Origin of the sequence: Volucribacter psittacicida, assembly GCF_004339025.1 — a bacterium.
GTDB lineage: Bacteria > Pseudomonadota > Gammaproteobacteria > Enterobacterales > Pasteurellaceae > Volucribacter > Volucribacter psittacicida.
In genome coordinates, this window is the sequence record NZ_SMFT01000005.1 from 57,672 (window position 1) to 115,342 (window position 57,671).

The window sequence follows — 57,671 nt, forward strand, 5'->3', positions numbered from 1 at the left end:
AATTTAGATGGTATTACTGGAAATCAATTTAGTACAAAGCTTAATGCAAGACTAGATATTAGCGAAAACCTTAATCTTTCTGGGGCATTATCTTATAACCATTTTGGTAGTTATAAAGAAGCGATGATTGGTTTTAGCGTAAGTAATACATTCTAGTAGGGAGGGAATAATTTATGGCTCATTGTTTTCGTAAAAATATGCTTGCTACGCTTTGCTCTGCTTTATTCCTTTTTCCTTGGTTGTCAGAGGAAAGTTTAGCAAATAATAATGATCCTAATAATATAATGCAGGCTAAAATAGAATCTTTTGGCGATCAGACGGTATTAAATGATTTCACTTTAGGAAAAGGAAGTGAATTAAAAATTAGCTCTTTGCGAGCAATTAGTGGAAAAACATCGTTAGAATGGGACTGGCAAGCAGGTAGTAATATTATTTTTCATCGTGATTATTATGTACCTAGTGATCAGGAAGCTCAGGCTGTTTGGGGGAGACGTTCTACCCCATTGTTTTCTTTTTTTATCTATAACGAGACACCGATTGATGATTATTTAGTTGTAGATTTCGGCTCAAAATTGACACCTTATAATAATGGTGCCGCAGGATTAAAAGTAAAACTGAATTTCAAGGGGTGGAGAGCTATTGGGGTATCCCTCAATAACGATATTGATTATCGAGATGAATTGGTTAATGAAGATGATGGATTTGTTAGAGTAAAAAGTTTAGGTAATCGCTTTGATAGCGTTAAATTTACAGCTCCAAAATCGGTAAAACAAGGACGCTTTTTTATTGACCATATTATGCTTTCTGTAGATGATGCTCGTTATCAATGGTCAGATTATCATATAAAAACCCGTATTACAGAACCTGAAATTAAATTCCAATTTTCCCGCTTACCAAAGGCAAATCAAGCGGTATTACAACGTGATATGCAAACGGTTGAACAAAGGTTTACAGATTTATTGTTAAATGCTCCCGATCCTCGTTTTACTGAAAATATAGATATAGATTATATTAATAATACTTTTAAATCCTTTGAAGTGAAGAAAAATGCAGAGGGAATTATTAGTGGTCGCCATGTGTTAACAGTTAAACAAAAAGATCGTTATCAAATTAGATACTTATCTGAGCAAGATAAAGCTCTTTTCGATCAATATATCGATTTAAATGATTATAGTGCGTTGATGTATAACATTAGCCGTGCCTACCATAAAACAACCGATCTAGCAAAACGTAAACATTTGGCGAATATGTATGTGCTATTAACAGAACATTTAATTGACCAAGGGTTTGTTAAAGGCAGTGGATTGATTACTACTCACCACTGGGGGTATAGTTCTCGTTGGTGGTATTTATCTGCATTCTTAATGCGTGATGTATTAGAGCAAGCTCAACTTAAACAAACTGTCGCTGATGCATTATTGTGGTATGCTCGAGAGTTTAAAGCCAGTTTTGATATGATTGTTACACCTGATAGCTCTAATCTGGATTATTACAATACCTTAGCTCGCCAGCAACTTGCTTTATTGTTATTGGAAGATGATCCGCAGCAGAAACTCAATTTTGTTAACTCATATGCCAAATATGTTGATAAAGCTATTGCTCAAATTCCTCCAGGCACAAAAGATGGCTTACGCCCAGATGGTACAACTTGGCGACATAATGGACATTATCCTGGTTATGGTTTTCCTGCTTTACCAAATATGGCATTGTTGGCTAATTTGTTTAAAGGAACTGCATTTGCTTTTAATGATCAAACTTATGACCTGCTGAAGAAAGTGTTGATTTCTGCCTGGGTTTACACTAATCCTGATATAGGAATGGCAATTAGTGGCAGGTTACCTTTTGTTAGTGAAGATATTAGTGGAGTAGTTGATGCCTATTATTGGTTGGCTTTTGCTAATAACTATGTTCAAGTAGACACTGAATTAGCGGCGATTTATTTAGCTATTTCAGGTAAATCAGCACAACAATCCGAGCAAATTTTTAAACAAAAAATAGAACCAGCAAAATTACCGCAGGGATTTTGGTCGTTTAATGGTGGTGCTTTTGGTATTCACCGTTACAATGACAAAATGGTAACGCTAAAAACCTACAATAGCAATGTATGGTCTTCTGAGATCTATGTGGAAGAAAATCGTTATGGTCGTTACCAAAGTAATGGTTCAGCTCAAATCCTCAGCCATAAGAAAGCCAAAGAACAAGGTTATCTCGAAAATGGGTGGGATTGGAATAGAATGCCTGGTGTTACTTCAATACATTTACCTTGGGAGCAATTAAACAGCCCAATTACCCATACGCTAATGTTGCGAGGTGAAACGCCTTATAACGGTACCTCAGCATTACAAAATAAATATGGAATGATGGCATCATATTTATTATCTCCTACACACTTGAAAAATTTTGATCCAAGGTTTACCGCTAAAAAAACGGTACTTGCCGCAGATGATCATCTCATTATGGTAGGAACAGATATTCGGAGTAGTCATAACAATAAAGATGTAGAAACGACATTATTCCAGCTTTCATCGCTTAATACAAAAGATGCTATTTTTAATGGTAAAAAAGTTATTACAGGTAAACCACAAGCTTTTACCACAGGGGATTGGATTATTGATGGTAGTGGAAATGGTTATTTGATTACAGATGTCAAAAAAGGTTTTGTAGTCAAACAAAATCAACATTCCATTCAAGGTACGCCAGATAAACGTTATGCTGGTATGGAACGTAAAGCGACAGAGGGCGTATTTAGTTCAGCCTGGATTGATCATAGCGAACAAGGCAATGATGCAAGCTATGAGTATGTGGTTTTTCTTGATGCAAAACCTGAACAAATGCAACAACTCGCCAACCAAGTCAAAAATGGACAAAAGCCTTATCAGTTTTCAGTACAAGGCAATGTTCATATTGTGCAGGACAACTTGAGCAATGTTAAAGGTTATGTATTCTATAGTTCAGAATCTATTCAAGATGACTTGGTAAATTCTTCAAATTACCCTTCTATTGTTATGGCAAAACAGAATGGCGCTCATCTTGTGATTAGTGGTGTTACACCAGATCTAAATATTGCAGGAGAAAAGCACCCAAAACCTATAGATGTGAAAGTATCGATTAAAGGTCAATGGGAAGCCATTAAGCCTAATGAAAAAGTGAAAGTCAAAAACAGTGGCAACAACACCGAACTAATTTTCTCAAGTTATTTTGGTATTCCTCAAGAGGTAGAGTTACGCAAAAAATAATGGAGTCCATGATAGTCGTTTCAATTTAAAATGAAACAAAGTGGTACGTCGAAGACAGTACAAAGAGTACGACAAGGCGTACCAACGCTGTATCATTTTAAAGTGGAACGGCTATATTTTTGAGTGGATGACTATAGTTCAAATACAGCGTCCTTATCCATTTATTTACCAAAAAACGTGATCAACCTCAAACTTTTCAATTTCTTTTATTTACTTTCATTTTATTTCGATTATTATCATTATTAAAAATAAAACAAGAGTTTATAAATAAACTAAAAGACAACGAAAACTTTATAAAAATTAAGAGGAAAGTAAGTAATGAAAAGTGCCATTGAGCGAAGAATGGAAATCGTTGAGTTAATTAATCAACAGAACTCTATGCGAGTTGAAGAACTGGCAGAGATTTTTTCAGTGTCTGCGGTGACCATTCGACAAGATCTCAGCTTTCTTGAGAAAAATGGCTATATCGTTCGTTCACATGGTGGCGCAATTCCCAATCGTGGCATGATTGCGGAATTAAGCAATCACGAAAAGCGTCAGCAAAATTCGGGGATAAAGAGCAAAATTGGGCAGGCAGCTCTCGCTTTTATTCAGAATGATGATGCCATTATTTTGGATTCTGGCACAACAACAAGAGAAATTGCTATTGGTTTGAAAAAAGCCAATTTAAATCAGCTATTAGTAATGACCAATGGTTTGGATATTGCTATTGAGCTTGCGGATACAAATTATGTTGATGTGTTAATGACTGGTGGAAGATTAAGAAAAAATGCCTTGTCTTTTTCTGGTCCGCAAGCTGAGCGTGATTTAGAGCATTATCATTTTAATACCTTTTTTCTTGGTGTTGATGGTTTTGATTTGCAAGCAGGCATTACTACTCATAACGAGCAAGAGGCAAGCTTAAATAAAAAAATGTGTGAAATTTCTAATCGTGTTATCGCCGTTACAGATTCTAGCAAGTTTGGTAAACAAAGCTGTCATGTCATTCGTAAATTTGCCGAGATTGATGTGTTAATTACCGATTCTGGCATACCTGCTGAATATTTAAAGGCATTTCAAGAACAAGGTGTCGAAGTCGTCATTGTGGATTAATTAAAATCAAAAGGAGCAATCGTGAGTATTTTATTAGAGATTATTAAACAGCATAAAGCAGGGCAAAATAATGGAATTTACTCCGTTTGCTCGGCTCATCCTTTGGTATTAGAAGCCTCATTTTTACAAGCCAAACAAGATAATTCGGTATTGTTAATTGAAGCGACGTCCAATCAAGTAGATCAATTTGGTGGATATACAGGTATGACACCTGCAGACTTCCGTGAATTTGTATTGCAACTTGCAAGTAAAGTGAATTTTCCAAAGGAAAAATTAATTTTAGGTGGTGATCATTTAGGCCCAAACCGTTGGCAACATTTGCCAGCTGATAAGGCAATGAAAAATGCTGAGGGTGTGATTGAGGCTTATGTGGCAGCAGGATTTGAAAAAATTCATTTAGATTGCAGTATGTCTTGTCAAGGTGATCCTGTGCCATTATCAGATGAAGTCGTGGCAGAGCGTGCAGCTCGTTTGGCAGTGATCGCTGAACAAACAGCTCAAAAACATCAGTTACCGAAACCTGTGTATGTGATTGGTACTGAAGTGCCTGTACCGGGTGGTGAAGCGGAGGAAATCAATAGCTTACACGTTACCGATCCTGCTGCCGCTAGAAAAACCTTAGACACACATCAACAAGCCTTTGCCAAAGTAGGACTTGCGGAAATTTGGTCAAGAGTGATTGGTTTAGTGGTGCAACCTGGTGTGGAGTTTGATCATACTAAGGTGATTGATTTTTTACCTGAAAAAGCGACCGCACTTTCTCAAGTGGTCAATGATTATCCAAATTTAGTGTTTGAGGCACATTCTACCGATTATCAAACTGGTGAGGCTTATAAGGCGTTAGTTAAACAACATTTTGCCATTCTTAAAGTTGGTCCAGCATTAACTTTTGCCTTAAGAGAAGGATTATACGCCTTAGCGGATATTGAACAAATTTTATTGCCAGCTGAACAATGTTCACAATTAAAAGCGGTATTAGAACAGCAAATGCTGGCAAATCCTGTGTATTGGCAAAAATATTATCAAGGTACTGCACAGCAACAGTTTTTTGCCAGAAGTTACAGTTTAAGCGATCGTATTCGTTATTATTGGAGTAACGAACAAGTCCAACAAGCAGTAGAAAAATTATTTGATAACTTTGCAGAGCGTGAAATTCCATTACCGTTACTAAGCCAATATTTTCCAACACTTGTGGCATCTGTACGACAAGGTCAGCTTAAACCAACAGCAAAACAATTGGTGCTAGCTAAGGTGCAAGAAGTATTAGCAGATTATGCCGCAGCCAGTTTTTTTAATCATTAATCAGGAAAGGGGAGAGATATGCAAAACTATTTAGGTTATAGCACAACCGAACTGGAAAAACTAAGTGCGATAATGACAGCACGAGAAATTGAACAGCAACCTGAGGCTTGGCTTAAAGCCTTGGCATCACTTGATGAACAACGTGATACCATATTGGCGTTTATTCAACCTGTGTTACAAGCTGACAATGGACGTATTATTTTTACTGGTGCTGGCACATCAGCTTTTGTTGGACATTCATTAGCACCTTTTGTTACCAAACAAACGGGCAAACGAGTGGAATCTATTGCTACTACTGATATTGTTTCTAATCCTTATCAATACTTTAGTGAAGATGTACCAACTTTATTAATATCCTTTGCTCGTTCAGGCAATAGCCCTGAGAGCGTTGCCGCAGTAGAGTTAGCGGAACAATGCTTAAATCATTGTCGCCATTTATTAATCACTTGTAATGAACAAGGGGCGTTATATCGCAATAATCAACATAAAGATAATGTATTAGGTTTATTAATGCCAGCAGAAACCAATGATGGTGGTTTTGCGATGACCTCAAGTTTTTCTTCAATGACCTTATCCGCCTTAGCCGTCTTTTTCTTAGAGCAAGGATCTGTCTTAAATAAATTGGGTTTTATTGCGGAAAATACCCGAGCTTTAATTCCGCAATATGTGAATTATGTGCAATCTATTATTAATGACGATATTAAGCGTATCATCTATCTTGGTAGCGGTGGTTTACAAGGTTTAGCACAAGAATCTGCCTTAAAAATTTTGGAGTTAACCGCAGGCAAAGTGGTCGCCACTTATGATTCGCCATTAGGTTTCCGCCACGGTCCAAAATCCATTGTAAATGGCGATACCTTAGTCGTAGAGTTTTTATCTAATCATCCTTATACCCGTTTATATGATCTTGATTTATTAAATGAATTACGCCGAGATAACAAAGCGAAACGTGTTGTGGCACTGACTGCTCAAGCAGTTGAAACGCCAAGCAATGTGGTACAAATTGCTGGCTTTGCCGAAGCAGAAGATTATGCTTTGTTATTCCCTTACATTGTATTTGCACAAATTTTTGCAGTGTATAGCTCATTGAAAAATGGCATTACTACCGATAATCCTTGTCCAACAGGCGAAGTCAACCGTGTCGTACAAGGCGTTATTATCCACAGCTTTAATCAATAACATTTAGGAGGACAAACTATGTCAACACCAAATATTGTATGGACACGCATTGATGAACGTTTATTGCATGGACAAATTCGTATTACTTGGGGTAAACAAAGTGGTGCTAATTTGATTTTAGTCGCCAATGATGAAGCCGCTGAAGGTCCAAATGCGGCATTTATGCAAGCAGGAATGAAAGCCTCTGCTGGTGGCGAATATGCGGTGCGTTTCTTTACGATTCAGAAAACCATTGATGTGATTCATAAAGCCTCGCCACAACAAAAAATCTTTATTTTATGTAATAACCCTACTGATGTGGCAAAACTGGTGGAAGGCGGCGTGCCAATTACCCATTGTAATATCGGTAATATGCACTTCCACGAAGGCAAAACCCAATTAACCAAAACCGTATCAGTAGATGAACAGGATCTTGCGGCTTTCCGCAAAATGGTTGAGGCTGGCGTAACTTGTACTATTCAAAATACACCAGATGCTCAAGAAGTTGATATTAAACAATATCTCTAAACATTCTAAGGAGCTTATATGTTATATGAAGCGTTAATTGTTGCGATATGGGCATTCTTTTGCGGTATTGATAAGTATGACGTCGCATTAAATATTCACCGTCCGTTAATTACAGGCCCTGTGGTGGGCTTGATTATGGGCGATTTACAACTGGGCTTAATTACAGGGGCAACCCTTGAATTGGCTTGGTTAGGTCTTGTACCTAATGCGGGAGCTCAGCCACCCGATGTTACCCTAGGTACAATCGCTGCGGTTTCTTTTGCAGTAATGACAAACTCTTCTCCAGAAGTGGCGATGGGTGTGGGTATGCCAATTGCGGTGTTAATGCAAATGTTAGTAATTGGTTTCTTTGCGGTTACTTCGTTCACTATGGGGAAAGCCGATCGTTACGCTGAAGCAGCAAATTCAAAAGGTATTGATTTTCTCTTAGTGTCCGTCATTAGTGCCAGAGGATTATTATATGCTGTCGTTGCCTTTATTACCGTTTACTTTGGTGAAGCCGCTGCACAGTGGATCGATCAAAATGCACCAAAAACCTTATTAGAAGGCTTAGGTTTAGGGGCAAGAATTGTACCAGCTATCGGTTTTGCGATGTTACTAAAAATTATGTGGTCAAAAGAGTTGGCAGGTGTGTTCTTCATCGGTTTCGTAATGACAACTTACTTAAAACTGCCGATTATGGCGGTAGCAATTATCGGTGCCTCTATCGCTGCCCTTTATTTCTACTTCTCAGGCAATGGCAACAATAACAACAAATCACAAGCACAGGAGTTTGAAGATGGAATCTAAAGCTGTAAATCAAGTTAACGAGAACTTAGTCGATAACATTGACGCTTACGAAGATCAAGAAGTTCGTAAAGTTATTACCAAAAAAGAACTTTGGAAGTGTGCATTCCGCGGCTTGTTTATGGAAGGTAACTTCAACTTTGAAAGAATGCAAGCAGGTGGTTTTGCTTATTCTATTGTGCCTGCCTTGGAAAAAATCCACGGTAACAACAAACGTGATTTAGCTAAATCCCTGAAAAATCATCTGCAATTCTTTAATGCTAGTCCAAAACTCTTTACTTTCTTGCTTGGTACAGCCATTGCAATGGAAGAAAATAAAGAAAAACCTTCTACCATTAATGTGATGAAAGTAGCGGGTATGGGACCAACAGGTGGTGTGGGCGATGCCATTGACCATATGACCTTAATGCCATTAACCCTTGCTTTAGGGGCATCAATCGCTATTGAGGGCTCTATTGCTGGTCCATTCTTATTCTTCTTTATGTATCAAGCGGTCGCAAAATTTGTTTACTTTGCCTTGTTATTTATGGGCTATAAAGCAGGGACTGCAGCAATGGTCAATATGAGTGAATCCACTGAAAAATTAGCTCGTGCAGCTAATATTATGGGGATTTTCGTGATCGGTGCGTTGTGTGCCTCCTTTATTCGACTTAAAACCACCGCTACCCTTGAATTAGGGGGAAAAGTGGTTGATGTACAAACGGCATTTTTTGACAAAATTATGCCAAATCTCTTACCACTATTAGCGGTGTTCTTAATGTTTAAGCTGGTAAAAGGCAAAGGCTTTTGGGCAAAACCTCCAGTGTTAATCTTTAGCACCCTTGCCTTTGGGGTAATTGGGCATTATCTCGGCATTATTTAACCGCCCTTTTCCAACGGAATAACCCATTATTCCGTTGGAAAATAAAACATAACATAAAATCAACTATAAGAGAGAAAACAGGATTAGGGTATGTTAGGAATTGTTGTATCAGGTCATATTCATTTTGCTAGCGGATTACAATCTGCAGTAGAAGCCATCGTAGGTAAACAACCACAATTAGCTTTTGTGGATTTCACTGAAGATCTTACCACCGATCAATTAGAACAAAAATTAAGAGAGGCTTGTGCCGAAGTGGATACAGGTGATGGTGTGCTATTTTTGACAGATTTATATGGTGGCTCTCCCACTAATCGTGCCGCCAATATTATTTTAACGACACCAAATACCGAACTTATTTGTGGCACCAATCTATCGATGATCATTAACGCCGCCCTTGAACGTGAGGAGCTTACCCTTGCCGAATTAACCGAAGCATTACTAAGTGGAGAAATGGGCCATATTAAGGATATGCGTAAAGAACTGGCGAGTGTAATGCAAGATGATCAACAAGATGACGGTGAGGGACTATAAAATGCGTTATGCTATTCAGGCGAAAAAAATTATCACTGCCACCGCTGAACTCAACGACAAAGTATTGGTGATTGAACAAGGCAAAATTAGCCAAATTTGTGATCAATTACCGCCTGATTGCGAGCATATCATTATTAAACAAGGCTATGTGTCCGCAGGATTTATTGATGTGCATATTCACGGGCGTGCTGGGGCTGATGTAATGGACGATGATCCAAATGCCATTGCCACTATCGCCAAAACCTTACCACAAACAGGGGTAACAGGCTGGGTAGGCACAACCGTTTCCGCCCCCTTAAATTACATCTATGCTTCTATGCAACGTATGAAAGCCTATATTGATGCACCACAACAAGGTGCCGAATTATTAGGCAGTTTTATGGAAGGGCCTTACTTTACCGAACGTCATCGTGGTTCTCATCCCACCAAATATTTACTTTCTCCTACCATTGAACAATTAGAACAGTTAGTACAAGCAGCAGGTGGCACGTTATTGCGTGTGGCGATTGCCCCAGAAATTGACAATGCTCATCAAGCCATTGATTGGTTAGTGGCAAGAGGGATTAAAGTGGTAGTGGCTCACACCAATGCCAGTTATGAACAAGTGGCAGAGGCTTGTCGGCGAGGAGCGGATTCCGCTGCCCACTTATTTAATGGTATGAGTGCATTACATCATCGTGAGCCTGGTTGCTGTGGGGCAACCCTTTATCACGATATGTTGGCAGAAATTATTGCTGACGGTATTCACGTTCATCCTGTGGTATTAAACCTTGCCTATCGTATGAAAAGCTATAAAAAAATTATGCTCATTACCGATTGTATGCGAGCAGGGGGATTACCCGATGGCGAATATACCCTCGGTATTCAAACAGTGCGTGTCTCCAATGGGCAAGCCAGAACCTTTGATGGTTCTTTAGCAGGTAGTACTTGTAGCCTCGATCAAGCCTTACGCAATATGGTATTTAAAGCGAATGTACCTGTGTGGGAAGCGGTGCAAATGATGACTTATGTTCCTGCCAAATATCTCGGTTTAGATCAACGTATTGGGCATATTGCTGAAGGCTTAACCGCCAATTTAACAGTACTTGATGATGATTTACAGGTTAAAGCCACAATGATCAATGGGCAATGGTTATATAACCAGTTGTAGGCGTTTGAATTTGAAATAAGTGAGTAAAAATTATGGCAACAGCATTTAAACAACAAACTCGACAATTAATGAAAGCGGTCTATCAATGGCAGCGTCAAAACCAAACTCGCAGTGTCATTCGCCGTTCAGGCAAAACACGTTTTATTAAAGATACGGACTGGGAGCGAGGCGTATTTTGGTCTTGTGTTGCCGCTGCGTGGAAAGCCACTGAGGATAAAGATTATTTAGACGGTGTACTAAATTATACCTTACATACTGGTTTTAGAACGGGTCCAAATGCACGTTTTGCTGATGATCTTGTCTGTAGCCAAGGTTATCTTGATGTGTATCCCTTGATTAATCAAGCAGAGGCGTTAGAACCAACCATTAATTTTATCAATGATATGGTGGATAACCCGAAAGCTGGGAGAGAAGATTGGTGGTGGTGTGATTCCTTATTTATGGCTCCACCTGCCTTTGTCGCCCTTGCCAAGCAAACTGGCGAGAAAAAATACCTAGATTATATGGATCAGGCGTGGTGGGATTCTGTCAGCCATTTACAAGATCCCGAAACAGGGCTTTTCTATCGTGATCATCGCTATATCCCTGATGGAAAGGGCGGTGAGTTACGCGAACAAAATGGCGAGAAAGTTTTTTGGAGTCGTGGTATTGGTTGGGTTATCGCCGCCATTCCGCGTTTATTACAACATACCGATGACACTTTTAGCCAACGTGATCGCTATCTTGCCTTATATAAACAGCTTGCCGAGCAAGTAATTAAATACCAACATCAAGACGGTTTTTGGCGAGCGAGTTTATTAGATCCAACCAGTTTCCCAGCACCAGAAAGCAGTGCTACGGCATTATTCTGTTATGCCTTAGCTTGGGGAGTAAACCACGAGATTTTAGATAAACAAATCTATCTACCTGTGGTGGAGTTGGCGTGGAAAGCCTTACAAAGTGCGGTACATTCTGACGGTATGATCGGCTGGGTTCAATTACCTGCGTTCAACCCAAGAGATGTGAAATTTGAACATAATATTGACTACGGTGCGGGTGCATTTTTACTGGCAGGTAGCGAAGTTCAACACCTTTATGATTAATTTTAACAAACCATTTTTATACAAAGAGGAGCAGCATAATGAGTATTTCATTTGATTTAACCGGCAAAGTTGCCGTAGTAACAGGTTGTAACACAGGATTAGGTCAGGGTATGGCGTTAGGGCTTGCTCAAGCTGGCTGTGATATCGTTGGCGTCAATATTGCCGCCGCCGATGAAACCAAGCAAAAAATTGAAGCCGTAGGCAAACAATTTTTCAATATTGAGGCGGATTTAAGCAAACTTGATGATATTCCTCGTATTGTACAAAGTGCGGTGGAAAAATTCGGAAAAATTGACGTATTGGTCAATAACGCTGGCATTATTCGCCGTGCTGATGCGGTAGATTTTACCGAAAAAGACTGGGACGACGTGATGAATATCAATGTGAAAAGCGTCTTTTTTATGTCGCAAGCGGTGGCGAAACAATTCATCAAACAAGGACAGGGCGGTAAGATCATTAATATCGCCTCAATGTTGTCGTTCCAAGGGGGTATCCGTGTACCATCTTATACCGCCTCAAAAAGTGGCGTAATGGGGATTACTCGCTTAATGGCAAATGAATGGGCAAAACATAATATCAATGTGAATGCCATTGCACCGGGTTATATGGCAACGGATAACACCGCCGCTTTACGAGCGGATGAATCTCGTAACCAAGAAATTCTAGGGCGTATCCCAGCAGGTCGTTGGGGCTTACCTGCGGATGTAGCTGGACCTTGCGTATTCCTTGCTTCGCCTGCGGCTGATTATGTGAATGGTTATACTTTAGCAGTAGATGGCGGTTGGTTAGCACGTTAAATTCAATATGTATTCAATGAATTAGGAGAAAAAAATGAAAATTGCATTAATGATGGAAAATAGCCAAGCAAGCAAAAATGCGGTGGTATTAAATGAATTAAAAACAGTGGTGGAACCACAAGGGCATCAAGTATTTAACGTGGGTATGTGTGATGAACAAGATCATCATTTAACCTATATTCACCTTGGTATTATGGCAAGTATTTTGCTTAACTCAAAAGCGGTGGATTTTGTCATCACAGGCTGTGGCACAGGACAAGGGGCGTTAATGTCATTAAATATCCACCCTGGCGTGATTTGTGGTTATTGTTTAGATCCCGCTGATGCTTTCTTATTTGCTCAAATTAATAATGGCAATGCCTTATCTTTAGCTTTCGCCAAAGGTTTTGGTTGGGGAGCTGAGTTAAATGTCCGTTATATGTTTGAAAAAGCCTTTACAGGCGAACGTGGACAAGGTTACCCAGTAGAACGCCGTGAACCACAAGTGCGTAATGCTGGCATTTTAAACCAAGTCAAAGCCGCAGTAGTAAAAGACAATTATTTAGATACCTTAAAAGCCATTGATCCTGAATTAGTGAAAACCGCTGTCAGTGGCGAACGTTTCCAAAAATGCTTCTTTGAACATTGCCAAAATGACGAAATTCGTGCTTTTGTTACAGAATTATTGAATCAATAATTAAGCATAGCAGGCGGATAATTTCCCCTGCTTCACCTTTTTTGGAGGAATACATTATGTCTGAATTAAGACAACAACGGTTAAAAAAATTATGCAATGAACATAATATTATTGGTGCATTAGCCATTGACCAACGTGGTGCGTTACGCCGTATGCTAGGCGAGGGAGCCACCAATCAACAATTAGCAGAGTTTAAGGTATTAGTATCAAAATATTTGACCCCTTATGCCTCTTCCATTTTGCTTGATCCTGAAGTGGGTTGGGATGCCGCCAAACAAAAAGATCCCAATGCGGGCTTATTAATGGCTTATGAAAAAACAGGCTATGACAAAACTCAACCGGGACGTTTCCCTGATTTAATTGATGATGTATCAGTTTATCGCTTAAAACAACAAGGGGCGGACGCCGTAAAATTATTGCTCTACATTGATGTTGATGAAGGTACGGAAGTCAATGATATAAAAGATGCTTTTGTTGAACGTGTTGCCTCAGAATGTAAAGCGGAAGAGATGCCATTTTTCTTAGAATTGGTGTCTTATGATGCGAAAGTTGAAGATGCCAAAGAATATGCCAAATTAAAACCACGCAAAGTGATTGAGGCAATGAAACATTATTCTCAACCACGTTTTGGGGTTGATGTGTTAAAAGTGGAAGTGCCTGTGAATATGAAATTTGTTGAGGGGTATACTGAGGGCGAGGTAGTACATAGCCAAGCGGAAGCCCAAGCCTTATTCCAACAACAAAGCCAAGCCACTCATTTACCTTTTATTTTCCTCAGTGCTGGCGTTAGCCCAGAATTATTTGTGGAAACCTTAAAATTTGCCAAAAATGCAGGCAGCACCTTTAATGGCGTACTTTGCGGACGTGCCACTTGGGCTGGTGCCGTTGATATTTTCAAAAATCAAGGGGTTGAAGCAGCTGAACAGTGGATTAAAACAGAGGGTAAACAAAATATTGAAGCCCTTAATACGGTATTAAATCAAACCGCAACGCCAGTGGCATAATTTTGGCGAGCCTATTTTGGGGCAAAATTGCGAGTCAGATTGCCCCAAAAATAGCAAAAAAATTTTGCAAAAACGCACCGCACTTTTGTGCTAATCAGCAACGGAGAAATGCAGATGACAAGGGATTTAGCTCAAGCACCACCAACTTATTTTCACGTGATGGCAAAACCAAGCAGTTTCCATTGTAATATTAAATGTGAATATTGCTTTTATTTAGAAAAGGAAAATGTGCTGACCCATAATGTCCGTCTGATGTCAGAACAAACCTTAAAAGATTACATTAAAAACTATATTGAGTCCCATTCTGGTCAACAAGTGGATTTTGCTTGGCAAGGTGGCGAACCTACCCTACTCGGTTTAGCATTTTTCCAAAAAGTGGTGGAGTATCAAAAATTATTTTGTTTGGGAAAAACCATTACCAACAGCTTTCAAACTAACGGTATTGCCATTAATCGCCAATGGGCAGAATTTTTTAAACAAAATCGTTTTTTATTAGGGATTTCCATTGATGGTTTAACGGAAGTACATAATAAATATCGTATTTCCATTAATGGGCAACCCACGTTTGATCGTGTGGTAAAAGCCATAGACTTATTAAAAGAATATCAGGTAGATTTTAATACGCTGACGGTGGTAAATGATCAAAATTGGCATAAAGGACGAGAAACCTATCAGGCTCTGAAAGAGATAGGATCGCAATATATGCAATTTATCCCTATTGTGGAAATTGCCAATTATGGAACAAATTGCTCCAGCTTTACCCCAACCAAACATCATCGTATCGCCCCATTTTCTGTGCCACCAGAGGGCTATGGGCAATTTTTGTGGGATATTTTTAATCAATGGATAAGGCAGGATGTTGGAAAAATTTATGTGCGAGAATTTGATAATTTACTCGGACAGTGGCTTGGTTATCCGTCCGCCAGTTGCACCCATTCTGAAACCTGTGGCAATGCAATGATTGTCGAGGCGAATGGCGATATTTATGCTTGTGATCATTATGTTTACCCTGATTATAAATTAGGCAACATTCAACATAAAAGCCTAAAAGAAATGGTGTTATCTAAACGCCAAATCCGTTTTGGTCAAGCCAAAAAAGAGACCTTAACCAAAGCCTGCCAACAATGTGATGTACGTTTAATCTGTAATGGCGGTTGCCCAAAACAACGAGTTGTCCAACATAAAGGCGAACAATATAAACATAATTATCTTTGTCCCTCTTATAAATTATTTTTCCGCCAAACCGCCCCTTTTATGCACCAAATGAGCAATATTATTAAACGTGGGGGATTAGCCGCCGATATTATGCGGTTAATCCCTCATTAACGTCAACTAAGGAGAATGTAATGAAACTCACTACATTAAATAAGTGTTTATTCGCCGCCACGGCATCGGTGGCGATGACACAACCCCTTTATGCCCAAGCGGCGGCTGATACTCGCCCAAATGTGTTAGTAATAGTAATGGACGATCTTGGCACTGGACAACTTGATTTCGATTTAAATACTTTAGACGTAGAAAATCTAAATCAACGTCCTGTAGCGGCTCGCTATCAAGGCGATATTAATAAAATGATTGAGGCGGCAAGAACAGCAATGCCAAATGTGTCTGCCTTAGCCCAACAAGGGGTTAAAATGACCAATGCCTTTGTGGCTCACCCTGTTTGTGGTCCATCTCGTGCGGGTATTTTTACTGGGCGTTTCCCAGCCTCTTTTGGTATTTATAGTAATGATGATTCCTTCAATGGTATTCCATTAGAAGTAAAATTATTGCCTGCGTTACTACAAGAAAATGGCTACACTACTGCCAATATTGGTAAATACCATAACGCTAAAGTCAATCGTGATCGTAGCATTGGGCGAATTACCCAACCTGAAGATCTACGCACTAGAGATTATCACGATAATTTCTCTTCTGTCCCTGAAGCAGGCTATTTCCCTACGGATCGTGGTTTTGACTATTCTTATAGCTTCTTTGTATCTGGGGCGGCATTATGGAATTCTCCAGCGTTTTGGCGTAATAAAGAGCCAATTCCTGCTCCGGGTTATACTACCCATAATATTACTAACGAAGCCATTCAGTTTATTGAACAAGCAGAAGATAAACCTTTCTTTATCAACCTTGCTTACAGTGTGCCACATATCCCATTAGAACAAGCCTCACCAGCGAAATATATGGATCGTTTCAATACGGGCAATGTTGAGGCAGATAAATATTATGCGTCTTTAAATGCCGCTGATGAGGGAATCGGTAAAATCATTGAGAAACTGAAAGAAACAGGCAAGTATGATAATACCTTGATTTTCTTCCTCTCGGATAATGGTTCAGTACACGAAGCACCTATGCCATTAAATGGTATGGATAATAGCTTTAAAGGTATGTTACATAATGGTGGCTTGCGTGTGCCGTTTATCGTGAGCTGGCAAGGTAAAATCCCTGCTAATAGTCAAAGCGACAGCCTAATTTCTGCCATTGATATTTTACCAACGGTATTAAGTGCAGCGAAAATTGATATTCCAGCTGACTTAAAGGTTGATGGTAAAGATTTATTACCTTTATTAACAGGAAAAACGCAACAATCACCACATAAATATCTTTATTGGGCAGGTCCGGGGGCAAAACATTATAGCGAAGAAAATCAACAATTCTGGGCAGATTACTGGCAATTTATTACCTATAACCGCAAAGATCCTGCACAAAATCCAAATTTAGAAAAAGCCTCAAAAGGCTCTTGGGCAGTGCGTGATCAAGATTGGACATTGTATTTCTACAATGACGGTAGCAACAGCTTACAGCTATATCATAATAAAGTAGATCCAGCGGAAAGCCAAAATGTTGCCGCCAAAAATCCAGAAAAAGTGAAAGAATTAAAAAATGCTTTCGCCCAATGGATTGTGAAACAACCTTATCCAATGGAATGGAACCCAGAGGAATTTAAAGCTATCGTTTCCTCCGCTCAAAGCAAATAGGAGCAAGTGATGCAACGGATAACGCTCAGTATCTTAGATAAGGATAATAATATAAAAGTAGCTAAAAGCTATACGGATTTTGTGAGCCTTACCTATAAAGGCGAATACCAAGCTGGCGATTATATTCAGCTTGAGGTAGCACAAGTACCTTGTTATCTCAAAGTGCGGTTAGAAGACAGTTTTGAAAGCTGTTTACTCTACCTTACCGAGCCAAAGTTATTATTCCACATTCCTTTTGGCGATGATAAACGGGTCTATAACAGCGATAAAGCCTTTAATGGCGGTTTACATTTCCTTTGGGCAAGAGTAGCGGAACCTTTTGAAATTCAGCCATACCAAAACCTTGCCTATAATCCTTATTTACAGAGCCAACAACAGGGCGTTTATCCTTTTGTTAGTAGCAATATCAATGCGAGTAATATTCGTTTTGCTGCTCGTAATGCGGTGGACGGTTATTTTGATAATACCGCCCACGGCTCTTACCCCTATACCTCTTGGAGCAATGCACAAAATCCCCAAGCACAATTAATCATTGACTTTGGACGTGAAGTTATCCTTGACCGAGCCACCCTGTTTTTACGGGCGGATTTCCCCCACGACAGTTGGTGGCAACAGGTCAAACTCTGTTTTAGTAATGGAGAATATGAATGTTTGAATTTAGCACGCACCGCTCAACCACAAACTTTTATATTTCCAGAGCAAAAAACCACCGCAGTCATACTGACGGATTTAATTAACGGTGATGTTGTGAGTTCACCATTTACCGCGCTTTCCCAAATTGAGTTGTATGGTAAAGATGCTTCACAATAACCAATAAGGAGACCCTTATGAAAAAAGTATCTATTTTAACAACGACTGTCGCTACGTTAGTGCTTACTACCCCCCCCCCACCTACAAGCCGCAACCATTTATGAACAAGATGGCACACGTATTCAATTAGGTGGAGATTTTCGTCCAATGTTGCAATTCAAAGAAGGCGATCGGGGTGATTTGCGTGATCGAGGTTCACGTGTTGAATTAATGATTACAGAGCAGCTCGGACATGGATTTAGTGCCTTTGCTAAAACGCGGATTATGTTTAATGGTAAAGATGCTAGCGGTTCTAACCACTCAGGCTTTGGGCAACCAACAACCGGGCAACTTTTCGCAGGTTTTCAACATAAAAATTACGGTCGTTTATTCTTTGGTCGTCAACCCACTAATGGTGATGCCATTATGCTAGGAGATTATCAATGGGGCGGTAGTGGAATGAATGTTCTAACGGCAGAAGGTCATAAAGCAATCCATTACCGTAGCGGCACTTATGCAGGTTTCCAATTTGGGGCAGATTATCTATTTGGACAGTCCATTAAAGCTGAACACCAAAAAGGCGATACCAAAAATTTAAAAAATGGCTATGGTGTAGCCTTATTCTATGATAATAAATTCAACGATGATTTACGCTTCCGTTTCCGAGCTGGTTATACCCAAGATAATTATGATCGTTATAATCAGTATAACGACGACGGAGATCCGCTGATTACGCCAATTAATGAATGGACACGCAGAACCGCTTGGCGGGTTTCAGGGGAAGTAACCTATCAATCTTTTAGTATTGCCTACAATTACGGCGAAATTAGACAGGGTAAGCGTTTATATAATACTGACTTAAACACTATTAAAGAAAAACGCCATTTTCTTGCTACACGCTATCGTATTACTGAACAAGTCAGCTCGTATGCCCAATATCGCCATAACAAAAAAATCTACACTAATCACGGCTATACCTTAGGTGTTGATTATCGCCCAATTCACAACTTTATTAGTTTCGTTGAGTTTGGACGGGATAGAAATGTTAATCCATTGAAACCTAAACAAAAATATGTAAATACTTACTATGTAGGTTTCCGTGTGTTGTTCTAAGCATTATCACACTATGTAGATAGCATTTCCTACATAGTGTGCTTTAACTTTTTATACTGCACCAATAATAGGATAACAATATGAAAAAATATAAACTACATCACATCGCCACCTTACTTGCAGCACTTTCACTTAGTACTTTAAATTATGCCGCCGATTATCGTTGGGATTTCTTTGAACAACCTCTCGGCTCAACAATCAAAGTAAGTCAGGGGAAAATTGAAACCTCAAAGCAAAGATTTAAAGATGGACAACAATCATTACGTTGGCAATTTGAACCAAAAGGTCAGCTAATCATTAATCAAGCTATTGATCTCCGTAGCGATGATAATGTACTTCCACAAACCTTTTTACTCTGGCTCTACAATGACAAGCCTTTTCCTGAACCCTTAACCTTTGAATTTAAACAGGGCGGTCAACAGAAAAAGTCCTTTGTGGCAAACTTAGATTTTACTGGCTGGCGAGGCATTGCTGTACCGTTTCGTGATATGCAAGGGGATAAGGTTGAACAACTGGATCAATTAGTGATTACTGCACCAAATCAAGCAGGACAACTTTATCTGGATCAAATGCTATTTAATGTACCAGTGGATAATCGCAATCCTATCCCTGATTATATTACCCCTTTTGTCAATCCAACTGTGGATACTGCCGTGAATAAAAACTGGAATGCCTTGTATATGTATGACCAAATGCTGGCACAACATTTCCCACAACTGGATTTTCATCAACCTCTTAATAGCAATGACAATAGCCAATCCATTTATCAAAAGTTTGAACATCATCTCGGCAAAGGCAAGGAGCTTGATGCCAAAAAATTGTTAGAAATCTACCGCACTTTTGCCATTAGTGAACAACAAGGCGTGATCAACGGCAAAATGCTAGATTTCCCTGCTCGCCAGAAATTTATGAAAAATGATCAGGTATTTAATGCTGAGCAACAAGCCTTTTTATTAACCTCAATTTCTATGCGAGAACTCGGTAAAACCTTACTAGATACAGCAAAATTATTGCGTTATGGCGACTTATCCGATCAAGATCGCCAAGCCTTACAAACAGAATTTCTGCTCGCCACTCGCTACTTATTTGATCAAGGGTTTGTACGCGGTAGCAGTATGCAAATCGTTACCCATTTAGGCTATCAAACGCGAGAAATTTTTGATGCTTGGTTCTTAATGCGTGATCTATTAGCCCAACAAGGTTTATTAGCCGATGCTCAAGGGGCAATGATGTGGTTTAACGGCACAGGGCGTATTTTTGAGCAAGATAATGACATTGTGGCTGCCAATGTGGATATTCTCAATACCCAATTACAATGGATGCTCAAAAGTATTTTATTGTTACCCGATAGCCAACAAAAACAAGCCTTACTAACCCAATTTAGCCAATGGTTAAGCAAAACCATTATGCAATCAAAAGGTATTGCTGGCGGTTTTAAATCGGATGGTTCCGTTTTCCACCACGGGCAACATTATGTGGCTTATGGGCGTGATGCCTTTGGCGGACTTGCCCCAACGGTTTATGCTCTTAGCGGTTCTGATTATGCTCTCACTCAACCTGCTCGCCAACGTTTAGATGATGTATTGCATAAAATGTGGCTTTATACCAAATCCGGCGAAATTCCGATTGTGTTAAGTGGTCGCCACCCAACAGGCATTTTCAAATTATCCTCAGCGCCATTCCGTTGGTTTGCGTTAGCAGGCGAGTCTGATAATCCACAACAAATCCAGCGTGAATTTGCCGGAATTTTTGCCAACCTTGATAAACGCTCAGACTTTGAGGGCGTGCCAGCAGCAAATGAACCGACAGGGGCTTGGACAATGAATTATGCTTCAATGGTCTTACAACGCCGAGCCGCAGCTGATGATCCGACAAAGTCTTGGTTAGCGGTGGCAAGAGGTTTTAGCCGTTATTTGGTGGGTAATGAGGCTTATGAACGGAACAATCGTTATAGCCGTTATTTGCAATATGGTACGTTGGAATTATTGCCTGCTGATATGAATAAACGTGCCTTTAATCACGCTGGTTGGGATTGGAATCGCTATCCTGGCACCACCGCGATTCATCTTCCTTATGACAAATTAAAATCCATATTACATCAACTACCTGCCGCAGGTGTAGAAGAAATGTTGCTCTCTACCGAAAGCTATGCAGGCGGTACGGATCTCAATGATAATGCAATGTATGCGGTACGTTTGCACGGGCATAGCAAATACCAACAACAGGATTTTTACGCCAATAAATCCTATTTCCTATTTAATAATCAAATTATCGCCCTTGGTACAGATATTCAAAACCAAGATCAGCACCATCACACCGAAACCACCTTATTTCAGCATTATGTACCTGAATTACAAGCGGTGGAAATCAATGGTAAAAAAATTAATCAGCTTGGTACGCAACAACAATTCGCTACCCCAGCAAAACTTGTTGATCCCGCTGGCAATGCCTATTTCTTACCAGCAGATCAGCAAATCCGTTTCAGCTATGATCTACAGCAATCCCTTGATGATCGTGATGATAAAGCGACACAAGGTCAATTTTCTACAGCAGTAATTGATCACGGTACAGCCCCCCAACAAGCGAGTTATGAATATGCGATCTTAGTGGCGGATAGCCAAGCCGAGCCAAATTATCAAGTGTTGGCGAAACAAAAAGATCTTCACGCCGTCAAAGATTTAAATAGCCAACAAGAGGGTTACGCCTATTTTGCTCCGCATCAAGGGGATATTGGTGGCGTGGTAATCGGGGCGGACAATCCTTTAATGGTACTTGCCGAACCGCAACAAAACCGTTTAGCTTTATCAGTAGTTAATCCTGATTTTGCTTTTTATTCTGGAGTAGAAAAGGACCAAGTGGACGAGCAAGGTAATCAAGTGGAAGTGAGTGTTTATTCACGAGCTTGGTGGACAGCGGATCCTCAACCACAACATTCAACCTTAACCCTAAAAGGCAAATGGCAACTGGCTGAACCATCGCAATGTGCTAAGGTATCGGTAAAACAACAGCAAAGTTTATTAACCACCACAACCAACGAGGCGCGTCCTTGTAAAGTGGTACTCAAATCCCTTTAATCTAGCCAACAGAGGAGAAAAATAATGAAAAAACTGACCGCACTTTCTATGCTTGCTTTAGCCCTATCGGCGAATGTCTACGCACAAGCACAAGATAGCTATACTGTCGCTTATGATAAACAAGCCCCTGTACTTGATGGACATCTCAATGAATCCGTTTGGGACAAACTCCAAGCCATTCGTTTTATCGATCCTTGGCAACAAGGCGAAATTCCTGATACACAATTTAAAGCATATCACGATGATCAATATCTTTATTTTGCCTTTGATGTAGAAGATCCCAATACGGTTATCTTTGAAAAAGTCCACGATGAAATGATGATCGCACGCCAAGATCGGGTAGAGTTATTCTTTGCGCAAGCCCCCATTGATAAAGCAAAAGCAGACGGCAGTTATCCAAACTATTTTGCCTTAGAAATGGATTATCAAGGTCGCACTTTATCCATTAAAGCGGATAGCCAAAAAAATCGTGATGTCAGTTGGGATATGCAAACCCTTGAAACAAAAGGTAACCTAACCGATAAAGGCTATGTGCTTGAGGGTAGAATCGCCTTAAAAGAATTGCGAGAGCTGAATCTGATTCACGATAATAAAATTCAAACGGGCGTATATCGTGCCGAGTTTTCTATAATCAATGGGAAAGAAGTGGCTCAATGGATTACTTGGGTTGACCCAAAAACAGAGAAACCGAATTTCCATATTAATTCGTCCTTTGGGACATTTGTGCTAGCGCCAAGTGGAAAGTAAGGATAAATTAAGTCTAAAAAATAATAAGGCGAGAATTCTCGCCTTTAATAATATAGTTGTTTCAACTTAAACTATTCAACCAACCCCGACCGAACGCCGTGCATATTCGGTAATTGATGAGCAATACCTTTATGACAATCGATACAGGTTTTGCCCTCCACTTGAGCTAAACGGTGCATTTTCTCGGCAACGGTTTTTTGTTGTGTGTAATCCATACTGTCAAATTTATGGCAGTGACGACATTCTGCAGAATCATTAGCTTTCATTCTTGCCCATTCTCGTTCCGCCATGGCTAAACGTGCCGCTTCAAATTTTTCTTTGGTGTCAACTTTGCCAGTAATATGTGCATAAACTTCTCGGCTGGCGATAATTTTGCGTTTCCATTTATCCACGAATTCATGGGGTACATGGCAATCGGAGCAAATGGCTTTAACGCCGCTGCGGTTCATATAATGGCTTGACATACGGTATTCAGGCACAACATCGTTCATATGGCAATCTGAGCAAAATTGTTCAGTATTGGTATATTCTAATGCGGTGTTAAAGCCCCCCCAGAATACAATACCTGCAATAAAGGCTAAACTCAGTAAGGTGCCGACAGCAATACGGCTTGGGGTACGAAACCAGCACCAAAAACGTTTAATCAAGTTGATCATCATCGCTCCTTATTTACCATAACCTGGCATTGGTTGGAAATCATTAGGTACAATAGGTTCAACATCGGATTGCGATACGTGGCAATGTAAACAGAAATAACGGCGTGGGGCGGTTTGTCCTGCAACAATATTGCCATCTCTATCAGCAAAATGGGTTGGACTAATACGGGTTGCTCCTGTGACTCTTGACCCTTCCACACTATGACACATCAAACATTGATTAACATTTTTGCTAATTTGATACCCTTTTACTGCGTGCGGGATCATTGGCGGTTGGTTGACATAGTTTAACGGTGCAAGTTCACTTTCTTTTTTGGGCATATTAAAGCCCGGTGTCACATTTTCAGGACTATCTTGTAAAGAATGACCAATATTTCCCTCATTTGCTAACAAATTGCTAGCAAAAAATGCGGTCAAAATAAGCATTGTTTTTTTAATCATTTTTATTCCCCCGAATGATTAAATCTTGTGGTAAAAATAAATACTTTTTCAGCGCAAACATCAACACAACGTCCGCAACTGATACAATCTTTTGAAAGTACGAGTAAACTTTCGTTCTTTTTGCCATGTAGTGGTGAACGTAAAATTTGAGGTTCTGGGCAAATGTTATAACAGTCCATACAATTATCGCATTTGTTCCTATCGCTGACTTTTATGCGAGTAATGGCTTTTGCACCAATGATGCCGTAAGTGGCACCAATGGGGCATAAATACCCACACCAACCATGTTCAACAATGAATAAATCAAATAAAAAGACCGCAACAACTAACCATAATGTTGCCCCAAGCCCATAGATGATCCCTCGCCCTAAGGCGGATACGGGATTTAGCCATTCCCATAACAACATTCCGCTACTGGCACTACCAATTAAAATCATTAATAACACCGCATAACGCAATGAGCGTGGTAATTTAGCACTTTGCCGAATACCCAGTTTTCGCCGTAGCCAAGCGGCGCTGTCTGTGACAATATTCAGTGGACAAACCCAAGCACAAAAAGCACGACTGGCAATACAAGCGTAAAAAACGACAATAATTAACGCCCCAAGTAATGCCCGCCAATCAGGTAGATAGCCTGTGGCAAGGCTTTCTGCCACGATAAGTGGATCACTGAGTGGCACAGTATCTAGTAGCAAACTGCTGCTATAATTGCCTTTTAATAACCAAACATCAAACCAAGGGCCAGCTAAAAACATTGCCATAATGCTAAGTTGGGTAAGCCTACGCCAGAATAAAAAACGATTTGCATACCACCAACCCCATTTTTGTCTGGCTTCACGCCCCGCATATTTAGGTGAATTCGCCATTATTTATTCCTCACTGGGTTGTTATTGGGTAAGGATAAACCTGATTCAGGCACGAACTCAGGGATTGGCGTATTTTGCAAAGGTGTAACCGATTGCTCTGTGCTTTGCTGATGTTGCCAACCAAAGCGGTAATGTTTTCCCAACATTCCTTTTGCCAAGGGTAAAGGTAAAACCTTAATTGCCGCCTCTTCTAAGACACAAGCCTCTTCACATTTGCCACAACCTGTGCAAGCCTCAGAATGTACTGTTGGAATAAACAATGCGTGTTTACCTGTTCGGTCATTACGATGATATTCAAGGGTAATGGCTTTTTCGATCAAGGGGCAAACCCGATAGCAAACATCACAGCGTAAACCTTGCCAATTTAAGCAAGTTTCGTGATCTAATAATACCGCCAATCCCATACGAGCTTGGTTGATATCTTCCGCTTGATTATCCAATGCCCCAGTGGGACAGGCTTTGGCACAAGGAATATCCACGCACATTTCACAAGGCTTTTGTCTTGCCACAAAATAAGGCGTTCCCGCTTCTAATGGTGATAACAAGGACGCCAAATGCAACATATCATAGGGACAAGCCTGTACACATTGCCCACAACGAATACAAGCTGCCGCAAAATGCTGTTCGTCAGCTAAGGCAAAGGGCGGGCGTAAAGCGACCCCTTGCCGAGCCAAACTTTGCTTTTGTTGTAAGCCAAGTAACAAGCCTAATCCTGCCACGCCACCTGCGGTACGCGTTACATTTTTAAGAAACTTGCGGCGTTCTGGCGATAATGTTTTCTCTGCCATATCAGCTCAAAGTGCGGTCTGTTTTACGTAAATTTTTACGCTTTTTCCACTTTTACGGCACATTTCTTAAAGTCGGTTTCTTTAGAAATCGGATCCGTTGCGTCCAATGTTAATAAATTGGCTAACTGTCCTGCATCAAAGAAGGTAGTAAAAATTAACCCTTTTGGCACTTTATTCCGCCCACGCGTATCAATATAAGAAACCATTTCTCCACGACGAGAAATCACTTTAACTTTATCGCCATGACGTAATCCTCGCTGACTTGCATCATCTGGGTGCATCCACACTAAATTATTTGGGAAAGAACGATGCAATTCAGGCACACGGCGAGTCATTGTGCCTGTATGCCAATGTTCTAATACACGCCCTGTGGATAACCAAAGATCATATTCTTGATCAGGCACTTCCGCAGGTGGCTCATAAGGCACCGCTAAAATGATCGCTCTTTTATCAGGATAGCCATAAAACGCCACTTCTTCCCCAGCTTTCACATAAGGATCATAGCCTTCACGATAACGCCATAGTGTTTCTTTATTTTCTACCACTGGCCAACGTAAACCTCGAGCTTGATGATAGGTATCAAAATCCGCTAAATCATGTCCATGTCCACGCCCGAAAGCGGCATATTCTTCAAATAAACCTTTTTGCAAGTAGAAACCAAAATGTTCTGATTCATCATTTAAATGCCCCTCTAACTCATCAAGAGAATATTTATCCACTTGCCCATTACGGAATAGCACTTCATACAAGGTTTTGCCTTTATATTCAGGGTTGGCATTTAAAACTTGCTCAGGCCACATTTCATCGGTGGTAAAATACTTGGAAAATTCCACTAATTGCCATAAATCGGAGCGTGATTCGCCCGGGCCTTTCACTTGCTGACGCCAAAATTGGGTGCGACGTTCCGCATTACCATAAGCCCCTTCTTTTTCTACCCACATTGAGGTTGGCAAAATTAAATCTGCCGACAAGGCACTCACTGTCGGATAAGGATCAGACACAATAATGAAATTCTCTTCGTCACGCCAACCCGGCAAACGATCTTGATTAATGTTTGGACCTGCCTGCATATTGTTGTTACACATTTGCCATAACACATTCATCTTACGATCTTTTAACGCTCGATCTTGTGCCACAGCGTGATAACCCACTTGGTCTTGTACCACACCAGCAGGCAATTTCCATAGTTTTTCCGCAGTTTCACGATGTTTTGGATTGGTTACCACTAAATCCGCCGGTAAACGATGAGCAAAGGTACCGACTTCTCGAGCCGTACCACAGGCAGAAGGTTGCCCTGTTAATGAAAAAGGTCCGCAGCCGGGTAAGGAAATCTTGCCGGTTAATAGATGAATATTATAAATAAGATGGTTCGCCCATACTCCACGTGTATGCTGATTAAAGCCCATAGTCCAAAATGACACAATTTTCTTATCAGGGTCAGCATAAAGTTTGGCTAATGATTCTAATTGATCCTTAGGAATTCCTGACATCTGATGGGCTTTATCCAAGGTATAATCCGCCACTAAGGCTTTTAGCTCATCAAAATTACTGTCATACATTTTACCGCTATTTGGGTTTTTCGCTTTTTGTTGCAATGGATTATCATCGCGTAAACCATAACCAATATCGGTTTCACCACGTTTAAACTTGGTATGTTTATTCACAAAATCCCAATTAACCGCATCATTTTGAATTAAATAATTAATGATATAATTAAGCACCACCAAGTCGGATTGCGGCTGGAACAACATACCATTATCCGCTAATTCAAAACTACGATGCTCAAAGGTAGATAATACCGCCACATGCACATTATTATTAGATAAACGGCGATCCGTGATACGTGACCATAAAATAGGGTGCATCTCCGCCATATTAGAGCCCCATAATACAAAGGCATCAGCTTGCTCAATATCGTTATAACAGCCCATTGGTTCATCCATACCAAAGGTACGCATAAATGCTACCGCTGCGGAAGCCATACAATGGCGGGCATTAGGATCAATATTATTAGAACGCAAACCTGCTTTAAACAGCTTGGATTTTGCCACGCCTTCAAAAATGGTCGATTGCCCAGAGGTAAACATACCTATCCCATTCGGCCCATTTTTCTTGATCGCCGCTTTCATTTTTTCTGCCATAATTTTAAAGGCATCGTCCCAACTTACCGCTGTAAACTCACCATGCTTATCATATTTCCCATTGGTCATACGCAACATTGGCGATGTTAAACGATCCTTACCATACATAATTTTTGGCAAAAAATAGCCCTTAATACAGTTTAAGCCACGATTTACTTCTGCATCAGGATCACCTTGTGAAGCAACAACTCGCCCATTTTGAGTTCCCACTAAAACACCACAACCTGTACCACAAAAACGGCAAACGCCTTTTTCCCACTTAATCGTTTTATCATCTGCCGCCAAGGTTTTAATTGGAATAGATAACCCCGCTACTGCCGCCGCGGCAGCCACCGCATTGGCTTTCATAAAATCACGACGTGTTAAACTCATCGCTTTCCCCCACTTTTTATTTAATTATTCTTCGCTATGCTGAACATCCTGTTGATGGTAAACCAACGACACCACCAACACCCCATCAATATTTTTTGCCATTTCCATATTCTCTAGCAAAATCCGTTCATCATGGGATTGCATCACCACCACTAATTTGCCAGTTTGCTCATCAACTGCCGCAACTTCCGTATGCTCAATAGCTAAAAGTGCGGTCTGAATTGACAATAATTTTTCTGGCTTGCCTTGCACGACTAAACCGCACACATGCCAATCATCAGCTTCTGTTTGTTGCATAATTTTGTACCGTTGATTAGACCTTTTTTAAGGGGTACTATTATTAGAATTAATCTAGAACCGCATAATTACTATAAAGAGGTATTCCTAGAAAAAAATGAGGTTTTTTTGAGGTAAATCAAATTTATTATTTAGAAAATAAATAAAAATGCGGTCAATTTGACCGCACTTTTTATTACTAGAAGGTAATAATTCAATATTGATTATTTAGCAAAATAGGCTTCGAGTTCTTCACTTCCGCCAATATATTGTCCGCCGATAAAGACTTGAGGTACTGAGGTTTTACCTGTAATTGCACGCACAGAAATGGTGCTTGCATCACGACCTAGTACGATTTCTTCAAATGTGTAGCCTTTCACTTTTAATAAACCTTTTGCTTTTGCACAGAATGGGCAACCTGGTTTAGTGAAGATAGACACTGATGGTTTGGCTTCCCATTTTGGATTTAGATATTTAAGCATTGTATCGGCATCTGATACTTTGAATGGGTCGCCTGGCTCATTTGGTTCAATAAACATTTTTTCAACTACGCCGTTTTTAACCAACATAGAATAACGCCATGAACGTTTACCAAAACCTAGATCTTCTTTGCCTACTAACATACCCATACCTTCGGTAAATTCGCCGTTACCATCTGGCAATACAGTGACGTTTTCGCATTCTTGATCCATTTTCCACGCATTCATGACGAAAGTATCGTTTACAGAAAGGCAGATAATTTCATCAACACCTAACGCTTTAAATTCACATGCTAATTCATTGTAGCGTGGTAAGTGCGTTGATGAACAAGTTGGGGTAAATGCACCTGGTAGTGAGAAAAGCACTACTGTTTTGTTATCAAATAATTCTGCACTTGTTACATCAACCCATGCATCGCCTTGGCGAGTATGAAATGTTACCTGAGGAACTTTTTTTCCTTCCATATTACTCATAATGATTCTCCTAATTTTAATGATAAATAAAATGATTTAATCATCCCTAATCTGATGAATTATAAAAAAGAATATGGTATAGTTAAAATCAATTAATTCTATTCTTTTAATTGCTAGATTCTATATTAGCATAATGTGAGGTAATCATGAATATCCGTGATCTTGAATATTTAGTTGCATTAGCAGAATATAAACATTTTCGTCGAGCCGCCGATGCTTGTCATGTTAGCCAACCTACTCTGAGTGGGCAAATTAGAAAACTTGAAGATGAGTTGGGTATTATATTATTAGAAAGAACCAGTCGCAAGGTGTTGTTCACGCAATCAGGGTTATTATTGGTAGAGCAAGCACGCACTATTTTACGAGAAGTGAAACTGTTACGAGAAATGGCGAGCAATCAAGGTAAAGATATGACGGGGCCTTTACATATCGGTATTATTCCGACCATTGGACCTTATTTGTTACCCTATATTGTTCCAACATTAAAACAGGCCTTTCCTGAGTTAGAACTTTATTTGTATGAGGCTCAAACACGTCAATTACTAGAACAATTAGAAACAGGGCAATTAGATTGTGCGATTCTTGCTCGTGTGCCAGAATCAGAAGCCTTTATTGAAATGCCACTTTTTGAAGAAAGTATGTTATTAGCAGTACCAGAAAATCACCCTTGGGCAAAGGAGCAAAACATTAGTATGGATAAGCTAAATGGTTTAGAAATGTTAATGCTTGATGATGGGCATTGTTTGCGTGAACAAACGCTTGGTTATTGTTTTGCAGCTGGTGCAAAAGAGAATGCCCATTTCCAAGCGACCAGTTTGGAGACCTTACGCAATATGGTGGCCGCTAATGCGGGGGTGACATTAATGCCAGAATTGGCGGTGCTTAATGAGCGTGAACGCAGTGGGGTAAAATATATTCGTTGTGCTTCACCTGAGCCTTCTCGTGCTATTGCATTGGCTTATCGCCCCGGATCACCGTTGCGTAATCGATATGAAAAAGTGGCAACAACCATTAGCGAGGTTATTGATCCTATTATTCATTCTCATCAGGTGTCGTAGGCAGTTATGGTCGGTATTCGTGCGATTCAAAAAGAAAAAACGCGGCGAGCATTGGTGGATGCCGCCTTTAATCAGCTTAGTGCCGAGAAAAGTTTTTCTAATCTTAGTTTACGCGAAGTAGCCCGTGAGGCAGGCATTGCCCCCACCTCTTTTTATCGTCATTTTCGGGATATGGACGAGCTAGGTTTAACCATGGTGGATGAAGCTGGGTTAATGTTACGTCAGCTAATGCGACAGGCTCGTAAACGTATTGAAAATGGGGGAAGTGTTATTGTTATTTCTGTGGATACCTTTTTTGAGTTTATTCATAATAGCCCCAATGTTTTTCGTTTATTATTGCGCGAAAGTTCAGGAACATCATTGGAATTTCGTACCGCAGCGGCACGAGAAAGTAAGCATTTTGTTGATGAATTAGCCGAATATATTGCGAATAAAAATCATATTCCTGCTGAGTTAGCTTATGTGCAAGCAGAAGGTATGGTGACCATTGTGTTTACCGCAGGATCCAATGCCTTAGATATGAACAATAAAGAACGCTTACAGCTCAAAGAGCGTGTGATTCTACAATTACGTATGTTGGCAAAGGGGGCAATGTTTGCCCACGAAAAATACCAGACCGATCATAAGACATAGCAATACAAGGCGTTCGTTATAAGCGAATACACACCAATGTGCCACCTTGATGGGCTTGAGAAATCGATAATGTGGCGTTTAACTGGTTTGCACGTTCCTGCATAATATTAAGACCATAATGCCCTTCTGGTTCTTGTAAAGAGGCAATACCTACACCATTGTCTCTTATCATAATTTCACGTTCGCCCTCCTCATTAGTATGGGCAATCACATAAATATCCGTACCTTGCGAATGTTTAATCGCATTTAAAATCGCCTCTCGCACAATTTGTAACGCATGGACTTGTTGCTGTGCATTAAAAGTTTGTGAAGGAAGCGAACAATCTAAATGAATGTTCATTGTGGTTTGGCTTTGTAATGAGGCGATAACCTGCTCTAATGCCAAGGTTAAATTTGCCTCTTGAATGGTTAAACGGAAAGTAGCGAGAAGCTCACGTAATTGTATATACCCATCACGCAGGGCTTGTTCAAACTCAGCAATGATAGCCAAACGTTTTTCTTGAGCTTGAGCGGAATTGTCTTTTGTGTTGTGTTTTAATAGGGTTAATTGAATCTGTAAAAAAGATAAGACTTGTGCCAAAGAATCATGAAGTTCTCGAGCGATAATAGAACGTTCTTCCATCAGTAATAGTTGTTGTTGCTGACGTTGCGTTTGGCTAAAGTACAACGAACGAGCCAACATTTGCACCACATTTTCTATCGTCCGCTTATCAGGACAAGGAAATCCTGCCTGCCAGCGTAATTCACCTAAACATTCGCCCTCCACCATAATATGTTCACATTGCCAAGGATAATCCGTTACCGGCTCGCCTAGCCGACAAGTTAATTGTGGCTGTTGATAAATTTCAATATCAAGATAACGCAAATGTTCATTGGCATAAACTTGTGATAATACTTGTTTTAGCAAACTTTGATTTAACTCGTGGCGACTTAATTGCTGTGAACAATAATATAATGTGGATAAAGTGCGGTTAATTTGGCTTAATTTTTTGGTTTTTTCATCAACCTGCTGCTCAAGAGAATAATAAAGTTTGTGCAAATCATTTGCCATTTTGGTAAATACACGAGCCAACATACCTAATTCATCTTCTTTTTCGGTATTTAATTTCACATGATTAAATATCCCCATTTGCACCTGTCCGCTGGCTTTGGCAAGCTGATGTAACGGAATGACCACTTGTTTACGGGTATAAAAAATAACATAGGAAACCATTGCCACAATCAATAACATAGAAACACAAATAATCACTACCACAATAATTAATTTCTTTTCCGCATATTGTTGCAAGGTATAAACAAACTGATCCACTTGATCCACATAATCGGCAATATTGGCACGATAAGCCTGTTGATTATTTGTGCGTACATAATGCTCCATCACTTGCCAACGCTGGATTAAATTACGATACGCTTGTTTAACATTCTCTGACACCAAAAAATGATTATTCAGATCCACTAAGGCTTGTGAATGTAGGCTTACTCGGTAACGGCGTAAGTCCTGCTCAACCTGAGAGGGATAATATTGCATAGTATAAATTAAACGATAACTTTGCATACGCAAAGATCCTGACACATTAATCAATTCTGCATCAGATTTATTACTTGCCATAATGGCTAAACTTAATGAAGTAATAATGCTAGCAAAGACAATAATAATGAAGAGATAATTTGCAATACGTGTTGAAACAGAATGTTTAATTTTCACAATAAATTTCCGTTAAACCAAAAGAAAACTTGATTATGCTACCATAACTTGACTTTAAGGTTTATAGTCGTCCCACTTTAAAATGAAACGACTATACATTGAAATGGCTATATAGTGGAACGGCGATACAATCAAAATAAAAAAACCTATATGTGATTAACATATAGGTTTCTCGCTAAAAGAAAAAATTTCTTAAAAACTGACCGCACTTTTTAATTTTTTCAAGGCATTACTTTCAAGCTGACGAATCCGCTCCGCAGAAACATGATATTTCGCCGCTAAATCATGTAAGGTTGCTTTGTTTTCATCTAACCAGCGTGCCTTAATAATATCCTGACTACGAGCATCTAAGGTTGATAATGCTGTCGTAAGCTCTTCGGTCGCTTGGCTCTCATAATTCTCATTTTCTAATTCAGCCGCAAAATTTGAATGTTTATCTTCCAAATATAATGAAGGAGAATAAACGTCCTCATCATTCTCTTCATTAGGTAAGTCAAACGCCAAATCCGATCCCGTCATACGAGATTCCATTTCCACCACATCTTTGGCACTCACACCAAGCTCATCCGCAATTAGATTAACTTCTTTATCACTAAACCAGCCTAAACGCTGTTTGGTTTTTCTTAAATTAAAAAAGAGTTTACGTTGTGCTTTGGTCGTGGCAACTTTCACAATACGCCAATTACGCAACACATATTCGTGGATTTCCGCTTTAATCCAATGTACCGCAAAAGACACTAAACGCACCCCGACTTCAGGGTTAAAACGTTTAACGGCTTTCATTAAACCAATATTTCCTTCTTGAATTAAATCCGCTTGTGGCAAGCCATAACCCGAATAACCACGCGCCACATGAATAACGAAACGCAGATGAGAAAGAATGAGCTTTTTCGCCGCTTCTACATCTTCGTGATAGTACAAACGTTCAGTCAAGCTCTTCTCTTCCTCTGCACTCAGCATCGGATATTCATTGGCAGCACGAATATAACCTTCAAGGCTACCTTGAGGAACAAGCATCATTGTTTGTGTTTCTTTATTCATTATTTTCCTTCTTAAATACTAATAAAAAAATTACCTCGTTGTTATAACATAATTTTAACGAGGGTCAAAGTAGGAAATGAACCTCTTCTCTTTTCCATACGTTACTTAGACGCAATAACAAGAAGAAAGTTCCCGTTATACCCTGTCATCTTACTTCTCATCAGGCACTAACTGATAACAAATATCTTCGTCAATCACACGAAATAATAAATCAATATTCGGATGTTTACCGAGATGTTCTCTGGCATCTGTGGTATGTTCCGCAAAAAGCTCTAAGCCTTTTTGTGCCGAAATAGGGTCAAGTTTACCATTAAATTCTTGTGCTAACGCATTATAGACTTTTAATGAACCGAGCTTGCCTTCTAAAGCTGGGATATATTGTACAACAGTATCGCCAGATAAGACGCTCAATCCCGATAAATGTTCAATGCTTGGTAAGGTGTCAAGAATTTGTTTAAAGTCTTTCATTATTTCTCCTATTATAGATTAACTTATCAACTCTAGCGCATCGATTTCCCCTGTTTCACCAATGAAACGGACTTCAGGTTGTAACCAAATGCCAAATTGTTTGCCCACTTGTTGGTGGACATAACGGGCTAATTCTACCACATCTTGGCTGCTTGCGTTATCTTGGTTAATCAAGACTAATGCTTGTTGTTGATGTACCGCAGCACCGCCTAAACGGAAACCTTTTAACTGACATTGGTCAATAAGCCAGCCTGCGGCTAATTTAACTTGCTCATTGCCTTGAGGAAAATAAGGCATACTAGGGTATTGTTGTTTTAGGGTATCAGCAAGGCTTTTTGCCACCGTAGGGTTTTTAAAAAAGCTCCCTGCGTTACCAAATTGCGTAGGATCTGGCAATTTCGTTTGGCGAATATAACAAACTTGTTGAAAAATCTGTTGTGCTGTGACGGAATTTGATGCGAGTTGTGCTAAAGGCCCGTAATCCAATACGGGTTGCCATTGTTTAGCTAATTTTAATCCAACGGCACAAATAAAATAGCCCTGTGCATATTGATGTTTAAAAATGCTCTCACGATAACCAAACTGGCAATCTTTCGCCGTTAAGCGGATAACCTCATTATGGTTTAAATCTAATACATCAACATAATCACAAAATCGCTCAAACTCAACCCCATAGGCCCCAATATTTTGAATCGGAGCAGTGCCTGCACAACCCGGAATTAAGGCGAGGTTTTCAAGTCCTGCAATACCTTGTTGTAAACTCCATTGGACTAATTGATGCCAGTTCTCCCCTGCTTGTATATGTAAGTAATGAAAATTGGGATCTTGTCTATGCGCAATGCCTTTTAATTGATTGATGATTACTGTACCTGCAAAATCTTGCGTGAATAAAACATTGCTCCCTTGCCCTAAAAATAACAGAGGCTGATGTGCCGCTTGTGCTTGTTGCCAAAGGTGATTTAATTCAGAAAGTGCGGTCAGTTTTACCAAATTTTTTGCTTTTACTGGCAAACCAAAGGTATGCCAAGGTTGTAAACTTACCATCATTGTACCTCTTGATTTAAATAACGGCTGGCGGATAACCAAGCAGACACATAACCAATGACCGCACAAATCATTAATAAAAATAAGGTTTCACTAAAATTTAAGCCGTTTAATTCAAATTGTACGGCGAAAATATCCGCCACATATTGCACCGCACTGGTAAAATAGCCAATTAATAAACTGCTTAATAAGCAAGCAAAAATGCCGCCGCTTAATCCATAAATGATCCCAGTGCATAAAAAAGGACGTAAAATAAATTGTTCTGTTGCCCCTAATAATTTAGACACTTCAATACTGGCAAGGCTACTATACACATCGGTACGAATACTATTACCAATCACTAAACATACTGCAACGGCCATTAATACCGCACAAAAAATCGCTACGTGAGCAATTAACCAAGTTAATGCGGTTAATTTTTCTAACCAATCACTATCCAAACGCACTTCATCAACCCCTTTGATTTTCATCAAGTTATTGCGTAAGGCGTTGCGTTTATTCGGTTCATTATAATCCGCAAGCGGTTGAATCATTACCACCGCAGGTAAGGGATTATCATCTAAAATATCCAATTCCTCGCCAAATCCTGACCAGCTTCTAAATTGGTTAAGGCTTTCTTGACGTGAAATATATTGCAATGATTCCACCCCTGTTTCTGCACGGATTTTTTCCACCACGTGATTCGCATCTTGTTCTGACAGATTTTTATGCAAATAAACTGTTAATTGACTTTCAGGGGAAAATTGCGTGGCAGCTAAATGGGTATTTTTCCAGAGTAGATAACTCACTGTTGGAATGGTTAAAGATACGGTAATCACAAGAATGGTAAAGAATGTACCAAATTTCTTTTTCATCATATCCGCCCATACGGCACGAATAACATAATCCATTTGTAACCAGAAGGGGGCATTAATACGGCGACTCATAACAACTTCCTAGCGTAAATGCCCTTGCTCAAGGACTAAACAAGGTTTGGGTTTTTGTTGAATAATATTGAGATCGTGGGTAGCAATTAATACTGTTACCCCTGCACGATTAAACTCTTCAAACAAGGAAAAAATCTCTAATGATAAGGTTTCATCTAAATTTCCTGTTGGTTCATCCGCTAGCAATAATTGCGGACGGTTCACAATGGCGCGAGCAATATCCACACGTTGCTGTTCACCACCAGATAAATAAAGCGGTAAATGATGAGCACGATTTAATAAACCAACACGATCAAGGGCAGCACTCGCTCGCCGCTTGATTTCATTGGGGTGCATACCGTTAATAATCAACGGTAATGACACATTATCCAACACCGAACGATCGGATAACAAACGATAATCTTGATGCACCATACCAATTTGACGGCGTAAAAAAGGGATTTCGTGTTTAGATAAACGCGTAATATCATGGCCATTAAACCAAATTTTACCGCCATTTGCCCGTTCAATTCCCATAATGAGTTTTAACAAGGTACTTTTACCTGCCCCAGAATGCCCAATTAAATAAGTCATACTTCCCACAGGTAAATGGAAATTTAGTCCCTGTAAGGCGGGTTTACCACCACGATAAGCCTTACTCACATTCGCAAATCGAATCATTTTCTAATCTTCTTCTTGGGTAAATAATGCGTCAATAAATTGTTCAGCTTGGAATGGGCGTAAATCCTCAATTTTCTCGCCCACGCCAATATAACGAATAGGTAACTTAAACTGATCCGCAATGGCAAAAATCACACCACCTTTGGCAGTACCGTCCAACTTGGTTAAACTAATGCCTGTCAGCCCTACCGCTTCGTGGAAGAGTTTAGCTTGTGAAATGGCATTTTGCCCTGTTCCCGCATCGAGGGTTAGCATAATTTCATGTGGAGCAGTGTCATCATATTTTTTCATCACTCGCACAATTTTTTTCAATTCGTCCATCAAATTGTTTTTATTTTGCAAACGCCCTGCGGTATCGGCGATCAAAATATCAATATTGCGTGCCGCGGCGGATTGCATCGCATCATAAATAACCGAAGCGGAGTCCGCACCAGTACTTTGTGCCACCACAGGAATATGATTACGCTCTCCCCAAACCTGTAATTGCTCCACCGCCGCCGCTCGGAAAGTATCGCCTGCTGCCAACATCACTGATTTGCCTTGTTGCTGGAATTGACGAGCTAACTTACCAATAGTCGTGGTTTTACCAACACCATTGACCCCAACCATTAAAATCACATAAGGTTTTTTATGTTCATCAATACACAATGGTTGCTCAACAGGTTTAAGAATATCCGCCATTTCCTGTTTTAATTGTTGATATAACAACTCCGCATCTTGTAATTGCTGACGGCTGGCGTGTGCCGTTAAATTATTGATAATTTTCGTGGTAGTTGGCATACCAATATCAGCGATTAATAGCTGTTCTTCCAGCTCCTCAAATAACTCATCATCAATTTTTTTACCCCGAAATAAACGGCGAAAACCAACACCAATATTTTGCTTGGTTTTTAATAATCCCTTGACTAAACGGCTAAAAAAACCGCCCTCGCTTGGTTTTTCTTGCGTTAGCGTGCTAATTTCTTGTTCTTGTTCTTGTTCTTGTTCTTGTTCTTGTTCTTGCACATCATCTGAGGATAATGTTACCGCTTGTTCAAGCAAAATATCCTGATTTTGCACCGCACTTTGTACGCTTTCCTCAGTTTGTTCTTCATTAATCTCAATGCTTTCGGGCATAACCTGTTCAACCTCCACAGGTTCTAATGCCGTACTGTTCTCTTCTAAAGGCAAATTCCCTTCTTCTTTAGCAAAATTCTCAACAATTTCATTCAATTCAGGGATAATTTCTTGCTCTTGCTCTTGCTCTTGCTCTTGCTCTTGCTCTTGCTCAACAAGTCTCTCTTCTTCTTGCTCCTGAGCAACCTGTTCTTTGTCTTGTTGTTCCTCAGTCTTTTGTTTTTTACCTAAACCAAACCAAGACCAAAAACCGCCTTTTTTCTTTTCATCTGCCATATACAATACACCTGTCTAAATAAAATTGATGGATTTTACCAAAATAGATAAAATGCCGTTAGTTTATCATTTATTTACCTATCAGCCATGAAAAAAAATCAACAAAATAGCAAATCAAGCACAAATAAAGGCGAAGTACGAATTATTGCAGGACAATGGCGAGGACGTAAACTCCCTGTTTTAATGGCGGAAGGATTACGCCCCACAGGCGACCGAGTAAAAGAAACCCTGTTTAATTGGTTAATGCCTTATATTGTGGACAGTCGCTGTTTAGATTGCTTTGCAGGCAGCGGATCATTAGGCTTTGAAGCCTTATCACGCCAAGCAAAATCCGTTACCTTTATTGAATATGAAAAAAGCGTGGCTAAACAATTACAACAAAACCTACAACAATTAAAATGCACGCCTGAACAAGCCAAAGTTATTCAACAAAATAGCTTAGATTGGCTAAAACAATCGCAAAATCAACCGCACTTTGACCTTGTATTCCTCGATCCGCCTTTTCATCATAATCTTGCTCAACAGGCGATTGATAGACTTCATCAATATCAATGGCTTGCCCCTAACGCCTTGATTTATGTAGAAACGGAAAAAGGCTTATCCTTGCAAGTCCCACCCCATTGGCAATTACATAAACAAAAAACAACAGGTATGGTAAGCTATCGGCTATATCAACTGACGGATCAAACGACGATAAATTACTAAACCTGATATTTTCTTTTATCGCCAATATCAAAATGTAACGGCATCCGCCATTTTTGTATGCTTAATAACAACAAAAGGGCGGTAATTATCAGCGATAAAATAAGTTGAATACTCTGCCAATGCCATTGCAAACTGAACCAGAATATTGCCAATAAAATAGGTTGAAAATTTAACCCCATAATTCGAAAACAAAAATGTTCTTTAAAACATAGTCCACCCAGGGTAAAAAACGCACCACCTAAGGCAATAGCAGGGAAACCAAAGGCATAACTTAATAAAGCCACCCAACTTGCCATTTGCAAAATAAAACGGAATTTTTTCAAATAAATATGCAAACAAGAAGCACAACAGGTTGCCGCAACCAACATCGCCAACTCCGCTTGGGGATAATAAGGCAACAACGGCATCGCAAAGGTTGCGATCACAAACCCTAAACGATAAATTATCACACTGATATAATCCCAACTATCCATCGGCGATTGAATATGTGGATCTGCCATAAGTTTTCCTCAGAAATAAACGATGGGATTATCTTAAAAGAAAGGAAAAAGAATGACAAAAGAAATTACGTTTTTTACTCGTTTCAAGCAAAATATTCTGAACGGTAGTAAAACCATCACTATTCGTGATATTAAAGAAAGCCATTATCAACCTAACACCATTGTAGATGTCTATACCTTAGAACAATATGAATGGTTTGCTAAAATTAAAATTTTATCTGTTACTCCTATTCAATTTGATCAAATTAATCAAACTCATGCTCAACAAGAAAATATGGACTTAATCAGCCTTAAACAGCTCATTCGAGAAATTTATCCCAATATAGAAACATTTTACGTCATTCATTACCAGTTAATAAAAACATAAAAAATGCGGTCAAAATTGACCGCACTTTATCTTTTACAATTATTAACACTATAACAAATCACTTACGCGAAAGTGGTGGTACAAAAGAAATGCCCATATCCCAAGGTTGTTCAATCCAAGTATTTTGCGGGATACTGATAATATAATCGTCTACCAATTCTGCCCCTGCGGGTTTGGCAAAAACCGTAACAAAACGGGCTTTAGGGTACATTTCGCGAATTGCTCGTGCTGTGTTGCCTGTATCCACTAAATCATCAACAATCACAAATCCTTCGCCATCACCAATGTCTGCTTTATGTAATACTTTTAATTCACTTTGTTGATCATGATCGTAACTGGCAATACAAACGGTTTCCACATAACGAATACCTAATTCTCGGGCAAGCACACCAGCGGAAAATAAACCGCCACGGCTAACAGCAACAATGCCTTTCCATTGCGAAGCAGGCAATAGCCCTTCAGCTAATTTACGGGCATGCATATGGAACATATCCCAAGTTACCACATATTTTTCACTCATAAGACACACCTTATTGTTAGTTTTAAATAAAATTGGGTAAGGATAACCTGAAATTGGATTTCATGCTATTATTTCTGTAAAATTTTTGCCAATTTGCAGTGATTATCCGCATTTTTAGCAAAATATCCCAAACAATAACCATGATCCAATCATCTTAGGAGAAATAATGACAGAATTACAATCCTTACAACCTAAATTATTATGGCAATGGTTTGCCCAAATTTGTGCAATTCCTCATCCTTCTTACCACGAACAACAACTGGCTCAATTTATTATTGATTGGGCAAAAACAAAAGGCCTTTTTGTTGAACAAGATGAAGCGGGCAATATTTTAATTCGTAAACCTGCTACTCAAGGATATGAAAACCGTAAAGGTATTGCTTTACAAGCCCATTTAGATATGGTGCCACAAGCGAATACAAATTCTCAGCATAATTTTCTGACAGATCCCATTGAGCCTTATATTGATGGCGAATGGGTTAAAGCAAAAGGGACTACGCTTGGTGCTGATAACGGTATTGGTTTGGCTTCAGCCTTAGCGGTATTAGATAGTGATGATCTGGCCCATCCTGCATTAGAAGTCTTATTAACGATGACCGAAGAGGCTGGTATGGAAGGAGCCATAGGTTTACGTCCAAATTGGCTCACTAGTCCAATTATGATTAATACGGATACCGAAGAAAATGGCGAAATTTATATGGGCTGTGCAGGTGGACTTAATGCCAATGCCGAAGTGCCAGTTGAATGGCAAACCAATGCCTTTCCTTATTGTTATCAATTACAATTAACTGGCTTACAAGGCGGGCATTCAGGTTGTGATATTCATACTGGACGGGTAAATGCGATCAAATTATTGGCTCGCATACTCACAAATTTACAAACACAAGTGAACTTTTGCTTAGCGGATATTACAGGTGGCTCAGTACGCAATGCTATTCCTCGTGAGGCTTTTGCTACCTTAGTTTTTGCTGAAAAGCCAAATCAATTACAAAGTGCGGTGGAAAATTTAAAAATTTTACTGCAACAAGAATTAGCCATCGCAGAACCGCAATTACAACTTAACCTGGTGGATAAACCATTGCCAAATCAAGTGTTTAGCCAATCCTCAACCCATAAAATTATTCAATGGTTAACCTGTTTACCGAATGGCGTTATCCGCAATAGTGATGTTGTACCTGATGTGGTAGAAACCTCATTAAGTACAGGCATTTTATTGACGGAACAAAATAAGGTAAAAGCCATTATTTTGCTACGCTCCTTAATTGAAAGCGGTAAACAAGAAGTGAAAAATCAGCTCATAGCCTTAATGGCATTGGTTGGCGGCAAGGTGGAATTTAGTGGCGATTACCCCGGCTGGGCACCACAAAAAGACTCAGAAATTATGCAATTAACCAAATTAATTTATGATGATATTTTAGGCTATGAAACGGTGATAAAGGTTATTCACGCAGGGCTAGAATGTGGCTTAATTAAACAAAAATATCCTAATATTGATGTCGTGTCTATTGGCCCAACCATTTTAAATGCTCATTCGCCTGATGAGAAAGTGCATATTCCTGCGGTACAAACCTATTGGCAGTTATTAACTCAAATTTTGGCACAAGCACCGAAAGCCTAGAAACAATATAGTCGTTTCATTTTGAATTGAAACGACTATAAATTAAATTTTACCCCAAAAAATACCGATAAGCTGGGCTATTTGTTACATCTTGATAAGTATAGCCTAGGTCTTCTAAATGTTGATTAAAGGCGTTAAGGCTAGCGTCATCAATATGAAAACCCGCTAAAATATTGCCGTAGTCTGCACCATGGGCTCGGTAGTGGAATAAGGAAATATTCCAGTGTGTGCCAAGGGTTTCTAAGAATTTAATTAATGCCCCTTTTTGCTCTGGAAATTCAAAGGAATAAAGGCGTTCTGTGAGACGGCTGGCTCGGCGTCCGCCGATCATATAGCGAATATGGGTTTTTGCCACATCATCATCGGACATATCAACCACATCATAGCCATTTTGTTGTAATTGTTTGATAATATTCTCTTTTTCTTGCTCACCTTTACTTCTTACCCCAACAAAAATACAGGCTTTTTGTTCATCGGTATAGCGATAGTTAAATTCAGTTACCGCATAATTGGCGATTAAATTGGCAAAGCGTAAGAAACTGCCTTTTTGTTCAGGAATGGTTACGGCTAATAAGGCTTCTTGTTTTTCGCCAATTTCGCAACGTTCAGAAACATAACGCAAGGTATGAAAATTAAGATTTGCTCCTGATAAAATATTGACTAAGGTTTCCCCTTGAATATGGTGTTGTTTCACATATTTTTTAAGCCCTGCAAGGGATAATGCCCCTGATGGTTCGGCAACTGCCCGTACATTTTCAAATAAATCTTTCAAGGCAGCACAAATTTCGTCATTATCTACCAACACCATATCATCAACATATTGTTGGCATAAGCGGAAGGTTTCATCGCCAATGCGTTTTACTGCCACGCCATCAGCAAATAAACCCACTCGTTCTAAATCTACAGGTTTGCCAGCTTGTAAGGCAGCATATAAACAGGCTGAATCCTTTGATTCAACGCCAATAACTTTAATCTCTGGCATTAATTGTTTAATGAAAACCGCAATGCCTGCCAATAAACCACCGCCACCGGCTGGCACAAAAATACGATCAATATGGGGATATTGTTGCAATAATTCCATTGCCAATGAGCCTTGCCCAGCGATGACCGCAGGATGATCAAAGGGCGGAATAAAGGTCATATTTTTGCTTTGTGATAATTCAATGGCTTTGGCTTTGGCTTCATCAAAATTCGCCCCATAAAGTAGCACTTCGCCACCATAGCCCTTCACGGCTTCCACTTTAATACTTGGGGTATTTTGTGGCATCACAATCAAGGCTTTTAAGCCAAGATGTTTCGCCGATAACGCCACCCCTTGAGCGTGGTTGCCTGCGGAGGCGGCAATGACCCCTTTTTCCTTTTGTTGCTCGCTTAAACCCGCGATCATTGCATAAGCACCACGCAATTTAAAGCTATGCACAGGTTGACGATCTTCACGTTTTACCAAAATTTGATTGGCTAAACGTTCTGATAATTTTGGCATAGGCTGTAATGGCGTAACCTGTGCCAGTTCATACACTTTTGCGGTTAAAATCGCTCGTAGATAATCTGCCCCTGTTAACTGTTCGGCATATTGTTCTGACATTTTATTTCCTTTCTGTTTATTAGATTAAAACGCACCAACCAAGTGCGGTGCGTTTTATCAGAATTTTTATGGTGTAACATTATAAATTGGCTAAAAATTCTGTTAATTGTGCTTGAGCAATCATTTTCTTCTCGCCTGTGCGGCGGTTTTTATATTCAATTTCGCCATTAGCAAGGTTTTTTTCGCCAATCACTAACATATGCGGTACACCGATTAACTCCATATCCGCAAACATCACGCCCGGGCGTTCTTTACGATCATCAAAAATCACTTCAATACCTTGTTGAGTTAAATCCGCATAAAGTTGTTCAGCAAATTGTTGTACATTCGGCGATTTATGCATATTCATTGGGACAATCGCCAATTTAAATGGTGCTATAGCATCAGGCCAAATAATGCCTCGCTCATCGTGATTTTGCTCAATGGCAGCGGCAACCACACGGCTAATACCGATACCATAACATCCCATTGTCATAATCAAAGGTTTACCGTCTTCACCTTGCACAGTGGCATTCATTGCCGCCGAATATTTTTGCCCTAATTGGAAAATATGCCCGACTTCAATACCCCGTCTAATCTGCAAATACCCTTTGCCATCTGGACTTGGATCACCCTCGACCACATTGCGTAAATCCGCAATTTGTGGCGTGGCTAAATCACGTTCCCAGTTAATGCCAAAATAATGTTTATCATCAATATTTGCGCCTGCCGAGAAGTTATCCATATTGGCAACGGTACGATCAATCACCACAGGGATTGGCAAGTTTAACGGCCCTAATGATCCCGGTCCTGCACCGATAGTCTGACGAATTTCTTGCTCAGTGGCAAATTGTAAAGGACTGGCAACCAGATCCACTTTTTCTGCTTTGATTTCATTTAATTCGTGATCACCACGCACTAACAATGCCACAAAATCCTGTTCACATTGTTCACTGGCTCGTACAATCAAGGTTTTTACGGTTTTCTCAATCGGCACATTGAATTGCTCAACCAATTCCGCAATGGTTTTAGCATTTGGCGTATCCACTAAACGTAATGCTTCAGTGGCTTGCCCTCGCTCCCCTAATGGCAAAGCTTCGGCTAATTCAATATTGGCGGCAAAATCGCTTTCGCTGGAAAACACAATATCATCTTCGCCACTTTGGGCTAATACTTGGAACTCGTGCGAGGCAGAACCACCAATAGAGCCAGTATCCGCTTGTACCGCACGAAAATCTAAGCCTAAACGGTTAAAAATATTGCTATAAGTTTGATACATTACCTCATAAGTTTGTTGCAAACTGGCGTGATCCGTATGGAAAGAATAAGCATCTTTCATTAAAAACTCACGAGAACGCATAATGCCAAAGCGAGGACGAATTTCATCACGGAATTTTGTCCGAATTTGATAGAAATTTAAGGGTAATTGTTTATAAGAACTGACTTCACGGCGAACTAAATCCGTAATCGCCTCTTCAGCAGTTGGGCTAATAATAAACTCACGATCACCACGATCTTTAAAACGCAATAATTCAGGTCCATATTGCTCCCAACGCCCTGACTCTTGCCATAATTCCGCTGGTTGTACCACTGGCATTTCAATTTCTAAGGCGCATTTGTTCATTTCTTCACGCACAATATTTTCCACTTTCTTTAAGACTCTTATCCCCGTCGGTAACCAAGTATAAAGTCCTGATGCCAGTGGACGAATCATACCAGCACGCAACATTAATTGATGACTCACAATTTGTGCATCATTTGGGGTTTCTTTAAGGGTAGAAAATAAATATTGGCTTGTTTTCATTTGCGTTATTCCTAATTAAACATTACGCCCATTATTCATATTCTCATATAATGGGCAAAAAAGTGCGGTCAATTTCTCGACAATTTTTTATGCTTCAATCAGCTGTTCTAATTGCCATAATTCATTAAAGGTTTGACGACGTCTAATCAAATGGGCTTGTTCACCATCCACCATCACTTCCGCCGTAAGTGGATGAGAATTATAATTTGACGACATACTTGCCCCATAAGCACCTGCAGAACGTTGCGCAATAAAATCCCCTTGTGCAATGGCTAAAGGACGTTGTTTACCTAAAAAATCCGATGTTTCACAAATCGGCCCAACCACATCATACAAGCGTTTTTCTCGTACTAAACGGCGATCAACCTCAATAATTTTCATATAAGCCTGATACAATGCTGGACGAATCATATCATTCATACCCGCATCAACAATAGCAAAATGGCGATCTTCGTGGCTTTTGAGATACTCAACTTTCATCACTAAAATCCCCGCATTTGCCGTAATGGCACGCCCTGGCTCAAGAATAATTTCCAGCTGATAATCACGCAACTTCTCCAATAAGGCTTTAGCATATTCTGTTGGGTGTGGCGGCTGTTCATTATCATAAGTGACACCCAAGCCACCACCAAGATCAAGATGTTGTAACACAATACCATCTTGCTTTAACTGCTCCATTAAAACAATCAAACGATCCGTCGCATCAAGAAAAGGTTTTATCTCTGTTAATTGCGAACCAATATGGCAATCCATTCCCACAATGTGAATATGGGATAATTGACGGGCTTTGCCATAAACAGCACGAGCTTGATCAACACTAATACCAAATTTATTTTCTTTCAAACCTGTAGAAATATAAGGATGCGTATGCGCATCAACATCAGGATTTACTCGCAAAGAAATCGGTGCGATTTTATCTAAACGAGCAGCCACCTGATTAATACGCATCAACTCTGCCTCCGACTCCACATTAAAACAGCGAATCCCCACCTGCAAAGCACGCTCAATTTCTTGTTCCGTTTTTGCTACGCCAGAAAACACTATCTTACTTGCCTCTCCCCCAGCCGTTAGCACACGCTCCAACTCACCTTGCGACACAATATCAAATCCCGAGCCAAGTTTCGCCATCACTTGCAATACCGCAATATTGGGACAGGATTTCACCGCAAAACAAATAAGATGAGGATAATCGCCAAAAGCATTATCAAAAGCATACCAATGACGCTCAAGGGTGGCTTTGGAATAAATATAAAGTGGCGTACCGAACTGTTCAGCAAGCTGCCCCACCGACAACTGCTCCGCCATTAATTGATCCTGTTGATACTGAAAAAAATCCATAAATATGATCCTAATGATTGTTTAATTCGTTTCTTGTTGTTGCTGTTCAGGGAAATAAAGTGGGCCTTTTACGCCACAAGCAGATAAAGTCAATCCAAATATGCTAATTAATAAAAGTGCGGTGAGTTTTTTTACCATTTTTTGCCTCTATTCTCTTCACCAATTTTAAGCTAGCTGAACATTTTACGTTAAAATGTTTGGGTTGAAAATGCCCATAGAAAACTCTCAACCTATTTCTATAAAAAATGATCTGGAACAGTTTATTATCTTTACCTCTTTAAATGAAAATGATAGAGTTTAGGCAGTTATTGCCAATAAAAATTTATAACAACATTTCTAAGTCAAGACAGAACTGATTGGCATATCATCAATGATGATGGAATGAAAAATTAGGTTAGGATAGCCCTTTGAAATATGATCTGGCTCTAGCGAGAAAATATGTTTCAACATTAGAAAAAGAAAGGACAACCTTGGCATTATTAGGTGCGTCTAATGAATTTAGGCATATTTTTCAGCTGCTTCCACTATTATTACATATCAACCACCCTCGTTTGCCGGGTTATTTAGCCGATAGCCCCGCAGGGATTGCCCATTTTCAGTTATCGGCTTATCAGCAACATTATCTTTCTCAACAACTTTCTCCTCAAGAACAAGAGCATTTGTTGAAACAATCTTGTGATAATCCTGCTATTAATGGGGTTTATGTGATGGGAAGCATTGCCTCAATCACACAAACATCAGAATCTGATTTGGATATTTGGGTTTGCCACCAAGATGGTTTGTCTGTTGTTGAGCGACAAAGGTTGTTAGCAAAACTTAAAGCATTACAAAATTGGGCAAAAACCTTTGCCATTGATATGAATTTATTTTTAATGGATCAACAACGTTTCCGTTCCTTTCAATATGCGGATGCGTTGACCGATGAAAATAGTGGTTCGGCACAGCATATTTTATTGTTAGATGAATTTTATCGCTCTACCATTAGATTAGCAGGTAAGCCTTTGTTATGGTTACATTTAGCGGTGAAAAATGAGCAGGATTATGAAAACGAGGTACAAGATTTAGTACAACAAGGGCAAATTAATCTTGATGATTGGGTAGATTTTGGAGGCTTGGGAAAATTATCGGCAAATGAATATTTAGGAGCAACCCTTTGGCAACTTTACAAGGGAATTGATTCTCCCTATAAAGCGGTTATTAAGATTTTATTATTGGAAGCCTATTCTTGGGAATACCCAAATACTCAACTCATTGCGGTGGAGTTTAAACGCCGTTTACTCAATGGCGATACGGCAGTTAATCATTTTGACTCTTATCTTGCAATGTTGGAAAAAGTGACCCAATATTTAAGCCAAATTCAAGATGACAAACGTTTAGATTTCGTACGCCAATGTTTTTATGTTAAAGCCAATATTGATGCTCAATATGAGCGCCAACCCCATTGGCGTAATGAGGCCTTATTGTCTTTAATTCATTCTTGGCAATGGTCAAAAGAAACGACTGACACCTTAAATGCACGTGATGCGTGGAAAATTAAACAAGTTAAACGTATTTATAATGAATTAGTGCAAGTCTTAATGTTGAGTTATCGTAACTTAGTGAATTTTGCCCATAAACATAAGGTTGATGATAGCATTATGCCGCAAGATATTAGTATTTTAACGCGTAAACTCTATACCGCCTTTGAAGAACTTGCTGGCAAGGTTACCTTGCTTAATCCACAGATTTCTAAAGATTTATCTGAACCGCATTTAACCTTTATTGAGGTAAGAAATAGCCAAGTGATGAAAGATGGGTGGTATGTCGTCAATCAAGCCCCTAAAATTACTGAATTATCCCGTTTACGTTATGTGGAATATAATCCAAATCTGCATAAATTAGTGTCTTGGGCATATTTTAATGGCTTATTAACCGCTAATACTCAGTTATATATTTCAAGCAAAAATGTTAGCCTTGATGTTTTACGTCAATTTGTTACCGATTTACGTTTGTCTTTTGCGGTTAATGTTCCCCCTGCGAGCCATGAAGATTTATATCATTCTTGTGAAATAAAAAATCTTATGGTGGCGGTGAATCTCGTGTCCGATCCGACTAAAAAATTGGCGTCAGATAATTCCAAACAAGCTATTAAGCAAAGCGATTTATTTAGTTTTGGACCAGAACAGCAAAGCCTAGTAGGCAGCATTGATCTTATTTATCGTAATCTTTGGAACGAGGTGCGTACTTTGCATTTTGAAGGTACAAATGCCATTTTGTCGGCATTAAAAGTACTTGCCAACAAAATCCATAAACACGCTACCTTGCCAAAAATAAATGTGTTTTGTTATAGCCGTTATTATCATCAAGAGTTAGGGCAATCCGTATTAGGCTTGTTAAAAAAATGCTTACAGGGGAATAATGAACAACCCCTTAATATTTTGCGTGTAGCCGGCAAAACTTGGCAACTCTTTTTTGCAGATCGCGGCATTAATCTAAAAGAAATTACATCACATAAGCCTAATAATGAAGAATCCTCTTGTCGTAAAACGCAAACTGCTGATGTCCCTTTGTCTGAACATCAACATTATCCTTATGAAATTGATAATTTTGCCAGTGAGGGGTTTTTACAATTCTTTTTTGAGGATAATCCTGATCGCACCTTTAATGTTTATATTCTTGATGAACTTAATCATTTAGAAATCTATCGCCACTGTACAGGTAAGAAAGAAGCAAAAATTAAGCAAATTAATCATATTTATACCTCTTCAGGCATAGATAAACAGGATAATCCCTATAATATTGTGCAACATAACTTTAATTATCCACAGTTTTATCAAATTCTACATCAGGGTACATTAACGCGTATTTTGCCATTTCATAGTCAATCTCATTATGAATAAACATTAGTGCTCTGTGTCAACGCGGCATTACTTTAAGCGAAACAACAAAAAATTTCCCCAAAACACACCGCACTTAAAGAATATTGTTGTTTTAATTTTAAGTAAGGCGACGATAATAAACAATTTCACTATATTTATTGGCAATCCTTGCCTTGAACAGGTAAACTTAGTCACAGATTTTTAACGTTAAATGTATGAAATAGTGAGTGAGGTTTAGCTTGTCCAAGTCATCTCAGTGTCTCTTGGCATTTGTTCTTGCTTGTGGCTTATCCGTAGCGATGGCGGAGCAACGGGTTGAATTACGAGTAGAGGGGATTGATAATTCTCGGCTCAAGGAAAATGTCAATCTTTATGTCAATAATATTAGTAAGGAAGAAGCTGATGGTTCCCCTCGCTATGAAAGTCTAGTGACAGACGCCATTGATAAGGCATTACGGGCTGAAGGGTACTATAATTCAACAGTAAATTACCAATTAACAAATAATTTGTTGATTGCAACCGTAAAACTGGGGACAGCGGTCAAAATCGCTGGTATTGATGTGGATATTTTGGGGCAGGCTCGTCAAGATCCTGCCTTTGAACAAGTTGCGGAGCAGACCCCTAAGATTGGCACGCTATTAAATCACGGTACCTATGATGATTATAAAAGTGAATTGCAAACCTTAGCCTTAAGGCGTGGTTATTTTGATGCGAGTTTTTTAGTCCATCGCCTTGAGGTGATGCCTTCCACTGGGCAGGCTTGGTGGCGTTTGGTTTTTGATAGCGGTGAACGTTATCATTATGGGCAAATTCGCTTTGAACATTCGCAAATTCGTGAGGATTACTTGCGTAATATTTTAAAAATTAAAGCAGGCGAACCTTATTTACTCAATGATCTTTCAACATTAACCAATGATTTTTCTTCCTCAAACTGGTTTAGTTCTGTATTGATTCAACCTCAATTAGACAGTGAAGATAAGATCGTCAATCTTGATGTTTTACTTTATCCTCGTAAAAAAACCAGTATTGAGCTAGGTGTAGGCTATTCTTCTGATGTTGGGCCTCGTTTACAAGCTAGCTGGAAACGCCCTTGGATTAATAGTCGAGGGCATAGTGTTGGGGCAAATCTTTATTTATCTGCCCCTAAGCAAACTTTAGAAGCCAGCTATAAAATGCCCTTATTAAAAAATCCATTACGTTATTATTATGAATTTGCCACAGGGGTTGAGCGAGAAAGAGATAATGATACGGATTCATTAGCGACAACCTTTAGCGCTTTACGCTATTGGAATAGGGAAAGCGGTTGGCAATATTCTGGTGGGCTAAGATTGCGTTATGATTCCTATACGCAAGCGGATGTTACCAATGATACTTTCTTAGTTTATCCTAGCTTAGGCTTAAATCGTACAAGATTAAGAGGGGGCTTATTCCCAACTTGGGGGGATGCACAAAACATTAGCCTTGATGTCGGCAATAAAATGTGGCTATCCGATGTGAATTTTATTAGTTTGCGTGCTTCTACCGCTTGGATTCGTACCTTTGCTGAAAATCATCGTATTTATGTACGTGGTGAGGTGGGTTGGTTAAATACCAATAATTTAGAACGTATCCCGCCTGCTTTGCGTTTTTTTGCGGGGGGAGATCGCAGTGTTCGAGGTTATGGTTACAAAAAAATCTCGCCTAAAAATGCGGACGGTGAATTGATCGGAGGTTCTCGTTTAGCTACTGCCAGTTTGGAATATCAATATCAAGTTTATCCGAAATGGTGGGTTGCCTCTTTCTTTGATTCAGGCTTAGCGGCAGACAGTTTTGCTACGAATGAGTTACGCTATGGCGCAGGAATGGGGGTTCGCTGGGCATCACCTGTCGGCGCGATAAAATTAGATATCGCTACACCTATTCGTGATAAAGATAATAGTCGCAACATTCAATTTTATATTGGTTTAGGGTCAGAACTTTAATATGACAGAACAACATAACACAGCGAAAACAGACAATAAACATCGTAAAAAAACTTGGTGTCGCCGTATTCTTTGCGGAATAAGTGCGGTCATTATTAGCTTTATTTTTATTCTGCTTTTATTGCTAATGACAAGCCGAGGTCAAGTGGCACTTATTAAACTGAGTGATAAATGGTTAGACAGTTTAAGCATTGGCAATGTAAGCGGTGGCTTACAAGAAGGGCTAGTGCTAGAAAATGTGCATTATCGCACCGAAGGGATTGAGGTTACCCTTGCTCAAGGACGTTTACAACTTGATTTGCATTGTTTATGGCAACGAAAAATTTGCCTACAAGATCTTAGTTTAAACCAGCCACAAATTCATATTGATACCGCTTTTTTATCTTCTGATGAGACAGAAACCAATGCTGATACAACAATGCAACGGATTGATTTACCCATTAGTTTACAAGCGGATCATCTCGCCATTGAACAATTATTACTTCATATTGATAACCAACAAATTAGCTTGGCAACATTCAAAAGTGCGGTCAGTTTAAATAATGAATCTGGTTTAACCCTTGCACCAACAGAAATTCGTCAGTTACAGATTCATCAACAAGTAGCCCCCACTACCGAATTGGATTTAACTGACAGCCACTCTAATCCAACAACCCCTACAGATTGGCAACAAATAGAACAGCGTTTACAACAACCGCTCTTAGCTAATTTAGCTCAAGTGCAGCTGCCTTTTGATTTCCATATTGTGAATATTGAAGGGACAAATTGGTCTTATCAACAAACCGATGGCGAACAGGTTTTACAACAGATTACGGTACCAACATTGCAACTACAAGCAAAAGCTGTTGATGATAATGTTCAATTAAACACCTTAGTGATTAATAGCTCCTTGGGCAATCTTGAAGGAACGGGGCAAATTCAATTACAACAAGATTTCCCACTGGATTTTCATCTTAATAGCACCCTTAATGCGATAAAAAATGAACAACAGGTTTTATTGCCAGACACCAAACTTGCCCTACATTTAACAGGCAATCTGCTTAAACAAACCCAATTGTCTCTCATTAGCCAAGGGGGCTTAAAGGCTGAACTCAATGCACAAGCGGAACTTAATCAAGCGAAAACGCCTTTTCAACTACAATTTAACCTCTCTGATTGGCGTTATCCGGCAAGTGGCAAAGATCCTTTAACGACCAAGGGGATTCAATTATTAGCACAGGGTAATCTCTTGGATTATCATCTTGATTTTAATGGACAAGTACAAGGAATGGGCATACCCAAAGCACAGCTGGCTATGGGCTTACAAGGCGGATTAACCCAAGCACAAATTAAACAATTTCTGCTAAAAACCCTTGGCGGAAGTATGGAAATGAACGGTGAACTTGATTGGCATAAGGGTTTAGCTTGGCAAAATGATTTGACTATTCAGCAAATCAATAGTGCAGAATTAAGCCAAGATTGGCGAGCCTTATTATCAGGTCAACTCAGTACCACAGGCTATGCTCATACAGATGATTGGCAAATTGCAGTAAACAAACTCAATTTACAAGGGCGTATTAATGGGCAACCCTTAGATCTGCAAGGTCATTTTACCGCTAACAAAAGTGAATTAATCAATATTCCACAATTTGTACTGAATTATGGTAAAAACAGCCTGCATTTACAAGGGCATTTAAATCAGCAATCAGATTTAAAACTGGAGATCAATGCCCCTAATTTAACAGGTTTATTGCCCCATTTATCCGCGAATTTAATGGGCTATATGAATATTAAAGGCGATATTAATGAGCCTAATGTAGATATTGATTTAGCTGGTAAAAATATTCGTTTTCAACAGCTTTCCATTGCGGATATTCGTCTCACAAGTCATATTACAAGCCAACAACAGATTCAAGGTAATCTTGATCTTAGCTTACGCCAATTTCAATTTGATGAGATAAAACTCAACTCAGCCCAATTACAGTTAAGTGGTAATGAACAACAACATCAATTACAATTACGCTCACAAGGGCAACCTTTCTATGCCAACTTAGATCTCAGTGGGCATTTTTCTCGTGCAGAGCAAACTTGGCAAGGTGATCTTAAACATCTCGATATTCATTCTCCGATAGGGCAGATAAGTAATAACAAAGCCATTACCATTGACTATCATCATCTTGATCTCTTAGCAACGGTGTCTCCTCATTGTTGGGATAACCCTAATCTTGAACTTTGTTTTTCAAAACCTTTGACACTCGGCGAAAATGGCGAAATTCATTTCACTATTCCACGCTTAAACCTTGCCATTGTCAATCAGCTTACCGAACAAGCTAATTTACTCAAAGGGCAATTAACCAGCCAAGGACAAGTCAGCTGGTTTACTGATAAGCCCCTTGATTTAACGCTAAAAATTGAAGGCAAAAATCTCGCATTAAATCAAAAAATTGATTACCGTTCCTTTGATTTAGCAATGACATCATTGAGTTTAGATACTCGCTTGCAAGAAAATAATCTAACGGTCAATACGGCATTACAATTAGCGAATAATGGGCGATTAAATACTAACCTACAGATTAACGATATTGCACAGCGTCGTCAGTTAGGGGGAACATTGGTATTAGATCAGCTTAATTTAGCCTTATTCGATCAATTATTAACCCGTGGCGATAGTATCAAAGGCGAGTTAAATGCTAATTTACGTTTTGCTGGAGATTTGCAAGCGCCTTTGCTCAACGGCAAAATTGAACTTGACCAATTAAAACTTGCGATGATCGCCCTTCCCGTGCCTATTACTAACGGACAATTAGCCATTCAATTCAACGGCAATAGTTCTAGCTTACAGGGGATGATCGAAAGCGAAAATAATAACCGCTTAAACTTAGAGGGATCGGCAAGTTGGCGTGATTTAGAACGTTGGACGGCGGAAGTCAGTGCGAAAGCCAATGAGTTTGAAGTGGATATTCCTAATATGGCGCGTTTGCGTATTAGCCCCGATATTCAGGTTTCTGCTACACCAAAATTATTAAGTCTCTCAGGTGAAGTGAATATTCCTTGGGCAAGAATTAATATTGAACAACTCCCAGAAAGTGCGGTATCCGTCAGTAGTGATGAAGTGATTTTAGATAAAACACCTACAGCTAAAATCAATCTTCCTCGCCAAACAGAACAGCCAGCAGGAATGTTAATACAATCGGATTTAAAAATTCAGATTGGCGATAATGTACAACTTGATGCTTATGGATTAAAAACAGGGCTAAAAGGTATCCTATCCGTTCGACAAGAAAAAGGAAATTTAGGGTTATATGGTCAAATTAATCTACAAAATGGTCGTTATAGTTCCTTTGGGCAAGATTTGCTTATTCGTAAAGGGCAAATTAGTTTCTCTGGTTTACCCTCTCAACCTTTATTGAATATTGAAGCGATTAGAAATCCTGAAGTGATGGAAGACAGTAGCGTTACTGCTGGTGTGAAAGTCGTGGGATTAGCAGACTCTCCTGAAGTGACCATTTTTTCTGAACCAAGTATGTCGCAAGATCAAGCCTTATCCTATTTATTAACGGGGCGTTCATTAGAAAACAGCGGCGAAGCCGGCTCGGGTAGCTCAGTAGGGGCAGCACTCTTGGGGCTAGGTTTAGCGAAAAGTGGTAAATTGATTGGCGGAATCGGAGAAACCTTTGGGATTCAAGATCTCAATTTAGGCACACAAGGTATTGGCGATAGCTCACAGGTTGTTGTCAGTGGATACATTACACCAAGATTACAAGTTAAATACGGCGTAGGGCTTTTTGATGGCTTAGCCGAATTTACCGTAAAATATCGCCTAATGCCACGCTTATATTTACAATCCGTTTCTGGCGTAAACCAAGCCTTTGATATATTGTATCAATTTGAATTCTAACGAGTATTGAATATGAATGATTTATTTCCTCAAGCACAAGCATTACTAAACCATCATCATAATGAAGGACGAGAAATTGCCGCCATTGATCTGGGCTCCAACAGTTTTCATCTGATTATTGCCCGTATTATTAATGGCTCAATCCAAATCCTCTCAAGGCTTAAACAAAAAGTAAGGCTTGCGGAAGGACTTGATGAAAATAATATATTAAGCCAAGCCGCCATTGAACGAGGTGTACAATGCCTTGCCTTATTTGCAGAACGATTACAAGGATTCTCCGCAGAGGATATTAATGTTGTTGGCACCTATACCTTACGCCAAGCCGTTAATAAACAACAATTTCTTGATCAAGCTAGCCAAGTATTTCCCTACCCAATTCACATTATCAGTGGACAAACCGAAGCAAAAATCATCTATGCAGGGGCTTCTCATACTCAGCCAGAAACAGGACGTAAATTTGTGGTAGATATTGGTGGCGGTTCAACGGAAATGATCATCGGCGACGGTTTCACGCCTTTAGTCGCAGAGAGCCGCCATATGGGTTGTGTGAGTTTTGCCAAACAATTTTTTCCACAGGGAGCAATTTCACTTGAAAATTTTGAACGAGCCTACCAAACAGCGCTAAGTAAAATTGAAGATTTAAGTTTTGATTATCAACAACTCGGTTGGCAATCGGTACTAGGTTCTTCTGGTACCATTAAAACCGTAAGCCAAGTGATCAGTGCCAATATTGATAAAACGGGCATTATTACCCCCCAATACCTTGAGCAATTAACCAAACAAGTGTTACAAGTGGATAATATGGATAAGCTACAATTAGCTGGGCTGATTGAAGAACGGGCTGATGTATTTGTCCCTGGATTAGCTATCCTAAAAGCCGTCTTCCACACCTTCAATATTCAACAAATGCGTTACTCCGACGGTGCTTTACGAGAAGGTGTTATTTATAGCCTAGAAAAAACCTTTCAAGTAAGCAATATCCGCCAGCGTACCGCAACAGGTTTAATGGAGCAATTTAATATTGACGAACATCAAGCCTACCGTGTTTACCAAAGTGCCAAATTATTAAGCCAGCACTATTGCCAATGGAAGACCGCTATCCTTAGCCAAGAGATGAAAAGTATCCTTTTATGGGCGGCACAATTACACGAAGTGGGCATTGTCATCAATCATCGTGGGCTTACCAAACATTCCAGCTATATTCTACAGCACTGTGAATTACCGGGATTTGATAAAGAGCAACAAGCTCTACTTGCCACATTAGTACGTTACCACACAGGCCCATTAAATCGGCGTAAAATTCCTAAATTTGCTCGCTATCAAGATCTTGATGTCCTTGCTCTCATTCGCTTATTACGTTTAGCGGTAATTTTCAACAAATCTCGACAAGCCACAGAATATACCGATAAAATTTCATTAAAAATTAACCGCACTTTACTAGAATGGCAACTCACCTTACCGCAAGATTACCTAGAACGTAACCCTTTAATTTTCAATGAACTAGAAACGGAACAAAAATGGTTAAGTCATAAGAGTGCATTGCGTTTATCTTTAATGATTAAGGAAATTCAAATATAACCGCCCCACTTCAAAAGAACATAAATAATGCTATACTGCATTTACATATCATTACAAAAAATAGGAGGAAATAATGTTTTTTCTAGGCTTTATCTTAGGTGCGATGTCCGCCGTAGTATTACAACAATTCTTAAAACAATATTCTATTGTTAAAAAAGGAGATAAATCAAATGATGAATAAAAAATTAACCATTGGTTCCATAATATTGGCTGTCTTATTACTTAGCATTGGCATATTAACAAGTTTATCCATTTATTCGGTTGATGCAGGAGAAACCGCGATTGTCACGCGTTATGGCGAAATTGTTGACACCAAAACCTCAGGGCTAAATTGGAAATCTCCAGTAGAAGATGTCACCTTCTTTTCAACACGAGAAGCTAAAATTGAATTTGGTGAATTTGACAAAAGAACAGGCGATGTCATCGCCGGATTATCCGCTTATACCTCTGACCGCCAAACCGCAACGGTAGCACTTACCTTAACTTACCAAATTACCAATCCCGAACAAGTCTATACGAAATATAAAACCACAGACAATATGTTGAATACATTAGTTGCCCCTCGCGTAAGACAGCAACTTGAAATTGTCTTTAGTAAATATACTGCGATGACCGCTGTGGAACGAAGAGGAGAATTTGCCACCGCCTTACGCAAAGAAATTGCA

Annotated in this window: 50 protein-coding genes (2 of these 50 cut by a window edge); 30 read left to right on the forward strand and 20 right to left on the reverse strand. The window is 39.6% G+C overall.

Translation table 11 applies throughout. The annotated features are described in order from the left end of the window. The 20 genes from EV694_RS09085 to EV694_RS09180 all read left to right on the forward strand — a co-directional run. On the forward strand, nt 1-156 hold the final stretch of the coding sequence (locus EV694_RS09085; RefSeq protein ID WP_132691744.1) for an autotransporter outer membrane beta-barrel domain-containing protein. It extends 2,001 nt beyond the left edge of the window; the window shows 156 of its 2,157 coding nt (coding positions 2,002-2,157); its start codon lies off the left edge, out of view; its stop codon occupies nt 154-156. 17 nt (nt 157-173) lie between these two features. Next, nucleotides 174-3,236 carry a chondroitinase family polysaccharide lyase gene (locus EV694_RS09090; RefSeq protein WP_132691746.1) on the forward strand — a complete coding sequence of 1,021 codons (3,063 nt, stop codon included), beginning with the start codon at nt 174-176 and terminating at the stop codon, nt 3,234-3,236. 318 nt (nt 3,237-3,554) lie between these two features. After that, entirely contained in the window at nt 3,555-4,328 is a 774-nt protein-coding gene (gene agaR, locus EV694_RS09095; protein ID WP_132691748.1) for a transcriptional repressor AgaR, read from the forward strand. 21 nt (nt 4,329-4,349) lie between these two features. Then, entirely contained in the window at nt 4,350-5,630 is a 1,281-nt protein-coding gene (kbaZ, locus tag EV694_RS09100) for a tagatose-bisphosphate aldolase subunit KbaZ (protein WP_132691750.1), read from the forward strand. Nucleotides 5,631-5,648: 18 nt separating this feature from the next. After that, nucleotides 5,649-6,809 (forward strand): SIS domain-containing protein, encoded by a 1,161-nt coding sequence (locus EV694_RS09105; protein ID WP_132691752.1) that lies wholly within the window; start codon nt 5,649-5,651, stop codon nt 6,807-6,809. A gap of 18 nt (nt 6,810-6,827) precedes the next feature. Continuing rightward, a complete protein-coding gene (gene agaV / locus EV694_RS09110; protein ID WP_132691754.1) occupies nt 6,828-7,316 on the forward strand; it encodes a PTS N-acetylgalactosamine transporter subunit IIB in 489 nt (162 codons plus the stop codon). Between the two features lie 18 nt (nt 7,317-7,334). Further along, on the forward strand, nt 7,335-8,105 hold the full coding sequence (gene agaW, locus EV694_RS09115) for a PTS N-acetylgalactosamine transporter subunit IIC (protein WP_132691756.1): 771 nt from the start codon (nt 7,335-7,337) through the stop codon (nt 8,103-8,105). After that, nucleotides 8,095-8,964: a PTS system mannose/fructose/sorbose family transporter subunit IID gene (locus EV694_RS09120; protein WP_132691758.1), complete on the forward strand. Its 870-nt coding sequence runs from the start codon at nt 8,095-8,097 to the stop codon at nt 8,962-8,964. Before agaW ends, EV694_RS09120 begins: the two co-directional genes overlap by 11 nt. Nucleotides 8,965-9,054: 90 nt before the next feature. After that, nucleotides 9,055-9,495: a PTS galactosamine/N-acetylgalactosamine transporter subunit IIA gene (agaF, locus tag EV694_RS09125; protein ID WP_132691760.1), complete on the forward strand. Its 441-nt coding sequence runs from the start codon at nt 9,055-9,057 to the stop codon at nt 9,493-9,495. A gap of 1 nt (nt 9,496) precedes the next feature. Then, nucleotides 9,497-10,645, forward strand: coding sequence for an N-acetylglucosamine-6-phosphate deacetylase (nagA, locus tag EV694_RS09130; RefSeq protein ID WP_132691762.1), 1,149 nt, complete (start codon nt 9,497-9,499; stop codon nt 10,643-10,645). Between the two features lie 32 nt (nt 10,646-10,677). Next, on the forward strand, nt 10,678-11,727 hold the full coding sequence (locus EV694_RS09135; protein WP_132691764.1) for a glycoside hydrolase family 88/105 protein: 1,050 nt from the start codon (nt 10,678-10,680) through the stop codon (nt 11,725-11,727). Between the two features lie 38 nt (nt 11,728-11,765). Next, entirely contained in the window at nt 11,766-12,524 is a 759-nt protein-coding gene (kduD, locus tag EV694_RS09140) for a 2-dehydro-3-deoxy-D-gluconate 5-dehydrogenase KduD (RefSeq protein WP_279386854.1), read from the forward strand. A 34-nt stretch (nt 12,525-12,558) separates the two neighbouring features. Then, entirely contained in the window at nt 12,559-13,200 is a 642-nt protein-coding gene (locus EV694_RS09145; RefSeq protein WP_132691768.1) for an RpiB/LacA/LacB family sugar-phosphate isomerase, read from the forward strand. A gap of 56 nt (nt 13,201-13,256) precedes the next feature. Then, on the forward strand, nt 13,257-14,204 hold the full coding sequence (locus EV694_RS09150; RefSeq protein WP_132691770.1) for a tagatose 1,6-diphosphate aldolase: 948 nt from the start codon (nt 13,257-13,259) through the stop codon (nt 14,202-14,204). Between the two features lie 114 nt (nt 14,205-14,318). Next, nucleotides 14,319-15,530, forward strand: a complete 1,212-nt coding sequence (locus EV694_RS09155) for an anaerobic sulfatase maturase (RefSeq protein WP_132691772.1) — start codon at nt 14,319-14,321, stop codon at nt 15,528-15,530. Between the two features lie 20 nt (nt 15,531-15,550). Then, nucleotides 15,551-17,173: a sulfatase family protein gene (locus tag EV694_RS09160; RefSeq protein WP_132691774.1), complete on the forward strand. Its 1,623-nt coding sequence runs from the start codon at nt 15,551-15,553 to the stop codon at nt 17,171-17,173. 9 nt (nt 17,174-17,182) lie between these two features. Continuing rightward, entirely contained in the window at nt 17,183-17,983 is an 801-nt protein-coding gene (locus EV694_RS09165) for a carbohydrate-binding protein (protein ID WP_132691776.1), read from the forward strand. Nucleotides 17,984-18,103: 120 nt separating this feature from the next. Then, entirely contained in the window at nt 18,104-19,075 is a 972-nt protein-coding gene (locus EV694_RS09170) for a porin (RefSeq protein WP_481584871.1), read from the forward strand. An 80-nt stretch (nt 19,076-19,155) separates the two neighbouring features. Continuing rightward, the gene (locus tag EV694_RS09175; RefSeq protein ID WP_132691780.1) at nt 19,156-22,149 is read left to right on the forward strand and encodes a chondroitinase family polysaccharide lyase; all 2,994 of its coding nucleotides are present in this window, start codon (nt 19,156-19,158) and stop codon (nt 22,147-22,149) included. A gap of 24 nt (nt 22,150-22,173) precedes the next feature. Further along, nucleotides 22,174-22,896, forward strand: coding sequence for a carbohydrate-binding family 9-like protein (locus EV694_RS09180; protein ID WP_132691782.1), 723 nt, complete (start codon nt 22,174-22,176; stop codon nt 22,894-22,896). 71 nt (nt 22,897-22,967) lie between these two features. Here the strand turns inward: EV694_RS09180 and EV694_RS09185 are convergent, their stop codons facing one another. The 7 genes from EV694_RS09185 to EV694_RS09215 form a co-directional block, all read right to left on the reverse strand. After that, complete coding sequence (locus tag EV694_RS09185; protein WP_132691971.1) at nt 22,968-23,543, reverse strand: NapC/NirT family cytochrome c; 576 nt, start codon at nt 23,541-23,543, stop codon at nt 22,968-22,970. 18 nt (nt 23,544-23,561) lie between these two features. Further along, nucleotides 23,562-23,993, reverse strand: a complete 432-nt coding sequence (locus EV694_RS09190) for a nitrate reductase cytochrome c-type subunit (protein ID WP_207859820.1) — start codon at nt 23,991-23,993, stop codon at nt 23,562-23,564. 2 nt (nt 23,994-23,995) lie between these two features. Further along, nucleotides 23,996-24,859 (reverse strand): quinol dehydrogenase ferredoxin subunit NapH, encoded by an 864-nt coding sequence (napH, locus tag EV694_RS09195; protein ID WP_132691784.1) that lies wholly within the window; start codon nt 24,857-24,859, stop codon nt 23,996-23,998. Then, nucleotides 24,859-25,647 (reverse strand): ferredoxin-type protein NapG, encoded by a 789-nt coding sequence (gene napG / locus EV694_RS09200; protein WP_132691786.1) that lies wholly within the window; start codon nt 25,645-25,647, stop codon nt 24,859-24,861. The genes napH and napG overlap by 1 nt, the downstream gene beginning before the upstream one ends. A 35-nt stretch (nt 25,648-25,682) precedes the next feature. Beyond that, complete coding sequence (gene napA, locus EV694_RS09205; protein WP_132691788.1) at nt 25,683-28,160, reverse strand: nitrate reductase catalytic subunit NapA; 2,478 nt, start codon at nt 28,158-28,160, stop codon at nt 25,683-25,685. 24 nt (nt 28,161-28,184) lie between these two features. Further along, nucleotides 28,185-28,457, reverse strand: coding sequence for a chaperone NapD (locus EV694_RS09210; RefSeq protein WP_132691790.1), 273 nt, complete (start codon nt 28,455-28,457; stop codon nt 28,185-28,187). A 203-nt stretch (nt 28,458-28,660) separates the two neighbouring features. Continuing rightward, complete coding sequence (locus EV694_RS09215) at nt 28,661-29,389, reverse strand: glutathione peroxidase (protein WP_207859821.1); 729 nt, start codon at nt 29,387-29,389, stop codon at nt 28,661-28,663. A gap of 146 nt (nt 29,390-29,535) precedes the next feature. Between EV694_RS09215 and oxyR the strand changes: the two genes are divergently transcribed. Further along, nucleotides 29,536-30,447, forward strand: coding sequence for a DNA-binding transcriptional regulator OxyR (oxyR, locus tag EV694_RS09220; protein WP_132691794.1), 912 nt, complete (start codon nt 29,536-29,538; stop codon nt 30,445-30,447). A 6-nt stretch (nt 30,448-30,453) separates the two neighbouring features. Continuing rightward, nucleotides 30,454-31,080, forward strand: coding sequence for an HTH-type transcriptional repressor FabR (gene fabR, locus EV694_RS09225; protein ID WP_132691796.1), 627 nt, complete (start codon nt 30,454-30,456; stop codon nt 31,078-31,080). Between the two features lie 16 nt (nt 31,081-31,096). Here fabR and narQ read toward each other — a convergent pair whose 3' ends face one another. The 7 genes from narQ to ftsY form a co-directional block, all read right to left on the reverse strand. Next, complete coding sequence (gene narQ, locus EV694_RS09230; RefSeq protein WP_132691798.1) at nt 31,097-32,785, reverse strand: nitrate/nitrite two-component system sensor histidine kinase NarQ; 1,689 nt, start codon at nt 32,783-32,785, stop codon at nt 31,097-31,099. 192 nt (nt 32,786-32,977) lie between these two features. Beyond that, on the reverse strand, nt 32,978-33,826 hold the full coding sequence (gene rpoH, locus EV694_RS09235) for an RNA polymerase sigma factor RpoH (RefSeq protein WP_132691800.1): 849 nt from the start codon (nt 33,824-33,826) through the stop codon (nt 32,978-32,980). Between the two features lie 150 nt (nt 33,827-33,976). Beyond that, nucleotides 33,977-34,294 (reverse strand): DUF2322 family protein, encoded by a 318-nt coding sequence (locus EV694_RS09240; protein ID WP_132691802.1) that lies wholly within the window; start codon nt 34,292-34,294, stop codon nt 33,977-33,979. An 18-nt stretch (nt 34,295-34,312) separates the two neighbouring features. Further along, on the reverse strand, nt 34,313-35,338 hold the full coding sequence (gene murB, locus EV694_RS09245; RefSeq protein WP_132691975.1) for a UDP-N-acetylmuramate dehydrogenase: 1,026 nt from the start codon (nt 35,336-35,338) through the stop codon (nt 34,313-34,315). Beyond that, nucleotides 35,338-36,264 (reverse strand): permease-like cell division protein FtsX, encoded by a 927-nt coding sequence (gene ftsX, locus EV694_RS09250; RefSeq protein WP_132691804.1) that lies wholly within the window; start codon nt 36,262-36,264, stop codon nt 35,338-35,340. Before ftsX ends, murB begins: the two co-directional genes overlap by 1 nt. Before the next feature lie 9 nt (nt 36,265-36,273). Further along, nucleotides 36,274-36,924 (reverse strand): cell division ATP-binding protein FtsE, encoded by a 651-nt coding sequence (gene ftsE / locus EV694_RS09255; protein ID WP_132691806.1) that lies wholly within the window; start codon nt 36,922-36,924, stop codon nt 36,274-36,276. A 3-nt stretch (nt 36,925-36,927) separates the two neighbouring features. Beyond that, nucleotides 36,928-38,316, reverse strand: coding sequence for a signal recognition particle-docking protein FtsY (ftsY, locus tag EV694_RS09260; RefSeq protein WP_132691808.1), 1,389 nt, complete (start codon nt 38,314-38,316; stop codon nt 36,928-36,930). 87 nt (nt 38,317-38,403) lie between these two features. On the opposite strand from ftsY, the gene rsmD reads away from it, so the two are divergent. Continuing rightward, complete coding sequence (rsmD, locus tag EV694_RS09265) at nt 38,404-39,021, forward strand: 16S rRNA (guanine(966)-N(2))-methyltransferase RsmD (protein WP_132691810.1); 618 nt, start codon at nt 38,404-38,406, stop codon at nt 39,019-39,021. Here rsmD and EV694_RS09270 read toward each other — a convergent pair. After that, a complete protein-coding gene (locus tag EV694_RS09270; protein ID WP_132691812.1) occupies nt 39,018-39,521 on the reverse strand; it encodes a DUF2301 domain-containing membrane protein in 504 nt (167 codons plus the stop codon). The two genes, rsmD and EV694_RS09270, sit on opposite strands and share 4 nt — an antisense overlap. 52 nt (nt 39,522-39,573) lie before the next feature. Between EV694_RS09270 and yqfB the strand changes: the two genes are divergently transcribed. After that, nucleotides 39,574-39,888, forward strand: a complete 315-nt coding sequence (yqfB, locus tag EV694_RS09275; RefSeq protein ID WP_132691814.1) for a N(4)-acetylcytidine aminohydrolase — start codon at nt 39,574-39,576, stop codon at nt 39,886-39,888. Between the two features lie 58 nt (nt 39,889-39,946). Here yqfB and gpt read toward each other — a convergent pair whose 3' ends face one another. After that, a complete protein-coding gene (gene gpt, locus EV694_RS09280) occupies nt 39,947-40,408 on the reverse strand; it encodes a xanthine phosphoribosyltransferase (RefSeq protein WP_132691816.1) in 462 nt (153 codons plus the stop codon). A gap of 166 nt (nt 40,409-40,574) precedes the next feature. Here gpt and EV694_RS09285 point away from each other — a divergent pair, with 166 nt between their 5' ends. After that, entirely contained in the window at nt 40,575-42,026 is a 1,452-nt protein-coding gene (locus EV694_RS09285; RefSeq protein WP_132691818.1) for an aminoacyl-histidine dipeptidase, read from the forward strand. 49 nt (nt 42,027-42,075) lie between these two features. On the opposite strand, the gene ilvA is transcribed toward EV694_RS09285, so the two are convergent. The 4 genes from ilvA to lptM form a co-directional block, all read right to left on the reverse strand. Then, complete coding sequence (gene ilvA / locus EV694_RS09290) at nt 42,076-43,611, reverse strand: threonine ammonia-lyase, biosynthetic (RefSeq protein ID WP_132691820.1); 1,536 nt, start codon at nt 43,609-43,611, stop codon at nt 42,076-42,078. Nucleotides 43,612-43,690: 79 nt separating this feature from the next. Beyond that, nucleotides 43,691-45,394, reverse strand: a complete 1,704-nt coding sequence (gene proS, locus EV694_RS09295) for a proline--tRNA ligase (protein WP_132691822.1) — start codon at nt 45,392-45,394, stop codon at nt 43,691-43,693. Nucleotides 45,395-45,481: 87 nt separating this feature from the next. After that, entirely contained in the window at nt 45,482-46,732 is a 1,251-nt protein-coding gene (gene lysA / locus EV694_RS09300) for a diaminopimelate decarboxylase (RefSeq protein WP_132691824.1), read from the reverse strand. Between the two features lie 21 nt (nt 46,733-46,753). Continuing rightward, complete coding sequence (gene lptM / locus EV694_RS09305) at nt 46,754-46,870, reverse strand: LPS translocon maturation chaperone LptM (RefSeq protein WP_132691826.1); 117 nt, start codon at nt 46,868-46,870, stop codon at nt 46,754-46,756. Between the two features lie 269 nt (nt 46,871-47,139). Between lptM and EV694_RS09310 the strand changes: the two genes are divergently transcribed. From EV694_RS09310 to EV694_RS09330, 5 genes are all read left to right on the forward strand, one after another. Further along, nucleotides 47,140-49,611 carry a class I adenylate cyclase gene (locus EV694_RS09310; protein WP_132691829.1) on the forward strand — a complete coding sequence of 824 codons (2,472 nt, stop codon included), beginning with the start codon at nt 47,140-47,142 and terminating at the stop codon, nt 49,609-49,611. 218 nt (nt 49,612-49,829) lie between these two features. Next, nucleotides 49,830-51,551, forward strand: coding sequence for an autotransporter assembly complex protein TamA (gene tamA / locus EV694_RS09315; protein WP_424580060.1), 1,722 nt, complete (start codon nt 49,830-49,832; stop codon nt 51,549-51,551). A 1-nt stretch (nt 51,552) separates the two neighbouring features. After that, nucleotides 51,553-55,428 (forward strand): autotransporter assembly complex protein TamB, encoded by a 3,876-nt coding sequence (gene tamB / locus EV694_RS09320; protein WP_132691831.1) that lies wholly within the window; start codon nt 51,553-51,555, stop codon nt 55,426-55,428. A 12-nt stretch (nt 55,429-55,440) separates the two neighbouring features. Beyond that, nucleotides 55,441-57,006, forward strand: coding sequence for an exopolyphosphatase (ppx, locus tag EV694_RS09325; protein ID WP_132691833.1), 1,566 nt, complete (start codon nt 55,441-55,443; stop codon nt 57,004-57,006). Between the two features lie 170 nt (nt 57,007-57,176). Continuing rightward, on the forward strand, nt 57,177-57,671 hold the 5' portion of the coding sequence (locus tag EV694_RS09330; RefSeq protein ID WP_243646017.1) for an SPFH domain-containing protein. It continues 429 nt past the right edge of the window; only the first 495 of its 924 coding nucleotides appear in the window; its start codon is at nt 57,177-57,179; its stop codon lies off the right edge, out of view.

What these genes read in the sequence shown, in the direction of transcription:
- EV694_RS09090 (WP_132691746.1), top strand. Translation starts at nt 174, where the DNA reads ATGGCTCATTGTTTTCGTAAAAATATGCTTGCTACGCTTTGCTCTGCT.
- agaR (WP_132691748.1), top strand. Translation starts at nt 3,555, where the DNA reads ATGAAAAGTGCCATTGAGCGAAGAATGGAAATCGTTGAGTTAATTAAT.
- EV694_RS09105 (WP_132691752.1), top strand. Translation starts at nt 5,649, where the DNA reads ATGCAAAACTATTTAGGTTATAGCACAACCGAACTGGAAAAACTAAGT.
- agaV (WP_132691754.1), top strand. Translation starts at nt 6,828, where the DNA reads ATGTCAACACCAAATATTGTATGGACACGCATTGATGAACGTTTATTG.
- agaW (WP_132691756.1), top strand. Translation starts at nt 7,335, where the DNA reads ATGTTATATGAAGCGTTAATTGTTGCGATATGGGCATTCTTTTGCGGT.
- EV694_RS09120 (WP_132691758.1), top strand. Translation starts at nt 8,095, where the DNA reads ATGGAATCTAAAGCTGTAAATCAAGTTAACGAGAACTTAGTCGATAAC.
- agaF (WP_132691760.1), top strand. Translation starts at nt 9,055, where the DNA reads ATGTTAGGAATTGTTGTATCAGGTCATATTCATTTTGCTAGCGGATTA.
- nagA (WP_132691762.1), top strand. Translation starts at nt 9,497, where the DNA reads ATGCGTTATGCTATTCAGGCGAAAAAAATTATCACTGCCACCGCTGAA.
- EV694_RS09135 (WP_132691764.1), top strand. Translation starts at nt 10,678, where the DNA reads ATGGCAACAGCATTTAAACAACAAACTCGACAATTAATGAAAGCGGTC.
- kduD (WP_279386854.1), top strand. Translation starts at nt 11,766, where the DNA reads ATGAGTATTTCATTTGATTTAACCGGCAAAGTTGCCGTAGTAACAGGT.
- EV694_RS09145 (WP_132691768.1), top strand. Translation starts at nt 12,559, where the DNA reads ATGAAAATTGCATTAATGATGGAAAATAGCCAAGCAAGCAAAAATGCG.
- EV694_RS09150 (WP_132691770.1), top strand. Translation starts at nt 13,257, where the DNA reads ATGTCTGAATTAAGACAACAACGGTTAAAAAAATTATGCAATGAACAT.
- EV694_RS09155 (WP_132691772.1), top strand. Translation starts at nt 14,319, where the DNA reads ATGACAAGGGATTTAGCTCAAGCACCACCAACTTATTTTCACGTGATG.
- EV694_RS09160 (WP_132691774.1), top strand. Translation starts at nt 15,551, where the DNA reads ATGAAACTCACTACATTAAATAAGTGTTTATTCGCCGCCACGGCATCG.
- EV694_RS09165 (WP_132691776.1), top strand. Translation starts at nt 17,183, where the DNA reads ATGCAACGGATAACGCTCAGTATCTTAGATAAGGATAATAATATAAAA.
- EV694_RS09175 (WP_132691780.1), top strand. Translation starts at nt 19,156, where the DNA reads ATGAAAAAATATAAACTACATCACATCGCCACCTTACTTGCAGCACTT.
- EV694_RS09180 (WP_132691782.1), top strand. Translation starts at nt 22,174, where the DNA reads ATGAAAAAACTGACCGCACTTTCTATGCTTGCTTTAGCCCTATCGGCG.
- EV694_RS09190 (WP_207859820.1), bottom strand. Translation starts at nt 23,993, where the DNA reads ATGATTAAAAAAACAATGCTTATTTTGACCGCATTTTTTGCTAGCAAT.
- napH (WP_132691784.1), bottom strand. Translation starts at nt 24,859, where the DNA reads ATGGCGAATTCACCTAAATATGCGGGGCGTGAAGCCAGACAAAAATGG.
- napG (WP_132691786.1), bottom strand. Translation starts at nt 25,647, where the DNA reads ATGGCAGAGAAAACATTATCGCCAGAACGCCGCAAGTTTCTTAAAAAT.
- napA (WP_132691788.1), bottom strand. Translation starts at nt 28,160, where the DNA reads ATGAGTTTAACACGTCGTGATTTTATGAAAGCCAATGCGGTGGCTGCC.
- EV694_RS09210 (WP_132691790.1), bottom strand. Translation starts at nt 28,457, where the DNA reads ATGCAACAAACAGAAGCTGATGATTGGCATGTGTGCGGTTTAGTCGTG.
- EV694_RS09215 (WP_207859821.1), bottom strand. Translation starts at nt 29,389, where the DNA reads ATGAGTAATATGGAAGGAAAAAAAGTTCCTCAGGTAACATTTCATACT.
- oxyR (WP_132691794.1), top strand. Translation starts at nt 29,536, where the DNA reads ATGAATATCCGTGATCTTGAATATTTAGTTGCATTAGCAGAATATAAA.
- fabR (WP_132691796.1), top strand. Translation starts at nt 30,454, where the DNA reads ATGGTCGGTATTCGTGCGATTCAAAAAGAAAAAACGCGGCGAGCATTG.
- rpoH (WP_132691800.1), bottom strand. Translation starts at nt 33,826, where the DNA reads ATGAATAAAGAAACACAAACAATGATGCTTGTTCCTCAAGGTAGCCTT.
- EV694_RS09240 (WP_132691802.1), bottom strand. Translation starts at nt 34,294, where the DNA reads ATGAAAGACTTTAAACAAATTCTTGACACCTTACCAAGCATTGAACAT.
- murB (WP_132691975.1), bottom strand. Translation starts at nt 35,338, where the DNA reads ATGGTAAGTTTACAACCTTGGCATACCTTTGGTTTGCCAGTAAAAGCA.
- ftsX (WP_132691804.1), bottom strand. Translation starts at nt 36,264, where the DNA reads ATGAGTCGCCGTATTAATGCCCCCTTCTGGTTACAAATGGATTATGTT.
- ftsE (WP_132691806.1), bottom strand. Translation starts at nt 36,924, where the DNA reads ATGATTCGATTTGCGAATGTGAGTAAGGCTTATCGTGGTGGTAAACCC.
- ftsY (WP_132691808.1), bottom strand. Translation starts at nt 38,316, where the DNA reads ATGGCAGATGAAAAGAAAAAAGGCGGTTTTTGGTCTTGGTTTGGTTTA.
- rsmD (WP_132691810.1), top strand. Translation starts at nt 38,404, where the DNA reads ATGAAAAAAAATCAACAAAATAGCAAATCAAGCACAAATAAAGGCGAA.
- EV694_RS09270 (WP_132691812.1), bottom strand. Translation starts at nt 39,521, where the DNA reads ATGGCAGATCCACATATTCAATCGCCGATGGATAGTTGGGATTATATC.
- yqfB (WP_132691814.1), top strand. Translation starts at nt 39,574, where the DNA reads ATGACAAAAGAAATTACGTTTTTTACTCGTTTCAAGCAAAATATTCTG.
- gpt (WP_132691816.1), bottom strand. Translation starts at nt 40,408, where the DNA reads ATGAGTGAAAAATATGTGGTAACTTGGGATATGTTCCATATGCATGCC.
- EV694_RS09285 (WP_132691818.1), top strand. Translation starts at nt 40,575, where the DNA reads ATGACAGAATTACAATCCTTACAACCTAAATTATTATGGCAATGGTTT.
- ilvA (WP_132691820.1), bottom strand. Translation starts at nt 43,611, where the DNA reads ATGTCAGAACAATATGCCGAACAGTTAACAGGGGCAGATTATCTACGA.
- proS (WP_132691822.1), bottom strand. Translation starts at nt 45,394, where the DNA reads ATGAAAACAAGCCAATATTTATTTTCTACCCTTAAAGAAACCCCAAAT.
- lysA (WP_132691824.1), bottom strand. Translation starts at nt 46,732, where the DNA reads ATGGATTTTTTTCAGTATCAACAGGATCAATTAATGGCGGAGCAGTTG.
- lptM (WP_132691826.1), bottom strand. Translation starts at nt 46,870, where the DNA reads ATGGTAAAAAAACTCACCGCACTTTTATTAATTAGCATATTTGGATTG.
- tamB (WP_132691831.1), top strand. Translation starts at nt 51,553, where the DNA reads ATGACAGAACAACATAACACAGCGAAAACAGACAATAAACATCGTAAA.
- ppx (WP_132691833.1), top strand. Translation starts at nt 55,441, where the DNA reads ATGAATGATTTATTTCCTCAAGCACAAGCATTACTAAACCATCATCAT.